The sequence below is a fragment of the Pseudomonas citrullilanati genome (assembly GCF_030580855.1).
Taxonomy (GTDB): Bacteria; Pseudomonadota; Gammaproteobacteria; order Pseudomonadales; family Pseudomonadaceae; genus Aquipseudomonas; species Aquipseudomonas citrulli.
The window spans coordinates 1-56,532 of record NZ_JAUQOP010000021.1 but is presented as its reverse complement, the minus strand read 5'-3'; the positions used below and the strand labels follow the sequence as shown (position 1 = coordinate 56,532).

Here is a 56,532-nt window from a genome sequence, read left to right as displayed (position 1 = left end):
GCCGACTCGCGCACCAGGGCATAGGCCTGGGCCTGCCCGGCGGCGTTGAAAACCCGCAGGTCGCTCAGGTCGGTCTGCCGTGCCTGCACTTGCACGTCCAAGGGCAATGGCAGGCGATACCACGGCCCCTCGCCGCTCAAGGCCAGCGGCAGCTGATGGGCAAAATCCGCCGGTTGCTCCTGGGCGGTGGCCGACAGGGCCACCCACAACCCGACCATGCCCAGCCCGATCCGATTCAACGTGCGACTCAAGATGACACTCCCTCACTGACAGGTATTGGCGGCTCGGTCGGTTCGACCGTTTCCGAACGCTTGGGCGGCAGCGGCGCGAAGTAGCCGACCACCAGCAGCAACACGCCCACGCCGATGAACGACACGATCCGCGCCAAGCCGCCACGGTTGCTCAACTCAACGAAGAACAGCTTGGCGACCACCACGGCGATCAACGCCGCGCCGATCAGCCACACCTCGCGACGATGGCGCAGGTGCCCGCCGATCATCAGGCCCAGGGCAATCAGGGTCCAGACGATGGACAACCCGGCCTGCACGAACATGGATTCGAGCAAGGCGTCCAGTTCGAACGGCACCCCGAGCCAATGATGGGCACTGCGCATCACCACGGCGGTGAAGAACGCGAACAGCGACAGCCCGGCGACCAACTGGGCGACATGCTCGGCATGGGCCCAGCGCAGCGTCAATCGCGCCACCGCACTGCGCGCCCACACGTAGACCCCGAACAAGGCGAACAGCAGGCCGAGTTCCAGCGGGTTGAGCAACGGCACATACGGCAGGGGCTGCGCCGTGCCGTCACTGAAGGTGTTCGCCAGCCAGAACCAAGCGAGCATCATCAGCGTCAGGGGCGCCGCCGCATAGAGGCGGTATTCACGCGGCTGGGCCGCAACCGGCCACGGCCAGGCACGCGGCGCGGCCATCAGCACCAGGTACAGGCTCGGCAGGATCGCCCAGCCCAGCCAGCGCCAGGCGTTGTACGCTTCGGAGAGCAACAGCAGGCCATAACGCAACTCCAGCGCCAGCACGCCGATCAGCAGCCAGGCACCGAGTACATGGGCAACACTGCGCGCCTGGGCCGGCAGCGTCGGCGCCAGGCGCTTGAGGGACAGCAAGTGCACGGCGAACACCGCCAGCCAGGCCAGCCAGCCAAGATCCGCGGCCGGGTGGTAACGGTCGTGCCAGCTCGCCACGAGCACACAGCCCGCCGCCGGAATCAACAAGGTGCAGAGCACGCCCAGCGCCGGCCATTTCAAGCGCAGCGACAACACGGCCCACACCGCGACACTGGCCGCCGCGACCGCTAGCAACAAGCTGCCCGACAGGTTTGCCGGGGCGAACCGCAGCACTTCGCTGACCCAGGCCAATGCCCACCAAGCCGCGCCCCAGACCAGCAACAACTCGGACAAGCGGCGCAGGCTCAAGGCCTCGAACACCGTCGCTGAATGCCCGCGTTGCAGGCGCCAGGCGCCGACCAGCGCCGCCAACCCCAGCACCAGCGGCGTCCAGAACCCGCCATGGGCCAGGGGACGCAGCCCCTCGGCGTCGAGCGGCCCGAGCAAGGCGGGCCCCGCCACGAGGAACGCCGCGCCGCCGAGCAATTGCAGCAACAGGCCGAAGACAAAGCTCACGCGCTGTTTCAGGTACAGGCTCAGCCAGATGATCAACAGGCCACTGGCCGCCCACACGCCGCTCGCCGTCTGCCACGGCAGGACGAACAGCACGGCGAGGTTGATCAACACCAGCCCCGCCAGCAACACCACGGACAACCCGCGCAGCAAGCGCACATCGTTGTGCACCATGTCATCGCGCGCCGCCAGCAACATGCCGCCAATCAACGCCAGGCCGATCAGCGAGGCGCTGAGCAAGCCGCTCCAGCCGGCACTGAACACCGCCGTGGCATCCCCTTCGGCACCTTGCAGGCGCATCAGGAACAACATGCCCCCCAGCAGTTGCACCGCAAACGCGGTGAACAGGAAGCTGCGCGAGCCCAGGCGCAGGCCCACGAACAACGTCGCCAGCCCCGCCAGGGCCCAGGCGATGGCCGTGCCGTGGGCGAAGAAGAACAGTGGCGCCAACAGGTAGAGGAAGGACAACCCCAGCACGGCCAGCACCGGCAAGCCTTGGCGCTCCCAGGGTGACGCCTGCTGCGGTTCGGCCCGGCGCAATTGGTAGAAGGTAAACAGCAAGGCACCGCCCAACATCAAGGCGCCCAACGGCGCGCCGTCGAGCAGGCTGCTGTCGCCGCCACGCAGTCCGCTGGCGAACGCCAGCGCCGAGCCCAGTTGCAACAACAGGGCGAAGGCGCGGGCGACGGGGCGTTGCTGGCGCAGACCCAGCCAGAAGATACCCGCGCCTTCCACCGCCCAGGCCGCCGAGGTCCAGCGGGCATCGAGGCCCAGGGGAATCGCCAGGCTGGCGAAGATCACTCCCAGGGCCAGGCAGGTCTCGGCCAGCAACAGGGCCCGGCCGCCCATCAGGATGCGCGCCAGGCCCATGTAGATCATCCCCAGGGCCAGGGCACTGAAGGCGGTGGCGAATTCCAGGTGCTGGACCAGGGCGAACTGCAGGCCGAAGCCCACCAGCGGCGGGCCGAACAGCATCGTGCCATCGACGTAATCGCCCTGGCGCGCCGACCAGCGCAGCAACGCTTGCCGGCTGTCGTCCTCGGGCCGGTCGCCCGACTCCAGCAATGTGCGCCGGGTAAACAACAGGCCGATCGCCAGGTAGATGAGAAAGAACAGGATCAGGAACGGTTCGGTGCTCCAGAGCAGCTCCGGCGTGTAGGAGCGCAATCCCCAGGCGATCCCGATGCCGAACGTGCCGACGAAACCGATCAGGTTGAGCAGGCGCCAGGCCTTGAACCAGGCGATCGCCAGGATGCCGGCATTGAGCAGGATGAAATAACTGAACAGCGCGACGTGGTTGCCGCTGCCGGTAGATGTCAGGATCGGCGCGGCAAACCCGCCCAGCGCGGCGGCCGCCGCCAGGCCCAAGGCGTTCTGGGTCACCGCCAGGATCGCCGAGAACACCGTGACCGCCACCAGCAGGCCCAGGGCCGCCCTGGCGTCGAGCAGCGGGTGCAGGCGCATGGCGGCGAACACGGTCAGGTAGAGCACCGCGATCCCGGTGCCTTGCAACATCAGCGCATAACCACTGTTGCGTTGGCGCAACCACCACCCCAGGCCCAACAGGCCCAGGGCGCTGGCGGCGACGCCGGCATAGCGCAATTCGATGGGCACCACCATGCCTTCGGTGGCGTAGCGCAGCAGGAATGCCAGGCCGAGGAACAACAGCACCACGCCGACCCGCAGCACCGTATTGCCGCCGAACAGCCAATTGCGCGCGCCCGTCCAGGCCCGGTCGATGACATTCGGTCCACGGGGCGCGGGCGGTTCCGAGGCCACCGGTTCCATCGGCCTGGACGCGCCCTGGCGGGCCTCCCGGCGGATGCTGGCCGGCGCCGGCGTCCAGATGTCATCGGGCAACGGCTGGCTGGCCTGGGCGGCCATCGCGGGCGAGGAAACGGGTTCGAGGTCGGGTGGCAATTCCCAGACCAGCGCGGGCTCGGCGCTGACGTCGGGCTCCACGGGCGCGGCCACGATGATCTCCGGCGCCGGGGTGAGGGCCGGCTCGCCCGGCACTGGCGCGGGACTTCGTTCGAACAGGGCCAGGCGCTGTTCCAGCGCGTCCAGGGCCTGCTGGGTCTTGCGCAACAGGCCCTGCTGCTCGGCGGCCTGGGCCGCCAGGCGGCTCAAGCGAACCCCTTGGGCAATGCCGAGCCCGACCAACGCGCCTATCAGGGCGTCGGCGAACGACTCATCCACCACCCAGCCGAGTGCCAGGCCTAACAACGTCAAGATCCATTGCATGGTCGATATCCCTAAGCGGCCCATTGCGGGCGTAACCGGGGGTGATGCGGTGCCGTGGCTCAGTCTAGTGGAACCACACAACCCCTGTGGGAGCGAGCTTGCTCGCGATAGCGGCGTATCAGGCGCATTCGTACTGCCTGACCCACAGCTATCGCGAGCAAGCTCGCTCCCACATGGGATTGTTGGCATTTCCAACACTGAGCCCGGCCACCACAGCCCGGCGAAACTGGCGCCTAGTATATCGACGAAGCCCAATTGCCGTTGGGCTTCGCTCACATTTCTTGCAGCTAAGGCTACTCCAGGGCTTTCCAGATGTCGGTGGCGTATTCACGGATGGTCCGGTCCGAAGAGAACCAGCCCATGCGCGCGGTGTTGAGCACTGCCGAACGCCACCACTGCTTGGAGTCGTGCCAGCGCTCTTCGACCTTGGCCTGGGCATTCCAGTAGGCGTCGAAATCGGCGCAGACCAGGAAGCGGTCATAGTCGATCAGCGAATCCACCAGCCCGGTGTAGCGCATCGGATCGTCCGGCGAGAACACCCCGCCACGAATCGCCTGCAACACATCGTTGAGGCGATGGGACGCGGCGACGTCCGGCGCGGCGCTGAATTCGCCGTTGCGCTTGCGCGCCTCCACCTGCTCGGCGGTCAGGCCGAAGATGAACATGTGCTCATCGCCGACCCGGTCCCACATCTCCACGTTGGCGCCGTCCATGGTGCCGATGGTCAGCGCGCCGTTGAGGCCGAATTTCATGTTGCTGGTGCCTGACGCTTCAAAACCGGCGGTGGAGATCTGCTCCGACAAATCCGCCGCCGGAATGATGCTTTCGGCCAGGCTGACGTTGTAGTTGGGCAGGAACACCACCTTGAGCAGGCCGCGCACGGTCGGGTCGTTGTTCACCACCCGGGCGATGTCGTTGGTGAGCTTGATGATCAGCTTGGCCTGGTGGTAACTGGCAGCCGCCTTGCCGGCGAAGATTTTCACCCGCGGCACCCAGTCCACTTCCGGTTCGGCGCGGATCGCCTGGTACAGCGCCACGGTGTGCAGCAGGTTGAGCAGTTGGCGCTTGTACTCGTGGATCCGCTTGACCTGCACGTCGAACATCGCCGCCGGGTTCACCGCGATGCCCAGCCGCTCGTGGATCAGGTAGGCCAGGGCCTTCTTGCTGTGCAAACGCTGTTCGGCGAACTGCTTGCGGAACGCCGGCTTGTCGGCGAACGGCTCCAGTTCGATCAGGCGCTCCTCGGGGTTGTCGAGCACGCTCGGGCCGAGGGCATCGACCATCATCGAGGTCAATTCGGAGTTGGCCTGGAACAGCCAGCGGCGGAAGGTAATGCCGTTGGTCTTGTTGTTGATCCGCTCGGGATAGAGCTTGTGCAGCTCGGAGAACACCGTGCTGCGCATCAGTTGGGTGTGCAACCCGGACACACCGTTGACGCTGTGGGAGCCGAGGAACGCCAGGTTGCCCATGCGCACCCGCCGGCCGTTGTCTTCTTCGATCAGCGAGACCGAGCGCAAGACGTCGAAATCATGCACGCCCTTGGCCCGCAGCGAATCGATGTGCTGGGCGTTGATCAGGTAAATGATCTGCATGTGCCGGGGCAGCATGCGCTCCATCAGCCCCACCGGCCAGGTTTCCAGGGCCTCGGGCAACAGCGTGTGGTTGGTGTAGGACAGCGTGTCCTGGGTAACCTGCCAGGCGGCATCCCACGCCACGTCGTAGACATCCACCAATTGCCGCATCAGTTCGGCCACGGCGATCGACGGGTGGGTGTCGTTGAGCTGGATCGCCGCATGATCGCCCAGGGTCAGCACCGAGGTGTGCATGTTGCGGTGGCGGCGCAGCAAGTCCTGCAACGAAGCCGCGACAAAGAAATATTCCTGGCGCAGGCGCAGTTCCTGGCCGGCCTCGGTGCTGTCGGCCGGGTACAGCACGCGGGAGATACTTTCGGCCCGGGCCACTTCCGCTACGGCGCCCAGGTGGTCACCGGCATTGAAGCGCTCCAGGTGCAGGTCTTCCATGGCGCGGGCCCGCCACAGGCGCAGGGTGTTGACGCTGGCGCCGCGCCAGCCCACCACCGGCGTGTCATAGGCGATGGCGCGCACGGTTTCGGCCGGGGACCAGACCTGCCGGGTCTTGCCGGTGTCGTCGGTGACAGTCTCGACGCTGCCGCCGAAGCCGATCGGATAGACCACCTCGGGCCGCTCGAACTCCCACGGGTTGCCGAAATCCAGCCAGTGCTCGGTCTGCTCCTGCTGCCAGCCATCCACCATCGCCTGGCGGAACAGGCCGTGCTCATACCGGATACCGTAGCCATGGCCGGCGATGCCGAGGGTCGACATGCTCTCCATGAAGCACGCCGCCAGGCGACCCAGGCCACCGTTGCCCAAAGCCGCATCGGGCTCCAACAGGCGGATGCGCTCCAGGTCCACGCCCAGTTCGGTCAAGGCCTCGCGCGCGGTGTCCAGCAGGCCGAGGTTGCTCAGGCTGTCGTAGAGCAGGCGACCGATGAGGAATTCCAGGGAAAGGTAGTACACCCGCTTCTGGCCCTTGCGATAGATCTGCCGCGTGTGGTCCATCCAGTGTTCGACCATGTGGTCGCGGGCAGCTAGGGCAATGGCTTCGAACCAGTCATGATCAAACGCGTGATCCGGGTCCTTGCCGACGGCGTAAGTGAGTTTGGTCAATACCGCATCGCGAAAAGCAGCCACTTCGGCTTCGCGAACAAGTGGTTCTTGAGTCATTGATGAGACCTCGAACGAGCATGGAATTGTCTGAGCCTAGTCGGTCTGACACACGGCGTAGGCTCTGGTTCGGCGGTTTTTCCCCTGCGGCGGAGAATCGTCGTCAGAGAAATGCCGGGATGGACGAGTGAATGCAGGGGCCGTGCCGGTCTCGGAGCGATTCGTCACGAATGAAAAAAAACCGGCGGATGGTCGTTCAAAATTTCACCAGTCCCGGTATGATCGCGCGCCCTGATACCTGCCGGTACACCTTGATGATGAAGCCCAACCTGATCGCCGCCGCGGAGATCGACCGACTCGATACCTGGGCCAAGTATTCCGCCCCGATGTGCGGCTCCTGCGTGTCGAGTTGCTGCACGCTGCCGGTGGAGGTCAAGATCAAGGACCTGATCCGGATTGGCATCGTCGATGAGTTCGAACTGGGCGACCCGCCGAAGAACATCGCCAAGCGCCTGCAGAAGGAAGGGATCGTCGAGCGCTACAACCAGAAGTCGGAAATTTTCACGCTCCAGCGCATGAGCAACAACGATTGCCTTTATCTGGACCGCAAGAGCCGGTTGTGCACCATTTATGAAAAGCGCCCGGACACCTGCCGCAACCATCCGCGGGTCGGGCCACGGCCGGGGTATTGCGCCTACAAACCCAAGGAAGTGGAGCGCGAGCGCAATCCGCGGACGCTGGATCGGTTTTGATCGGCCTTTTGGCTATCTAGCGCCTGTGCCACTGCTATCGCGAGCAAGCTCGCTCCCACAGGTAGGGGCGCATTCCATTGTGGGAGCGAGCTTGCTCGCGATAGGGCCCTGACAGGCGACACATCATTTCCTGGCATAAAAAAAACGCCCCCGGTCTCACAACCGGGGGCGTTTTCATTCAGCCTGGGCTAAACGATCAGTTCTTGGCTTTCTTGGCAGCGCGGGTACGCTCGCCTTCGTCCAGGATCTTCTTGCGCAGGCGGATCGACTTCGGCGTCACTTCGCACAGCTCGTCGTCCTGGATGAACTCCAGGGCCTGTTCCAGGGTGAAGCGAACAGGTGGGACCAGGGCGATGGTCTCGTCCTTGCCCGAAGCACGCATGTTGTCGAGCTTCTTGCCCTTGGTAGGGTTCACGCCCAGGTCGTTGTCACGGCTGTTCAGGCCAACGATCTGGCCGTTGTAGATTTCCTGGCCGTGCTCGACGAACAGCTTGCCACGCGCCTGGAGGGTTTCCAGGGAGTAGGTCAGCGCCTTGCCGGTTTCCACCGATACCAGTACACCGTTCTGACGACCGGACATGTGGCCGGACTTCATGGTGTCGTAGCGATCGAAGATCGAGGTCAGGATGCCAGCGCCGTTGGTCAGGGTCAGGAACTGGTTACGGAAACCGATCAGGCCACGCGCCGGAATGTTGTACTCCAGGCGCACACGGCCCTTGCCATCCGGGGACATGTTGGTCAGGTCGCCCTTACGCAGGCCCATCTCTTCCATGACCTTGCCCTGGGATTCTTCAGGGATGTCGATGGTGACGTTCTCGAACGGTTCCTGCTTGGTGCCGTTGACTTCGCGGATGATCACTTCAGGACGGCCCACGGCCATTTCGAAGCCTTCGCGACGCATGGTCTCGATCAGTACCGACAGGTGCAGCTCGCCGCGACCGGATACCTTGAACTTGTCGGCCGAGTCGCCTTCTTCAACGCGCAGTGCCACGTTGTAGAGCAGCTCCTTGTCCAGGCGCTCCTTGATGTTACGGCTGGTCACGAACTTGCCTTCCTTGCCGCAGAATGGCGAGTCGTTGACCTGGAAGGTCATGGAAACGGTCGGCTCGTCGACGGTCAGCGGCTTCATCGCCTCGACCACGGTCGGATCGCACAGGGTGTCGGAGATGAACAGCTCTTCGAAGCCGCTGATGCAGACGATGTCGCCGGCTGCCGCTTCTTCGACATCCACGCGGTGCAGGCCGTGGTGGCCCATCAGCTTGAGGATACGGCCGTTGCGCTTCTTGCCTTCGGTGTCGATGGCGACCACCGGGGTGTTCGGCTTGATGCGACCACGGGCGATACGGCCAACACCGATCACACCCAGGAAGCTGTTGTAGTCCAGGGCAGAGATCTGCATCTGGAACGGACCGTCACGGTCGACGGCCGGCGCAGGTACGTTGTCGACGATCGACTGGTACAGCGGGGTCATGTCTTCTGCCATGGCGGTGTGGTCCAGGCCGGCGATGCCGTTCAGGGCCGAGGCGTAGACGACCTGGAAGTCCAGTTGCTCGTCGGTGGCGCCGAGGTTGTCGAACAGGTCGAAGATCTGGTCCAGGACCCAGTCAGGACGCGCGCCCGGACGGTCGACCTTGTTGATCACGACGATAGGCTTCAGGCCGGCTTCGAAGGCCTTCTTGGTCACGAAGCGGGTTTGCGGCATCGGGCCGTCCTGGGCGTCGACCAGCAGCAGCACGGAGTCGACCATCGACATCACGCGCTCTACTTCGCCGCCGAAGTCGGCGTGGCCCGGGGTGTCCACGATGTTGATGTGGTAGCCGTTCCAGTTGATGGCGGTGTTTTTCGCCAGGATGGTAATACCGCGCTCTTTTTCCTGGTCGTTGGAGTCCATCACGCGCTCGTCGTTGAGCTCGTTGCGCTCCAGGGTGCCGGATTGACGCAAGAGTTTGTCTACCAGGGTGGTCTTACCATGGTCAACGTGGGCAATGATGGCGATGTTGCGTAGATTTTCGATCACTTGTGTATCTCGATCAGAGGATTCGGTGTGCTGACAGGACGTGACAGCGATTTACGTTGAGTCCGACAAAGCCGTTACAGCTCGCCGGCGGCGTCGGGGGGCCGGTGACGCAGGCCACAGGCAAACAGCCCCGGGCACTTAGCTCGGTCGATAAACGCGCACATTGGCATGCCCCTCACTGAGCAAATGGTGGGCATGCAGGCGACTCATCACGCCTTTGTCGCAATACAGCAGGTACTGGCGAGTAGGGTCCAGTTCCTTGAAACGCGCGTTCACTGCATAGAACGGCATCGTTTGTACCTCGATGCCGGCGATCTCCAGCGGGTCGTCTTCAGCGTCGTCCGGGTGACGGATGTCGATGATGATCTGACCGGCCAGCGCTTCGCCGACTTCTTCAACCTGAATGTCCTGGCCCAATTCGTCGATCACGCGATCGATCGGCACCAGCCTGGCATTTTCGAGCGCACGCTCGAGAATCGCCATGTCGAATTCTTTCTCTTCATGCTCGACGCGCCCGCGCTTGGCGGCCGTCTTCGGATTGACCGAGATGACCCCGCAATACTCCGGCATGTGCCGGGCGAAATCGGCGGTGCCGATCTCGATGGCCGTGTCGATGATGTCCTGCTTGTGGCTGGCGATCAGCGGACGCAGCACGAGCTTTTCGGTGACGCAATCGATCACCGACAGGTTCGGCAGCGTCTGGCTGGAGACCTGGGAGATCGCCTCGCCAGTGACCAGCGCATCGATGTGCAGGCGGTCGGCGATGCTGGACGCGGCACGCAACATCATACGCTTCAAAATGACGCCCATATGACTGTTGTCGACTTTGCCGAGGATTTCGCCCAGCACTTCTTCGAATGGCACGCTCACAAATAACACACGCTGGGAGCTGCCGTACTTCTTCCAGATGAAGTGCGCCACCTCCATCACGCCCAGTTCGTGGGCACGCCCGCCCAGGTTGAAGAAGCAGAAATGCCCCATCAGGCCGCGACGCATGATCTGGTAGGCGGCGACGGTGGAATCGAAACCGCCGGACATCAGCACCAGGGTCTGCTCCAGCGAACCCAGCGGGTAGCCGCCGATGCTGTCGTGCTGGCTGTGGATGACGAACAGGCGCTGGTCGCGTATCTCGATGCGCACCTCGACCTGCGGGTCCTTCAGCGAAATACCGGCGGCGCCGCACTGACGGCGCAACTGGCTGCCGACGTACTTCTCCACGTCCATCGAACTGAACGGGTGCTTGCCGGCGCGCTTGCAACGCACCGAAAAAATCTTGCCGGCCAGGGCATCGCCGTAATGAAGCTTGCACTTGGCGAGGATGTCGTCGAAATCCCCCAGCGGGTATTCGTCCACCTGCAGGAAGTGCGCGATGCCCGGCATGCAGCTCAGGCGCTCGGTCATTTCCTTCAGGATCTTGGGTTCGCTGACGCGGGTTTCCAGCTCGAGGTTGTCCCACACGCCGTTCACCACCACGGCCGGGTCCAGGTCACGGAGCACGGCACGGATGTTCTTGGCCAACTGGCGGATGAAACGCATCCGTACCGGGCGGCTCTTGATGGTGATTTCGGGGAAGACTTTTACGATTAGTTTCATGAAAACAGCGCGCGAACGGCCAGCCGAAAAAGGGGGGCGCGGATTATAGCGGAAATTGCTCAAGGTTTAACCAGTTAATGTGAAGATGGTTTTGCATGCACCAAAACAGGTCAACAACTCTTCGCAACGCCACTTTGCGGTGCACTATTGTCGGACAATCCTCGCTTCCGGGCCCCAAAAGCCTGGATTTGGTGCAAAAAACCCATTGCTGGGGCACTGGCATGCAAATTGCTCCCTTGTGAGGCAGGTTGCCTTGGCAGAGTATTCGCGCCGGCATCACCCATATCTTAGGGCACACCATTACCGCCCGAAGCCACCCGGAGGACATATGTCGAAGTCGGTTCAACTCATCAAAGATCATGACGTCAAGTGGATTGATCTGCGCTTCACTGACACCAAGGGCACTCAACATCACGTGACCATGCCGGCCCGTGATGCGCTGGACGACGATTTCTTCGAAATCGGCAAGATGTTCGACGGCTCCTCCATCTCCGGCTGGAAAGGCATCGAAGCCTCCGACATGATCCTGATGCCGGACGACGAAACCGCCGTCCTGGATCCATTCACCGAAGAGCCGACCCTGATCCTGGTCTGCGACATCATCGAGCCTTCGACCATGCAAGGCTATGACCGCGACCCGCGCGCCATCGCCCACCGCGCCGAGGAATACCTGAAGTCCACCGGTATCGGCGACACCGCTTTCTTCGGTCCCGAGCCTGAGTTCTTCATCTTCGACTCGGTCAAATTCAAGTCCGACATCTCCGGTTCCATGTTCAAGATCTTCTCTGAACAAGGTTCGTGGATGTCCGACCAGGACGTGGAAGGCGGCAACAAAGGCCACCGTCCAGGCGTGAAAGGCGGCTACTTCCCAGTGCCACCGTTCGACTTCGACCACGAGATCCGTACCTCCATGTGCAACGCACTGGAAGAAATGGGCCAGACCGTCGAAGTTCACCACCACGAGGTGGCAACTGCCGGCCAGAACGAAATCGGCGTGAAGTTCAACACGCTGGTCAAGAAGGCTGACGAAGTCCAGACCCTGAAATACGTCGTACACAACGTGGCCGACGCCTATGGCCGCACCGCGACCTTCATGCCGAAGCCACTGTACGGCGACAACGGTTCGGGCATGCACGTTCACATGTCGATCTCCAAAGACGGCAAGAACACCTTCGCTGGCGAAGGCTATGCCGGCCTGTCGGACACCGCCCTGTACTTCATCGGCGGTATCATCAAGCACGGCAAGGCCCTGAACGGCTTCACCAACCCGTCGACCAACTCCTACAAGCGTCTGGTACCAGGCTTCGAAGCCCCGGTCATGCTGGCCTACTCGGCTCGCAACCGTTCCGCCTCGATCCGCATTCCTTACGTGAACAGCCCGAAAGCCCGCCGTATCGAAGCGCGCTTCCCGGATCCGGCTGCCAACCCGTACCTGGCCTTCGCTGCACTGATGATGGCCGGCCTGGACGGTATCCAGAACAAGATCCACCCTGGCGATGCCGCCGACAAGAACCTGTACGACCTGCCGCCTGAAGAGGCCAAGGAAATCCCACAGGTGTGTGGCAGCCTGAAAGAAGCCCTGGAAGAGCTGGACAAGGGCCGTGCGTTCCTGACCAAGGGCGGCGTATTCAGCGATGACTTCATCGACGCTTACATCGCGCTGAAAAGCGAAGAAGAAATCAAGGTTCGCACCTTCGTACACCCACTGGAATACGAGCTGTACTACAGCTGCTGATCCGGTAGCGTCGCCCCACGCGGCGTGAAATGAAAAGAGGCCTCCTTCGGGAGGCCTTTTTCATGGGCGCCGGTTAAGGGCATGATGGCCGATCGTTCCCCCAAGAAGACGAGACTGCCCATGACGCTGCGCCTCACTTATGGCCTTGCCCTCTCTGCCGCGCTGCTGGCCAGCGCCGCCGAAGCCGCACCCGCCCCCGACGCCCTGACCCCGCTGCTCAATGCCATCGGCGAGCGCATCGCCCTCGCCGATCAAGTGGCGCTGAGCAAATGGGACAGTCACAAGCCCGTTGAAGACCGCCCGCGCGAGCGCGAGGTGATTGCCGCCGCCGTCGCCCAGGCGCCGGCCTACAAGTTGACGGCCGACACCGTGGACGCGTTTTTCAGCGCCCAGATAGAAGCCAACAAACTGGTGCAATACATCAACCTGTCCGACTGGGCCCTGGCGGGCAAGGCACCGGACCTGCCGCGCCCCGACCTGGTGGGCGAGATCCGCCCGCAACTGGATCGACTGCAAAAGCGCCTGCTGCAACAACTGGCCGACTTCGCCCCGTACCGCACCGACCCGCAGTGCCCGCAATGGCTGGCCCGCGCCACCCACAATGACAAGCAGCACCCGGTGCACCGGCTCGCCCTGATCCGGGCGACCGCAGAGCTGTGTACCGCCACAAAATCCTGAGGCACACCTCCCCTGTGGGAGCGGGCTTGCTCGCGATGAGGCCGGCACAGCCAATACCTCAGTGACTGACACGTCGCTATCGCGAGCAAGCTCGCTCCCACAGGGTTCGGGTGCAACAACTTGGGTCAATCCCCGTCCCTGACCTATGCTGCAACCCATCACTTTTCATTTTCGGTCGATTTTCCATGGGTCGCGGTTTTTCATTCATCCTGTTGCTGCTGTTGGCGCTGCCTGTCGCCGCGCAGATCTACAAATACACCGACGCCGAGGGCAACACCGCCTACAGCAACCAGCCGCCCCAAGGGGTACCGGCCCAGACGGTGGACTTGCCGCCCCTCAACAGCATCGAACGCCAGCCACCCGCCAGCCCGGGCCCACCGACAGCCCCCGCGCAAAGGGAGGAGCCCGGCAACGCCTACGCGATCCTGGAACTGACGGACATCCCCAGCGAGGAAGCCCTGCGGGCCAACAACGGCACCTTTACCGTGGGCGTACGGGCGCAGCCGCGGCTGCAAAGCCCTCATCTGTTCCGGCTCCTGGTGGATGGACAACCCTATGGCCAGCCGACCAACGTGCCACGCCTGCAAGTGGTGAACATCGACCGGGGCGAGCACAGCCTGGCGGTGCAAGTCGTCGACGGGGACAAGCTCGTGCAGCAGAGCGAGACTGTCACCTTCACCGTGCAGCGGGTGCACCAGCCATGATCCGCTGGCTGCTCGCCCTGGGCCTGGCGCTGGTCGCGCTGCCAGGGTTGGCGCAGGTCTACACCTACATCGACGCCCAGGGCAATCGCGTGTTCACCGATCAGCCACGCCCCGGCAATGCGAAGAAAGTGGAACTGTCACCCGGCAACCGGATGCCAACCCCGTCCAAGGCCCCGCCTGCAGCGCCTGCGGGAGAAGCCCCCGAGCCGCTGTTCCGCTACGAAATGCTCCGCCTGCTGATCCCGGAACCGGATGCCACGATACGCAGCACCGAGGGCGCGCTGATCGTCAGCGTCACCAGTGAGCCCGGCCTGAAGAAAGGCCACCGCTATCGCCTGCTGCTCGACGGCCAGCCCACCGGCGCACCGGGCCCGAGCCCGGTGTTCGCCCTGGACAGCATCGATCGCGGCACCCACCAGCTGGCGGTGGAGATCCTCGACGCGCAAGGCCGGATCCTCGAACGCACCGCCAACCAGCCTTTCCACATGCAGCGCATCTCCCTGGCACAGAAACGCCGCATCAAGCCCTGCGCCAAGGCCGACTACGGTCATCGCCCCGAATGCCCCCTCGCCGAAAAGCCCGAGGAAGAAATCAGCATCCTGCCGTTCTTCTAACCTCGTTCAGGTTGGCGCACTATGTTGGTGCGCCTGCTTGCCCGCTTCCCAGATTCCAGCCCATTTTGGTTCGAAAATACCCGCAAAAGCTGGCAGAACGCCACGCAACAGGGCGAAAAACAGCCTCTTTAGGGCTCTAGGCGCTTCTTTTCAGAGCCTTGGTTTGGTTTTTGCATTTTCCCCGTACCGGCGCGTCATGCGCGTGCTTGCTACGCTCCAAAAGAGGTCCCGATGACCATCAGCGATGCACTACACCGCTTGCTACTCGACAACCTCACCACCGCGACCATCCTGCTCGATGCCGAACTGCGCCTCGAGTACATGAACCCGGCGGCGGAAATGCTGCTGGCTGTCAGCGGCCAGCGCAGCCATGGGCAGTTCATCAGCGAGTTGTTCACCGAATCGGCCGAGGCGCTCAATTCCCTGCGCCAGGCAGTTGAGCAGGCACACCCGTTCACCAAGCGCGAAGCGATGCTGACCGCGCTGACCGGCCAGACCCTGACCGTGGACTACGCGGTCACTCCGATCCTGAACAACGGCGCTACCCTGTTGCTGCTGGAAGTCCATCCCCGTGATCGCCTGCTGCGCATCACCAAGGAGGAGGCTCAGCTGTCCAAGCAGGAAACCAGCAAGATGCTGGTGCGCGGCCTCGCCCACGAGATCAAGAACCCCCTCGGTGGCATCCGTGGCGCCGCGCAATTGCTGGCCCGTGAGCTGCCGGAAGAAAGCCTCAAGGACTACACCAACGTCATCATCGAGGAAGCCGACCGCCTGCGAAACCTGGTGGACCGCATGCTCGGCTCGAACAAGCTGCCGTCCCTGGCGATGTGCAACGTCCACGAAGTGCTCGAGCGCGTCAGCAGCCTGGTGGAAGCCGAGGCCCAGGGCTGCATCACCTTGGTGCGCGACTATGACCCGAGCATTCCCGACGTCCTGATCGACCGCGAGCAGATGATCCAGGCAGTGCTGAACATCGTGCGCAACGCGATGCAAGCCATCGGCAGCCAGAACGAACTGCGCCTGGGGCGCATCACCCTGCGCACCCGGGCCATGCGCCAGTTCACCATCGGCCACGTGCGCCATCGCCTGGTGACCAAGATCGAAATCATCGACAACGGCCCGGGCATCCCTGCCGAACTGCAGGAAACCATCTTCTTTCCCATGGTCAGCGGCCGTCCGGACGGTACCGGGCTGGGCCTGGCCATTACCCAGAACATCATCAGTCAGCATCAGGGCTTGATCGAGTGTGAGAGCCACCCCGGCCACACCACCTTTTCGATCTTCCTGCCACTGGAACAAGGAGCCACATCGACATGAGCCGTAGTGAAACCGTGTGGATCGTCGATGACGACCGTTCTATCCGTTGGGTCCTGGAAAAAGCCCTGCAACAGGAAGGCATGACCACCCAGAGCTTCGACAGCGCCGACGGGGTGATGAGTCGCCTGGCGCGCCAGCAACCGGATGTCATCATTTCCGACATCCGCATGCCCGGCGCCAGTGGCCTGGACCTGTTGGCGCGCATCCGCGAACAGCATCCACGGCTGCCGGTGATCATCATGACCGCCCATTCCGACCTGGACAGCGCGGTGGCTTCCTATCAGGGCGGCGCCTTCGAATACCTGCCCAAGCCGTTCGACGTCGATGAAGCCGTCTCGCTGGTCAAGCGCGCCAACCAGCACGCCCAGGAACAACAAGGCCTGGAAGAGGTGCCGGCCCTGGCCCGCACCCCGGAAATCATCGGCGAAGCACCGGCGATGCAGGAAGTGTTTCGCGCCATCGGGCGCTTGAGCCACTCCAACATCACGGTGTTGATCAACGGCGAATCCGGCACGGGCAAAGAATTGGTGGCCCACGCGCTGCATCGCCACAGCCCCCGGGCCGCCTCGCCGTTCATCGCCCTCAACATGGCGGCGATTCCCAAGGACCTGATGGAATCCGAGCTGTTCGGCCACGAAAAAGGCGCGTTCACCGGCGCGGCCAACCTGCGGCGCGGGCGCTTCGAACAGGCCGACGGCGGCACGTTGTTCCTCGACGAAATCGGCGACATGCCGGCTGACACCCAGACCCGCCTGCTGCGGGTGCTGGCCGATGGCGAGTTCTACCGGGTGGGCGGCCATACGCCGGTCAAGGTGGACGTGCGCATCATCGCCGCGACCCACCAGAACCTGGAAACCCTGGTCCACGCCGGCAAGTTCCGTGAAGACCTGTTCCACCGCCTGAACGTGATCCGCATCCACATCCCGCGCCTGGCGGACCGTCGCGAAGACATCCCGACCCTGGCCCGGCACTTCCTCAGCCGCGCGGCCCAGGAACTGGCGGTGGAGCCCAAGCTGCTCAAGGGCGAAACCGAGGAATACCTCAAGAACCTGCCGTGGCCCGGCAACGTGCGCCAGCTGGAAAACACCTGCCGCTGGATCACGGTCATGGCTTCCGGCCGCGAAGTGCACATCAGCGATCTGCCGCCGGAACTGTTGAACCTGCCACAGGATTCGGCCCCGGTGACCAACTGGGAACAGGCCTTGCGCCAATGGGCGGACCAGGCCTTGGCCCGCGGCCAGTCGAACCTGCTGGACAGCGCCGTCCCGAGTTTCGAGCGGATCATGATCGAAACCGCCCTCAAGCACACCGCCGGCCGCCGCCGCGACGCCGCCGTGCTGCTGGGCTGGGGCCGCAACACCTTGACCCGCAAGATCAAGGAGCTGGGGATGAAGGTCGATGGTGGGGATGATGATGACGGGGATGAGGGCTGATTGGCCTGTAACCCTTCGCTGAATTTGAAGGCCCTATCGCGAGCAAGCTCGCTCCCACGGGGTTCGGTGGTGTTCATGGCCTCGCGAACACCGGAAATCCATTGTGGGAGCGAGCTTGCTCGCGATGCTTTTTAAGGGTGCCATGCACCGCTTCAATGCACTACGAACCGCAATGGCCCATGCGCTACAAGCCCCACCCCATCGACATGCCCCGAAAAAACCAGCTCAATTAAAAGCAAAAGCCCCGCAATACGGGGCTTTTCGCCTCACTAACAGCTTTTTTGTGACAAACCATTTAAACCTGGCACGCCCCCTGCAATAACCCAATCACTACCCAGTTTCGGGGACCTTGGTACAGGCAGGCCGGGGAATCCCCATTTTTCAACGGGCTCCAAGGAGCCCACCGTTTTGGGGGCCTTGATACAGGCAGGTCAAGGTTTCCCTTCTTTATACCCAGGGCTGGCCCCCATGGCCGCCCTCCCGTTTTGGGAACCCTGGTACAGGCAGGCCGGGGATTCCCTCTTTTATTGCTCCTGGAGACGAACCTCCAGCCGCCAGCGGTCATCCACCTCGCTGCCGGACCACGCCCCGCGCAATGGCCGCGCCGCCACCAGCGTCAGCAACAAGCCCTTGTCGCTCAAGCGCACCCGCCAGTTCACGTCCTTGCCGTTGAGCTTGAGCTGGCCGTTCTGTGGCCGGCCTTCGGCTTCGAACAGCAGCGCTACCGAACCGTCGATGACTTCGCCGTGCAGTTTCGGCTCCCTGTCGAACCAGGCCACCAGGGCACTGTCGGTCGTCTCGATTCGTTGCAGCACGACCGGCTCGGGCGTGGTCAGGCGCCCGATCATCAACCCGACCATCATGCCGACAATCGCCAGGGAACCCATCACCCGAGGCATTAGCTTCGAACGTTGATCGGTTTGCGGCGTAGAATGCCGCTCATCTTCATCTGCGGAGCCGTGCATGTTTCACGTCATCCTTTTTCAACCGGAAATTCCGCCGAATACCGGCAACGTCATCAGGCTGTGCGCCAACAGTGGCTGCCACCTGCATCTGATCGAACCGCTGGGCTTCGACATGGACGACAAGCGTCTGCGTCGCGCCGGCCTCGACTACCACGAGTATGCCACCTTGCAGCGCCATGCCGACCTTGCCAGCTGTCTGGAAAGCCTCGGGCATCCACGGCTGTTCGCCTTCACCACCAAGGGTTCGCGGCCTTTCCATGACGCAAGCTTCGTCGCGGGCGATGCGTTCCTGTTCGGCCCGGAAAGCCGTGGCCTGCCGGCCGACGTGCTCGACGCCCTGCCAGCGGACCAGCGCCTGCGCCTGCCGATGCGCGAAGGCTGCCGCAGCCTGAACCTGTCCAACACCGTGGCGGTGGCGGTTTATGAGGCGTGGCGGCAGAACGGCTTCGCTTGAGTTTCAGCCTGCTAGAAACACCTGTGGGAGCGAGCCTGTGGGAGCCGAGCTTGCTCGCGATGAGGTCGACACGGTTCAACTGCAAAACCGCGTCATCGTTCATCGCGAGCAAGCTCGGCTCCCACAGGGCTCGCTCCCACAGGTTTTGTATCTGGCTGACAGCGCCGTTTACTGAACGCTCGCGCCGCCTTCCTGCTGCATGCGCTGCAGTTCCTGCGCGTACAGGGCATCGAAGTTCACCGGCGCCAGCATCAGGGCCGGGAAGGAACCGCGGGTCACCAGGCTGTCCAGGGTTTCACGGGCGTACGGGAACAGGATGTTCGGGCAGAACGCGCCCAGGGTGTGGCTCATCGAAGCGGCATCGAGGTTCTTGATCAGGAAGATCCCGGCCTGTTGCACTTCGGCGATGAACGCCACTTCTTCGCCGTTCTTCACGGTTACCGACAGGGTCAGCACCACTTCGTGGAAGTCGTCTTCCAGGGCCTTCTGGCGGGTGTTCAGGTCCAGGCCGACGCTCGGTTCCCACTGCTGGCGAAAGATCGCCGGGCTTTTCGGGGCTTCAAAGGACAGGTCGCGGACATAAATGCGCTGCAAGGAGAATTGCGGTGCGGCTTCTTCTTCGCTGGCAGCTGTGTTTTGTTGGTCAGTCATCGCAGATCCTTCTTACTTTCAGGTGCTTGAGTAGGGAATTCAGGCCTGGAGCAACGCATCGAGCTTGCCGGCGCGCTCCAGGGCGAACAGATCATCACAACCGCCCACGTGGGTGCTGCCGATCCAGATCTGCGGGACGGACGTACGCCCGGCCTTGCGGGTCATTTCGGCGCGCACTTGCGGCTTGCCGTCGACCTTGATCTCTTCGAACGCCACCCCTTTGTTCTGGAGCAGGAACTTGGCTCTGGAGCAATAGGGGCAGTAATCGCTGGAATAGACAACGACGTGGGTCATCTCACTTCACCAGGGGCAGGTTGTCGGCTTTCCAGCTGGCAACGCCACCGGAGAGCTTGGCAGCGGTGAAGCCGGACTTCATCAGTTCACGGGCATGGGTGCCGGCGTGCTGGCCCTGGGCATCGACCAGGATGATGGTCTTGGCCTTGTGTTTTTCCAGCTCGCCGATACGCGCGCTCAATTTGTCCTGGGGAATGTTCACCGCGCCGACAATGTGACCGGTGGCGTATTCCTTGCTCGGACGGATATCCACCACCACGCCGGCGTCCTTGTTGACCAGCGCGGTCAGCTCGCCAGTGCTCAGGCTGCGCCCGCCGCCCTGCATCGTATGGGCGATCAGCAATGCCAGCAGTACGACGAAGATACCGACGAGAATGTAGTGGTTAGTGGCAAATTCAATCAGGTGAGCAACCATCGAAGGAGGTTCCAGGGCGTTAAAATGTCGGCCAGTATACACAGCACGCAAGGCCGGCCAAACCCCGCCCGGCGGTGACGGCACCGGAACTTACCTTTAAACTGCCCGTCCCTTTTCCATCGTCTTCTTTTAACCCGCCACGAGTGGATTCCATGACTACCACGCCTAAACCTTTGGTCCTGATGATTCTCGACGGCTTCGGTCACAGTGACAGCCACGAATCCAACGCCGTGTATTCGGCCAACAAGCCTGTGCTGGACCGCCTGTGGGCCACCGTGCCGAACGGGCTGATCTCTGGCAGCGGCATGGATGTCGGCCTGCCGGACGGGCAGATGGGCAACTCCGAAGTCGGCCACATGAACCTCGGCGCCGGCCGCGTGGTGTACCAGGACTTCACCCGCGTGACCAAATCGATTCGCGACGGCGAGTTCTTCGAGAACCCGACCATCTGCGCGGCGGTGGACAAAGCCGTGGCCGCCGGCAAGGCCGTGCACTTCATGGGCCTGCTGTCCGACGGTGGCGTGCACAGCCACCAGGACCACCTGGTGGCCATGGCCGAACTGGCCTTCAAGCGTGGCGCCGAGAAGATCTACCTGCACGCGTTCCTGGATGGGCGCGACACCCCGCCGAAAAGCGCCACCTCCTCGATCGAGCTGCTGGACGCTACCTTCCAGGCCCTCGGCAAGGGCCGTATCGCCAGCCTCGTCGGGCGCTACTACGCCATGGACCGCGACAACCGCTGGGACCGCGTCGCCCAGGCCTACAACCTGATCGTCGACGGCCAGGCCGAATTCCATGCCGCCACCGCCCAGGAAGGCCTGCAAGCGGCCTACGAGCGCGGTGAAAGCGACGAATTCGTCAAGGCCACCACGATCGGTGAGCCGGTCAAGGTCGAGGACGGCGACGCCGTGGTGTTCATGAACTTCCGCGCCGACCGTGCCCGCGAGCTGACCCGGGTGTTCGTCGAGGACGACTTCAAGGAGTTCGAGCGCGCACGCCAGCCCAAGCTGGCCGGTTTCGTCATGCTGACCCAATACGCCGCCAGCATCCCGGCCCCCTCGGCCTTCGCCGCCGGCAGCCTGGACAATGTGCTCGGCGACTACCTGGCGAAGAATGGCAAGACCCAGCTGCGCATCGCCGAGACCGAAAAGTACGCCCACGTGACGTTCTTTTTCTCGGGCGGCCGTGAGGAGCCCTTCCCGGGCGAAGAACGCATCCTGATCCCATCGCCGAAGGTCGCCACCTACGACCTGCAACCGGAGATGAGCGCGCCGGAAGTGACCGACCGCATCGTCGACGCCATTGAAAACCAGCGTTACGACGTGATCGTGGTCAACTATGCCAACGGCGACATGGTCGGCCACAGCGGCGTGTTCGACGCCGCGGTCAAGGCCGTCGAATGCCTGGACACCTGCGTGGGTCGCATCGTCGACGCCTTGGAAAAGGTCGGCGGCGAAGCGCTGATCACCGCCGACCACGGCAACGTCGAGCAGATGTCTGACGAATCCACCGGCCAGGCCCACACGGCCCACACCACCGAGCCGGTGCCGTTCATTTATGTCGGCAAGCGTGACTTCAAGGTCCGCGAAGGCGGCGTCCTGGCGGACGTGGCGCCGACCATGCTGATGCTGCTGGGCATGCAAAAACCGGCGGAAATGACCGGGACTTCGATCCTGGTCTGATTGATCCATCAATCGCCGAAAACCCTGTGGGAGCAAAGCTTGCTCGCGATAGCAATCCAACAATCTACATTTTCGTTGGATGTGCTGGCGTCATCGCGAGCAAGCTTTGCTCCCACAGGGGGTTGGCGGAAAATGAGTGCCCTCCACCACTCCAGTTATCACACAGCCCCAAATGGGCGTTTTTTTTGCAGCGTGGGGCGGGCATACTAGGCCGTCCCTTTCCCTGGTATCACCCGCCTCTATGCTTCGCGTCCTGATAGCCCTCGCTCTGACCTGCCTGCTCCAACCGGCCTTTGCCGACGAGCGCGCGCAAACCCAACAGCAGTTGGAAGCCACGCGCCAGGACATTGCCGAGCTGAAGAAACTGCTGGGCAAGCTGCAGGAAGAGAAATCCAGCGTCCAGAAGGACCTGCGCGGCACCGAGACCGAGATGGGCAAGCTGGAAAAGCAAGTGGAAGCCCTGCAGAAAGAGCTGAAGAAAAGCGAATCCGAGCTGCAGCGACTCGATGGGGAGAAAAAAAAACTCCAGGGCGCGCGCACTGAACAGCAACACCTGATCGCCATCCAGGCCCGTGCGGCCTACCAGAACGGCCGCCAGGAGTACCTCAAGCTGCTGCTCAACCAGCAGAACCCCGAGAAATTCGCCCGCACCCTCACTTATTACGACTACCTGAGCCAGGCACGCCTGGAACAGCTCAAGAGTTTCAACGAAACCCTGCGTCAACTGGCCAATGTCGAAAAAGACATCGAGCTGCAGCAAGCTCAGTTGCTGGTGCAGAAAAGCAGCCTCGACACCCAGCGCGAAGAACTCGAGAAGGTGCGCAAGGAACGCCAGGTGGCCCTGGCCAAGCTCAATGACGACGTGAAGGCCCGCGACAGCAAGCTCAAGGCCCGCGAGCAGGACCAGGCCGAGCTGGCAAACGTACTCAAGACCATCGAGGAAACCCTGGCCCGCCAGGCTCGCGAGGCAGAAGAAGCGCGCCAGAAAGCGCTGATCGCCCAGCAGGAAGCCGAAAAAAAGCGCTTGCGTGAAGCCCAGGCCGAGGCGGACTCGGACGAGGCGCCCCGCAAGACCGCCAGGTCCAGCCCCGGCGCACTGGTTTCCAGCGACGGCGAGACCTTCGGTGGCGCTTTTGCTTCGGCGCGAGGCAAACTTCCATGGCCGGTCAATGGTCGATTACTGGCACGCTTCGGTGAAACCCGCGGCGACGACACCCGCACCAAGTGGGACGGCGTGATGATCAGCGCCTCCGCCGGCAGCCAGGTGCATGCCGTGCACGGCGGGCGCGTGGTGTTCGCCGATTGGCTGCGCGGTGCCGGCCTGCTGGTGATCCTGGATCACGGCAACGGTTACCTGAGCCTGTATGGCCACAACCAGACGCTGCTCAAGTCGGCCGGGGATGTGGTCAAGGCCGGCGAGTCCATCTCCACGGTCGGCAACAGCGGCGGGCAGGATACGCCAGCGCTGTATTTCGCTATTCGTCAGCAGGGTCGCCCCAGCGACCCGGCCCAATGGTGTCGTGCGCAAGGATAAGCGCACCCATCCACTTAAGGAGTTCGTTCGACATGCTGCATTTGTCCCGTCTCACCTCGCTGGCCCTGACGATCGCCCTTGTGATCGGCGCGCCCCTGGCTTTCGCCGCCGAACCGGCGCCCTCGGCACCCGCTGCCACGGCTGCGACCACCAAGGCCCCGTTGCCCCTGGACGAATTGCGCACGTTTGCCGAAGTCATGGACCGGATCAAGGCCGCCTATGTCGAGCCGGTGGATGACAAGATGCTGCTGGAGAACGCCATCAAGGGCATGCTCAGCAACCTGGATCCACACTCGGCCTACCTGGGGCCCGAGGATTTCGCCGAGTTGCAGGAAAGCACCAGCGGCGAGTTCGGCGGCCTGGGCATCGAGGTCGGCAGCGAAGACGGCTTCGTCAAGGTGGTCTCGCCCATCGACGACACGCCTGCTTCCAAGGCCGGCATCCAGGCGGGCGACTTCATCGTCAAGATCAACGGCCAGCCGACCCGCGGCCAGAGCATGACCGAAGCCGTGGACAAGATGCGCGGCAAGATCGGCCAGAAGATCACCCTGACCCTGGTGCGCGACGGCGGCACGCCGTTCGACGTGACCCTTACGCGGGCGGTCATCCAGGTCAAGAGCGTCAAGAGCCAGTTGCTGGAGTCGGGCTACGGCTACATTCGCATCACCCAGTTCCAGGTCAAGACCGGCGAAGAAGTCGCCAAGGCCCTGGCCAAGCTGCGCAAGGACAACGGCAAGAAACTCAATGGCCTGGTCCTGGACCTGCGCAACAACCCCGGCGGCGTGCTGCAATCGGCGGTGGAAGTGGTCGATCACTTCATCACCAAGGGCCTGATCGTCTACACCAAGGGTCGCATCGCCAACTCCGAGCTGCGCTTCTCGGCCACCGGCAACGACCTGAGCGAGGCCGTGCCGCTGGTGGTGCTGATCAACGGCGGCAGCGCCTCGGCCTCGGAAATCGTCGCCGGCGCCCTGCAAGACCAGAAACGCGGTGTCGTCATGGGCACCACCAGCTTCGGCAAGGGCTCGGTGCAAACCGTCCTGCCGCTGAACAATGATCGCGCCCTGAAAATCACCACCGCGCTGTACTTCACGCCCAATGGCCGCTCCATCCAGGCCCAGGGCATCGTTCCGGACATCGAGGTGCGCAAGGCCAAGATCACCAACGAGCAGGACAGCGAATACTTCAAGGAAGCCGACCTGCAAGGCCACCTGGGCAATGGCAACGGCGGCGCCGACAAACCGACCGGCTCCGGTGCCAAGGCCAAGCCGATGCCGCAGGATGATGATTACCAGCTGGCCCAGGCCTTGAGCCTGCTCAAAGGGTTGAACATCACCTCCGGCCGCTGAGATGGGCCGGCGCTTCATCCTCGGCCTGTTGTGCTGCCTGGCGAGCGCGGCCTTTGCCGCGCCCGCGCCTTCCGCGCACAAGGCCTACCTGAGCCTGATCATCGACGACCTGGGGCAGAACCTGCCCCGGGATCGCCAGGTACTGGCCCTCCCCGGCCCGGTCACCGCCGCGATCATGCCCGACACCCCCCATGCCGCCGAATTCGCCCGCGAGGCCCACCGCGCCGGCAAGGTCGTCATGTTGCACATGCCCATGGACCCCGCCACCGGGCCGTTCGCCTGGCATCCGGACTTGCCCATCGAGGAGCTCGGCAAACGCCTCGACGCCGCCTTCGCGGCCGTGCCCTACACCAGCGGAATCAACAACCACATGGGCAGCCGCATGACCGCCCAACCCCAGGCCATGGCGTGGTTGATGGCGAACCTTCAGCAGCGGCATAAATTCTTCGTCGACAGCCGCACCAGCGCCCAGACCGTCGCGGCCGCCGAGGCGCAGAAGATCGGCCTGGCCAGTGTGTCGCGGGACGTTTTCCTCGATGACGAACGCACTGAAGCCGCCATCGCCCACCAGCTCCAGACCGCCATCGACCTGGCCCGACGGCAGGGCTCGGCGGTGATGATCGGCCATCCCTACCCGCAGACCCTGGCCGTGCTCGGACGCGAACTGCCCCGGCTCAAGGCCCAGGGCATCGAATGGATCGACATCAAGTCGATGATCAGCCTGCGCAGCAACCGGGCGATGGCCGGGCATGGGAAGGACGGGGTTTATCGGTAGCGGCTGGGTCCTGTCTCAAACCGAGTCGCCGTCATCGTCGGATCGCCGCCCGGAGCAAGCTCGCTCCCACAGGGATCGGGGCTGATTGCAGGATTAGCGCTCACCACAAATCCTTTGTGGGAGCGAGCTTGCTCGCGATGGCGATGGCTCGGCGAGCGCTGCCTTAGAGATACCGCGCCATGATCGCGTCCACTTCACCTTCCTTGCGCAATTCATCCAGGGCCTTTTGGAGCCGGGCGACCACGTCGTCAGGCACGTCCTTGTTCAACGCCAGGTACAACTCGGCACTGTTGAAGCGCAGGACGGTCTTGAGGTCGCTCACCCCTTCCTGGCGGGCCAGGTAGCGCCCGGCCGGGTCGCCGGTGGCCCACAGGTCGATCTGGCCGTTGACCAGCTTCCTCGCGTTGTCCTGGTCACGCAGCACGACGATAGGGTTCAGCCCCTGCTTGCTCAGGGTTTCGGCAATGGCGTCGCCCTTGTAGGCTCCGATCCGGTACTTGCGCGCCTGCTCCAATGAATCGAGGGCAATCTTGCTGTCTGCCTTGGCGAGCATGATCCAGTCGTCCGGGCCGATGGGGCCGACCCACTTGAAGCGTTTTTCCCGCTCGGGCAGGCGCGCCATGACGAATACCCCATAACCGGGGTTCTCCAGGGCGAGCTTGTAGATCCGCTCCCAAGGGAAACGCAGCGTCAGGCTGTAGGAGATGTCGGCGCGCTTGAAGATCTCGCGGACGATGTCCACGGCAATGCCCTGGATGTTCTCATCCTGGGCGAAGTTCTTGCCGTTCTTGGCCATGTTGTACGGTGGGAAGTTTTCCGTCAGCAGCACCAGCGAGGTGTCGGCGGCGCGGGCCGAGCCTGCGAGTAGCAACGTGGCGCCGGCAAGGGCAAGAACGAGGCATTTGAGCATGTCGGGCTACCGCAATCCATGGTGTGCCCAAGAGTGCCTTGGGCCCGCCATGGTGTCCAGCGGTCAGCGAATGCAGATACCGCGCTGGGCCATGTAGGCCTTGGCTTCCGGCACCGTGTATTCGCCAAAGTGGAAGATGCTCGCCGCCAGCACCGCGCTGGCATGGCCTTCCAGGATGCCGTCGGCCAGGTGCTGCAGGTTGCCGACGCCGCCGGAGGCGATCACCGGGATGCCCAGGGCATCGCTGATGGCACGGGTCACCCCCAGGTCGAAGCCATTCTTCATGCCGTCCTGGTCCATGCTGGTCAACAGGATCTCGCCGGCGCCCAGGCCTTCCATCTTCTTCGCCCATTCAACGGCGTCGAGACCGGTGGGTTTGCGCCCACCGTGGGTGAAGATTTCCCAGCGCGGGGTTTCGCCCGGGCCGGAGACTTTCTTCGCGTCGATGGCGACGACGATGCATTGCGAGCCGAAGTGCTGGGCCGCTTCACCGACGAATTCGGGGTTGAACACCGCCGCCGTGTTGATCGAGACCTTGTCCGCCCCGGCATTGAGCAGGTTGCGGATGTCCTGCACGGTGCGCACGCCACCGCCCACGGTCAGCGGGATGAACACCTGGCTGGCCATGCGCTCGACGGTGTGCAGCGTGGTATCGCGGCCGTCGACGCTGGCCGTGATGTCGAGGAAGGTAATCTCGTCCGCGCCCTGTTCGTCGTAGCGACGGGCGATTTCCACCGGGTCGCCGGCGTCACGGATGTTCTCGAACTTGACGCCCTTGACCACCCGGCCGTTGTCCACGTCCAGGCAAGGGATGATGCGTTTGGCCAGCGCCATGGGGAGTCCTCAGCCTTTATAGGAATCGCAGAAGGCCTGGGCCTCGGCGACGTCCAGGGTGCCTTCGTAGATCGCGCGACCGGTGATCGCGCCGATGATGCCCGGCGCCTTCGCGTCGAGCAGCGCCTTGATGTCACCCAGGTTATGGATGCCACCGGAAGCGATCACCGGAATCTTCGTGGCGGCGGCCAGGGCGGCGGTGAACGGGACATTGCAGCCCTGCATCATGCCGTCCTTGGCGATGTCGGTGTAGACGATGGCCGACACACCGTCGGCTTCGAAACGCTTGGCCAGGTCGATCACCTGGACGCTGCTGACTTCGGCCCAACCGTCGGTGGCGACGAAGCCGTCCTTCGCGTCCAGCCCCACAATGACCTTGCCCGGGAAGGCGCGGCAGGCTTGCGCGACGAACTCAGGCTCTTTCACCGCCTTGGTGCCGATGATCACGTAGCTCACGCCCGCCTTGACGTAGTGCTCGATGGTTTCCAGCGAGCGGATGCCGCCGCCGATCTGGATCGGCAGGGTCGGGTAGCGCTTGGCAATGGCCGTGACCACTTCGCCATTGACCGGCTGGCCTTCGAAGGCGCCGTTGAGGTCGACCAGATGCAGGCGACGGCAGCCGCCCTCCACCCACTTGGCGGCCATGCTCACCGGGTCATCGGAAAACACCGTGGAGTTTTCCATGCGGCCCTGGCGCAGACGGACGCAAGCGCCGTCCTTGAGATCGATAGCGGGGATAATCAGCATCTGGCAAACCTTCAAATACGAATATTCAGCTTGGCTCGAAAATCAGTTTTTCTCGAGCGCCCACAAGTCGCTTTCGATGCTTTCGAACCTTTCTTTAAGGTGCGCCTGCACATCGAAAATCGCCCTGTTGTAATAGTGCGGAGCAATTTCGCGGGTAAACAGGTCAAGAATTTCCGCCGCTTCGAACGAACCCAGGTCCAGTTCGAAACGCGCCTCCATGAACCGCTGGATCTTGCGGTTCGCTTCACTCTCCTGCTCGGGCGTGAGGGTGAGGATCGGCGGTTTCTTGCGGGCCATTACCAGCGACCGTCCCACGCCGCGAAATTCTGCAGCAACTGCAGGCCATGGGTATGGCTCTTCTCCGGGTGGAACTGCACGGCGAAGCGCGAGCCGTCGGCCAGGGCAGCGGCGAAATCGACGCCATAGTGACCGCTGCCCACCACCTGCCGGGCGTTGCCGGCGGCAATGTAATAGCTGTGCACGAAATAAAAGCGCGCCAGGTCCGGGATGCCGTGCCACAGCGGGTGGTCCACCGTCTGCTTCACCTCGTTCCAGCCCATGTGCGGCACCTTCAGGTGCTCGCCGTCTTCATGCAGGTCCTTGCCGAAGAACTTCACCTGGCCTGGAAACATGCCGATGCAATCGACGCCATCGTTTTCTTCGCTGCGTTCGAGCAAGGCCTGCATGCCCACGCAAATGCCCAGGAATGGACGGTCCTGGCTGACTTCCTGTACCAGCGAGTCGAAGCCCAGGCGACGAATCTCGGCCATGCAGTCGCGAATCGCGCCCACGCCGGGAAAGACCACCCGGTCGGCTTCGCGAATCACGTCGGCATCACTGGTGATCAGCACCTTGCCGGCACCTACGTGTTCGAGGGCCTTGGCCACCGAGTGCAGGTTGCCCATGCCGTAGTCGATAACCGCGACCGTCTGCATTACAGGACGCCCTTGGTCGAGGGCATCTGCCCGGCCATGCGGTCATCGAGTTCCACGGCCATGCGCAGCGCGCGGCCGAAAGCCTTGAACACGGTTTCGATCTGGTGGTGGGTGTTGTGCCCGCGCAGGTTGTCGATGTGCAACGTCACGTTGGCGTGGTTGACGAAGCCCTGGAAGAATTCCTGGAACAGGTCGACGTCGAAGCCGCCGACGGTGGCGCGGGTGTACGGCACGTGCATCTGCAGGCCCGGACGACCGGAGAAGTCGATCACCACCCGCGACAACGCTTCATCGAGCGGCACGTAGGCGTGGCCGTAGCGACGGATGCCCTTCTTGTCGCCGATGGCCTGGGTGAACGCCTGTCCCAGGGTGATACCGACGTCTTCGACGGTGTGGTGGTCGTCGATATGCAGGTCGCCCTTGCTGACGATGTCCAGGTCGATCAGCCCGTGACGGGCGATCTGGTCCAGCATGTGCTCAAGAAAAGGCACGCCGATATCAAACCGGGCCTTTCCGGTGCCATCCAGGTTGATCGAGGCTTTGATCTGGGTTTCCAGAGTGTCGCGCTCGACAGACGCCTTACGTTCGGCCATCACCAGCTCCGCAAAATCATTGGGCGAAAAAGGCAGCCATTATAGGGGCGCGAGCGGCAAACAGAAACACGAGAGGTGATATCGCTGACGGGTTGCTGCCTGCCCTGTCGGGGCTAGACATGTCCATACAAGCAATTTTCCATCACCCCGAATAAAATGTGGGAGCGGGCTTGCTCGCGAAAGCGGCGTATCAGTCAACATCATCGTGAACTGACACACCGCTTTCGCGAGCAAGCCCGCTCCCACAGGATTTGCCCTTGCCTTGGCGGCTCGGGCAAACGGCTTAGTGGAACAATACTGCTGTCTTCTGCAGGGTCACCCACACGCCCCACGCCAGCGGAATGCCCACCACCAGCCAGGCGGCGATCGCCAGGAGCTTGGTGCCCGGTGCGGCTTTCCATTCCAGCGAGGTGGTGCTGTCGGCACCCTTGTCATGGCCCAGCGCCTGCTCGGCGGCCAGTTCGGCGTCGGTCATGAAGTACTTGTCGGCGACTGGGCGGACCATCAGGTTGCACAGGAAGCCCAGTACCAGCAGGCCGGCGAGGATGTACAAGGTGATGTCGTAGGCCGCGGCGCGTTCGACGCCGATGCTCAGTTGATATTCACGCAGGTAGTTCACCAGTACCGGGCCCAGCACGCCAGCCGCGGCCCAGGCGGTCAACAGGCGACCATGGATCGCGCCGACCATTTGCGTACCGAACAGGTCCGCCAGGTAGGCCGGCACGGTGGCGAAACCACCGCCGTACATCGACAGGATGATGCAGAACGCCGCCACGAACAGCGCGACGCTGCCCAGGTGACCGAGGTTCGGGATCAGCGCATACAGGGCAACGCCCAGGGCGAAGAACACGAAATAGGTGTTCTTGCGACCCAGGTAGTCCGAGAAGGACGCCCAGAAGAACCGGCCGCCGATGTTGAACAGGCTCAACAGGCCCGTGAAGCCGGCAGCGATGGCTGCGATCTGGCCCAGTTGCGCAGCGTCCAGTTGGCCAAACGGCAGGTCATTGCCCAGCAGCTTGCCACCGAACACTTCCTGCAACAGTGGCGACGCCATGCCCAGGATGCCGATACCGGCGGATACGTTCAGGCACAGCACCAGCCACACCAGGCGGAACTGAGGGGTTTTCCAGGCGACGTTCACGTGAACGTGGCGGTGGGTGATCATCGCATTCGCGGCTTTCTTCGGCGCCGGGGTCCAGCCTTCAGGCTTCCAGCCGGTCGGCGGAACGCGGTACGACAGGGCGCCACCGATCATGAACACGAAGTAGATCGCCGCCATGACCAGGAAGCTCTGCCAGACACCCACGTCGGTTGGCGAAGCGAAATGGTTCATCAGCGCCGCGGCCAGCGGGGCACCTACCATCGCGCCGCCACCAAAGCCCATGATCGCCATGCCGGTCGCCATGCCGCGCTTGTCCGGGAACCACTTGATCAGCGTGGACACCGGGGAAATGTAGCCCAGGCCCAGGCCGATGCCACCGATCACCCCGGAACCGACCCACATCAGCCAGATCTGGTGGGTATAGATACCCAGCGCGGAAATCAGCAGGCCACCGCACCAGCACAATGCCGATACGACGCCGGCCTTGCGCGGCCCGGCGTGTTCCAGCCAGCCACCCCAGATGGCTGCCGAGCAACCCAGGAAGATGAAGAACAGGGTGTAGATCCAGCCGAGCATCGAGATCGGCCAGTCACACTGGGACGAGAAGACTTGCGAGATGAAGCTCATGTCCGGCGCGCAGGCTACCGGCTTGGTCACGCCCAAGGCCTTGGACAGTGGCAACCAGAACACCGAGAAGCCATAGGCCATGCCGATGCACAGGTGGATGGCCAGCGCGGCCGGTGGAACCAGCCAACGGTTGAAACCGGGCTTGGCGATGATGCGTTCCTTGGAGAGGAACGCAGGCTGGTCGGCAACGCCGCCGGCCGTGATGCTCGTGCTCATTGTGTATCCCCCAATTATTAGAATGGTTCACCAGCCACGCATCACCCTCAGCCTTCATTGCACGCAGGCATGGCTGTATTTTCCGGTGAAGCTCCATAGTAGTGCGACATCAAGCCGCAGAAGGACGGCGAACGGACGAAAGGTTACCACTTGCTGGTGACAGAAAAACCAAAGTGACATCACCTTTTTCACGTCATTTGTCTTATCGCGCCGATGCCGGGTTTCTGTAGGGTGCTAATCATTTATTTTTCACCTGGCCAGCCTGCAATGGCCGACGGGCCAGGGGGTCGCCCACGATCGGCCAACGCACCCGCCATTCACGGCGTTATACTCCCAGGCTGAATTTCGAACTCAACCTATAAGGATTCGCCCATGAAAGCGTTCGGCAAAATCCTGGGTCTGGTACTTCTCGGGCTGTTGCTGATCATTGTGGCCCTGGGCTTCGCCCTGACCCACCTCTTCGATCCCAACGACTACAAGGAAGAAATCCGCCAGATAGCCCGCGACAAAGCCCACATTGAGCTGACCCTCAATGGCGACATCGGCTGGAGCCTGTTTCCATGGCTGGGTCTGGAATTGCACGAAGCCAGCGTGGCGACCCTGGCCAACCCGAAGCAACCGTTCGCCGACCTGCAGATGCTGGGCCTGTCGGTGCGGGTCCTGCCGCTGCTGCGCCGCGAAGTGCAGATGAGCGATGTGCGGGTCGAAGGCCTGAACCTGCGCCTCAACCGCGACAAGAACGACCACGGCAACTGGGAAGACATCGGCAAGGTGCCCGCCACGACCACGGCGAGCGCACCGACACCGGCACCGACTGAACAGCCGTCGCCATCGGCCAGCTCGACGCCGGACAAACCGGCCCAGCCGACCCGCCTGGACATTGACAGCCTGACGGTGAACAACGCCCGGGTCGAATACACCGACGAACAGACCGGCAAGCAATTCACCGCCGAGAGCATCCAGCTGAGCACCGGCGCGGTCCATGACTCCACCAACATCCCGGTCACCCTCACGGCCTTCCTGTCCAGTAACCAGCCGGCCGTGCGCGTGCGCACCGAAGTCACCGGCGAACTGCGTTTCGAACGCGCCCTGCGACGCTACAAGTTCGAAGACCTGAAACTGTCCGGCGAAGTCACGGGCGACCCGTTGCAGGGCAAGACCCTGAATTTCGCCGCCCAGGGCCAACTGTTCCTCGACAAGGCCGCCAACGTCGCCGAATGGACGGGCATCAAGCTGTCGCTCAACCAACTGCGCGCCCTGGGCGAATTGAAGGTGAATGACCTCGACAAGACCCCGCAACTCAATGGCGCCCTGTCCATCGCCCAGTTCGACCTGGCGAACTTCGTCGACAGCATCGGCCAGAAACTGCCGGCCATGGCCGAAGGCAGCCTGGGCAAGGTCGAGCTGGTCAGCCGCATCGCCGGCACGCCGACCAGTGTCGAGTTCAACAACATCAACCTGAAGGTCGATGACAGCAGCTTCAGCGGGCGCATTGCCGTGGAGGATTTCGCCAAGCAGTCCCTGCGGGCGCAGCTCAAGGCCGACACATTCGACGTCGACCGCTACCTGCCGCCAAAATCCGCCGAGGCCGACAGTTCCAAGGCGGCCCGCGAGGCCGAGGTCAGCAGTACCGAAGCCAGCGCCATGGCAGGCGCCGGCACCACCCCGCTGCCCAGCGCGCCGACCCAGGGCGCCTGGAGCAACGACCGGCTGTTTCCCGTGGAACGCCTGGGCAAGCTGGACCTTGACGCCGACCTGACCTTCGGCCAACTGACCCTCGACAAGCTGCCGATCCAGAATGCCGCGCTCAAGGCCACGGGCCTGGGTGGGCTGCTGACCCTGGAGAACCTGCGCGGCGATCTGTACAACGGCAACTTCGAGGCCAACGGCACCCTGGACGTGCGCCAGCCAACACCGCAGTTGAGCCTGCAAACCCGCATCAACCGGGTGCCGGCCGAGAAGATCATCGAAAGCCAGGGCAAGAATCCGCCGGTCAAGGGCCTGGTCACGCTCAACAGCGCAGTGACCGCCAGCGGCAACAGCCAGAAAGCCCTGATCGACAGCCTCAACGGCAACGCCGGGTTCGTCATCAACGACGGCGTGCTGCTCAATGCCAACCTCGAACAGCAACTGTGCAAAGGCATCGCCACCCTCAACCGCAAGACCCTCAGCGGCGAGCCCCGGGGCAAGGACACGCCGTTCCAGCAGCTCAACGGCAACCTGACCTTCCATAACGGCGTGGCCAGCAACCCGGACCTGAAGGTGCGCATCCCCGGCATGACGGTCAACGGCAACGGCGATATCGACCTGCGGGTGCTGGGCATGGACTACCACGTCGGGATCATCGTCGAAGGCGACAAGAGCGACATGCCCGACCCGGCCTGCCAGGTGAACGAGCGCTACGTCGACATCGAATGGCCGTTGCGCTGCCGTGGCCCGCTGGAGTTGGGCGCGAAGGCCTGCCGACTGGACAACGAAGGGATGGGCAAGGTCGCAGCGAAACTGGCCGGCGACCGCCTCGAAGACAAGATCGACGAAAAGCTGGGCGACAAGGTCAGCCCTGAATTGAAAAATGCGCTCAAGGAGCTGTTCAAGCGATGACCGCCGAGCAATTTTCCAGCGCCGTGCTGGAGTGGTTCGACCGCCACGGACGCCACGACCTGCCCTGGCAACAGGGCATCACGCCGTATCGCGTGTGGGTGTCGGAGATCATGTTGCAACAGACCCAGGTCAGCACCGTGCTCGGCTACTTCGACCGGTTCATGGCCTCGCTGCCGACCGTCCAAGCCCTGGCCGCGGCGCCGGAGGACGAAGTCCTGCACCTGTGGACCGGGCTGGGCTACTACACCCGCGCGCGCAACTTGCAGAAAACCGCGAAGATAGTCGTCGATCAATACGGCGGCGAGTTCCCTCGTGACGTCGAGAAACTCACCGAGCTGCCGGGCATCGGCCTGTCCACTGCCGGCGCCATCGCCAGCATCAGCATGGACCTGCGCGCGCCGATCCTCGACGGCAACGTCAAGCGGGTGCTGGCACGCTTCACCGCCCAGGAAGGCTACCCCGGCGAACCCAAGGTGGCCAGGCAGCTCTGGGCCACCGCCGAACGCTTCACGCCCCAGGATCGGGTCAATGCCTACACCCAGGCGATGATGGACCTGGGGGCGACCCTCTGCACTCGCAGCAAGCCCAGTTGCCTGCTCTGCCCGCTGAAAAAGGGCTGCGAAGCCCACCTGCTGGGCCTGGAAACCCGCTACCCGATTCCCAAGCCGCGCAAGGAGGTGCCGAAGAAACGCACCTTGATGCCGATGCTCGCCAACCGTGAAGGCGCGATCCTGCTTTATCGTCGCCCTTCCACCGGCTTGTGGGGCGGCCTGTGGAGCCTGCCGGAGCTCGACGACCTCGATGACCTGCAGCACCTGGCCCTCCAACATTCGCTGGAGCTGGGCAACCAACAGGAACTGCCGAGCCTGGTGCACACCTTCAGCCACTTCCAGCTGGCGATCGAGCCCTGGCTGGTCCAGGTCCGGGAAACCGGCCATCACGTGGCCGAGGCCGACTGGCTCTGGTATAACCTCGCCACCCCGCCGCGCCTGGGCCTCGCCGCCCCGGTCAAGACCTTGCTCGAACGCGCGGCCGCCGTATTGAACGCAGGAGAGTTGCAATGACCCGCACCATCATGTGCCGCAAGTACAAAGAAGAACTCGAAGGCCTGGAACGCGCACCTTTCCCGGGCGCCAAGGGCCAGGACATCTACGACAATGTCTCGGCCAAGGCCTGGGGCGACTGGCAAAAACACCAGACCCTGCTGATCAACGAAAAACGCCTGAACATGATGAACGCCGAAGACCGCAAATACCTTCAGGGCGAAATGGACAAGTTCTTTTCCGGCGAAGACTACGCCAAGGCCGAAGGCTACGTACCGCCATCGGAGTAAGCCGCACAGACCGGGGGTGAATCGTAAGCGACGGTAATAATTAAATATTTTTTGATAACGTGCTTGACGCCCCCCTGAAAAACCCGTTTAATGCGCCCCGTTGCCCAGATAGCTCAGTCGGTAGAGCAGGGGATTGAAAATCCCCGTGTCGGCGGTTCGATTCCGTCTCTGGGCACCACTAATACCGAAAACCCCTGATTCCGCAAGGTCTCGGGGGTTTTTACTTTTTGGAGTTGCTGTAACCCGTCACGCATGAGTACACATGGCGGGTACACGATGGGATTTATGGCACAACCTTGGAAAGATCCCCGCACCGGGACCTACTACATTCCGCCGCCGTATCCCGAAGGACATTAAGCCGCTCCTTCCTGAGGCAGGCGAGACCTACAAGCGCACCTTGGGCACTAAAGATACCCGCGAGGCAAAGACCCGTTTTGCAGCTGCATGGGGTCAATCCGAAGAGTTCTTCCTGAACATTCGCCTCCAGCTTTCCGGCGCTCACACCCCTACCCTTCAAGATGCTATTCAGCTCGCCGCGAGATGGGCGAAGGCTGAGCTCGACCATATGGAATCCACCGGAAGATTTGAGGGGTATCTCATAGGCTCTGAAGATGTAGGCCACGAGACCCTGCGCGACCACTTCAGCATCAGAAGCCCAAAAGCCCTACTGGGCCCCGATGGGCTGGAGTCACGCGCTCGACAGCACCTCGATCAAACGGTAGCCGATGAGCTGGCGAAGGCTTCACTGCCAATGCCTTTGCCCGGTACGCCCTTCCACAAGTATCTGTACGAAGCATTCTTGGCGCAGCATCTGGAGCTGTCCGAGATTGCCTACAAGCGCCACTACGGTAATTACTCTGCGGTCTTTGAGCTTCCCCACGAAGCTCCCCTGAGTATCGACAGGATCAAGCCAGAGAGCCCAGCAGAGACGCTTTCAGTGGTCTTCGAGCACTGGTCACGTAATCACCGCCACATGGGTGATGGGAAGCGCGACGTCGAAAAGACCGCAGGGGAATACCAGACCACAATCGTTCGATTCGTTGAGCTGCTGGGCGACCTTCCGGTTAAACAGATCAAGCGCAAGACCATTGAAGAGTTTTATGGCCTGCTTCGCCAGATGCCTTCCAAAGGTGAAGGCCTTAAAGCGCTCAACGCACACGAGCAGATTGCCCGAGCAAAACAGCTTGAGTTGCCTTTGCTGAGTAGCGCCACGATCAAGAACAAGCTGATGGGGCTTTCTTCGGTCCTGGCCTACGCAGTGAAGATGGAATACATCACCGAGAACCCAGTGGTCGCGTCAGGCATCACGAAGTCATTGCGAAAAGCGAGCGCCAAGCAATCACGCACCGCGACTCGGAAAGGCTACACCCAAGCGGAGCTCATCAAGGTTTTCTCCAGTCCGCTGTTCAAAGGCGAATGGGCCGCTCCTCGGGCATCGTTTGGGGAAGCTTGGAAATGGCTACCTCTCCTGCTCTGCTACACAGGCGCTCGACGGGAAGAGATTGCCCAGATGAAAGCCAATGAGGTCCGCAAGTCCGAAGACGGCATCTGGTACTTGGACCTTCTTGGGATCTCTGAGGACGGATCAGATGACGACAGAACCTTGAAGACTAAGGGAAGTCACCGCTTGGTTGCTATCCATCAGGACCTCATCGACCTTGGCTTCTTGGATTACGTCGAGGACCTACCCGCCACAGGCCAGCTATTCCCGGCCCTCAAGCCGAATCCTACTGGCTGGTACGGGCATAACTTCGGGAAACGATGGGGCGTGTACCTGCGTGACGTTGCCGAGCTTGAGACGCCTGTAAGTCCCTCCATGGATTCCGCCACAGCTTCAAGACCATGTGTCGAGAGGCAGGCATCCCAGAAGAAACCCACGACGCAATCACCGGACATGATGATGGCTCTATAAGTCGGAGCTACGGCGAGCGCCATTTACTAAAGACCCAACAGGATCATATGGCCCGTTTGCCGCGCATTGCGGTCCTCGCAGGGCTTCTGCCGGAGCGCTCTTAACGATTACAGAAAGGGCGCTTGGACGGCAGAAAAGTAGCCGTGCGATTACAGTAGCTTTCGGCGCATCGTTTGTTAACATCGGTCTGCCTCGCCTGCTTGCTGGTGCAGCCGCCTCACAGCACTGAACCAAGTATTACAGACGCCAGCCATCTCTCTTCGGAGCTTGCTGTGCGGGTCGCGACCAAGATCGCCGTTAAGGCTTCGAGGTCTCCCGGTGGTAAAGAGCGTCACTCGACTGCTGCGTCACTAACCGTAACTCTGTCTGCACGTTGGGGTCACCAGACGGTTAGCAGCTTTATTTTCAGGGTGGAGTTCGGTGTTCGGCCGCATGGCGCGCGCTTGACCGCGAGATCCAAAAAGGTACGATTTGTACCTCAGCGGCATCTTCGAGGTACATCATGCGACCATGCAAAAACGTGCCAACTTGGCGCATGGGGCGGGATTGACCGCGAGATCTAAAAAGCTGCGATTTATCGTGTCTTGGCGGAATTTCTGAGGGAAATCATGCTTTCATGCAAAAACGTGCCAACTTGGCGCACGCCGCATCGCGATTATTCGTGACTGCGCTCAGCCTCGCCTGCTTGCTGGTGCAGCCGCCTCACAGCACTGAACCAAGTATTACAGACGCCAGCCATCTCTCTTCGGAGCTTGCTGTGCGGGTCGCGACCAAGATCGCCGTTAAGGCTTCGAGGTCTCCCGGTGGTTGAAGGTCCCCTGTAGCAGTTGGGTGAGAGTTCACTGGTGCTCCCAACAAACAAGGAGTTTTCTTTGGCAACGCCGCTATACCGTCGGATCTACAGCATGGAGTCGCTGCATTCGGCCTGGAGAAAGGTTAAAAGCAGCGCCCTATCTTCTACATCCGAAACTATCCGAAATGAAGCTAAAGACTTCGAGAGCCGCCTCCCTAAGTCGCTTTCCGAAATCCAACGCGCACTATCCAAGAAAACTTTCACCTTCAAGCAGCAGACAGGCGTGGCAAAAACCAAAGCCAACGGTAGCTCACGACCCATTGTGCTTTCACCCATACCCAACCGAATCGTTCAGCGTGCTCTACTTGAAGCCTTGCAGACGCGCATTAAGTTCGTAAAGGACGCTCTGGCAACCCCGACCAGCTACGGCGGCATTCCAACCAAAAGTGTCGCTATGGCAATAAACGATGCCAAATTGGCTATCTCCGGTGGAGCGGCCTTCCATATCCGGTCTGACATTGCAGAGTTCTTTACGAAAATCGATAAGGCCCGAGTGATGGGGTTGGTGGCACCTCATATCAAATGTCCTGACACGGTGGCCTTGTTACAAGCTGCGATCACAACAGACCTTGCAAACATTGATGTACTGCGACGGCAGGGTCTTGATGAGATTTTCCCTCTTGGGGCGGAAGGCGTGGCTCAAGGCTCGCCACTGTCGCCGCTCATAGCCAATTTGTATCTGCACGACTTCGACAAAACCATGAACACTGGTGAAGTAATTTGCCTCCGCTACATCGATGACTTCCTGATTCTTGGGAAGGATAGGAGCTGCGTAACCCGAGCTTTCAACAAAGCACTGAAAGAGCTCGCGAAGCTTTCGCTGAAGGCATATTCACCCTCGGCAACAAGCGGCAAAGCTTCAAGCGGCTCAACGTCAGACGGGTTTGATTTCTTGGGTTGCTATGTTTCGCCGGGGTTAGTGCAGCCATCGAAAGGCACGAGAGACAAGTTTAAGAAACGAATAGCATCCGAAATGGAGGCATCGCTCCGCGTTATGAAGGCCAGCATTGAAGTCGGAGTAATTTCCCCAAAAGCGACCTATTCGGGCGCGCTACAAAATCTTGACCGAGTGATCCTCGGCTGGGGGAAGGCATTCTCATTTTGCAGCAATGGTCATTGGATAAAGGGCTTGGACGATTACATATCAAATCAGCTGGCCCTGTACGAAGCTGAAAAAGCGAAGCTCTTTGCGAGGGCAAACGGCACTGCTCGGCGCAGGATGCTTGGAGTAAGACTTCTTTCGGAGCTTCACTCAGAGCGTCTCGAGCCTCACGGGGCTTCTGCCTAAACGCTCTTAACGATTACAGATAGGGCAATCGGACAGAGAGGGGTAGTTGTGCTCAGCCGAACTAACAGCCCTCCTCAAATACTCCCGGCGCTTGCCGTCAGAGGTCGACTGCCTTGAGCTTCATAGCCCGCTGAACAGTTGCCGTGCTGGCACCCGTGGCCCTTGAGGTTTCCCGCAGACCCATTCCCTTGCCCAGACACTCCAGAATACGCTGGTGCTTGTCCTGATCGACCCCACGCCCCTTGTAAGCGCCTTGGTCCTTCGCCTTCTTAATGCCATCCATCTGGCGACGGCGACGGTCCTCGTAGTCCTTCCGGGCGACCGCTGCGAGCATGTCCAAGAGCATGTCGTTGATGGCCCCAAGCATCCTTGATGTAAAAGTGTCCAACGCTCCGCTCCCCTGCGCCATGAACTGGTGCGAGGTAGGCAAATCAAGCGAGACCACTCGGACCTCTTTGTCCTTGATGATCCCTCGAAGCTTCTGCCAGTCGGCTTCTGTGAGGCGCGAAAGCCGGTCTACCTGTTCGACCAAGAGGACATCACCGGGATGCGCATCGGACAACAATCGGAACAGCTCAGGACGCTGGAGGGTGGCACCACTTTCGTTTTCGGTGTAGCAGGCCGCTATCCGCTGCCCATGATCCTGTGCGAAGGCAGTGAGTTGGTCCTTAGCCCGGTGGGCATCTTGGTCGTTGGTAGAGGCCCGAAGGTAAGCACGGATGAACATCGAGAACCGCCCTGTAGTCGTTTAGGTGTGGTCACCATATGCGTGGTCGCTATAGTCGTCAACACCAACTAAACAACCACAGCCAGACAGGCTTTCTTCTGTAGTCGCTAAGGCATACCCCAGGGACCACGTATGATGACGCCCTTCTGCCTGCTTCATCAGAAGAGAAGAACGACTACGAACGACCGTCGAACCATTACCAGTCCTTGGTCCATTCTCAAGGCCCTCATTCAGAGGCGCGCATGGGCGCACGATAAGGGCCCTATACCCACGGGCGGCATGGGGGATTCACGTGACGAGTCTTGAATGAGGATGAGGTCTCAAAAATTTGCTCCAGATTTTCGTCAATTGATCTGCCCGGGCCTTGCTGGCTTCTGCCGCTTACCGGAAGGAGTTGCGAGGTCCTAACGAAAGCTCATGGGATTCTCCTTCTCGAATTTCCGGGCTGCCCTCATGTGACCTTGCATTACTTTCTCTTGGGCTGTGAGTTGGCGGGGACTTCTCTTTTTATTGATCTGGCTGAAGGCAAACCGTCGATTGTCCTTCTCTCGCTCGACCAGATGAATTACAGCAGCTTGCACTGAGACCCGCTCAAAGCCTGCCCCTTCCAATTCCAACCAGCGCTTCACGATCAGATTGGCGAGCTTGAGCGAATATCGAGACAGCAGAGTAAACGTTAGTTCTTTCGCGAGAACGGTTAGGGGTCGTGCCTGACCTTTGGAGTCCCTGTAAGCAGACTCAACAAAATCAACCGGCCCAAATCTGGACCCGTTAGCGCCAACATGTCCCAACTCATCGAGCATCTTTCTGATGTCCCGGAGGACGTGGGCATGACGCTTGCCAGTGATTTCTGCAATCTCCATAGAGGACATACCCGGGAGGCCGTTTAGGGTAGTTGCTGCGACTGACCCAGCGGTGACGATCTTTTCAAAGACGGATGTGGTCGTGTCCATGGTGATGCGGTTTGTGATGTTCATTGTCGTTACTCCTTTTGGTATCGCCCTTCACGTCGCGCCTACAGCCGGGCATCCAGACCCCGACAAAGGGATCCGACTTGGCATGAAAGGCGTTCTCAGAAGAACTGGATGGTTGCCCAGCAATGCGAGTTGCATTAACGATGGGCAAGGCTGAATTTGTCTTGCAAGGAAACTCCGCAGCAGGCGTCGAGCCTGTAAGGTGCCCTTTCTGACGAGGATGGCTATTGCCAGGATCCCTTCCTCTACGAACTGGACGATCAGCATTCGATAAGCCGTCGATACTTCCTCAGCAGGGTCCTTAAAGTTCTTAAAGTATGCGGCGTTTAATCACGCTCGCTGCCCGAGGTCTCGTATGTCGTAGTGCAACTTTGCGAGGACTTCAGCGCTTGGGGTCTCCAGCTCGTCAGTCCAGTTGCTGGGGCGCATTGCTGGTATTTCCCCGTGGTCCATCTCGGAAGCCAAACATCGCGGTCGTGATTTCATGAGATATGGCATTGCCAGTTCGACGGCCTTCACGTATCGCTGAGCCTGCCGAGTGTTAACGCCCAGAAAATCCCCGACAGATTTAGCGGTGACCTTTGGGAGTTGTGCGATTATCCCGAAAAGACGCTTAACAGAAAGCGGCTTGGACGACCCGCCTTGGTCGAGGGGTCGATCATGCCAGTCGAGTCTTGCAATACCCTCGATGATGTCCGATGCGAAGTATGGATACTGGCCGTATTCCGTTGACGGTCCGATGAATCCCTCGAACGGATTAAGGATGATCTTGGAGGGTCGACCTCGATTGCTTGTCGTCGCACAACTTCCTTGGTTTTCTTTCGGACAGTGAGCTGGTTGCTCTTGACACTGGCAGCGATCAGACGATCTACATGTCCTCCGATACGCCTGTCTAATTCGACAAGCTCGATAGGTGTAAGCATAACTGTGACCCTCATTCAGTAAGCGAACCGGACGGGATGTCCTTTCCGCTTGAAGTGAGGGGTTTTGGAGCGCATCTGATTGGCGGTCGATTGAAGCAGATAAAACGGTTGTCGTAGCGATCCACTGCGCATTCCCCATTGGTAGTCGGCTCGACGAGGTGTCGGTCCGGTTATAGTGGGTGGATTTGCAGGTGAGTCAGAAGGAACGCGATTGGCAACTGTCTGAGGATTCCTGATTTCGCCGGAGCACAACAGCCAGAGCCTGAGCGATCCCACGAGGTATCGGCTTCATGAGAGCAGGCCAAACGCTCGCAAGAGCCAATATATTTCGCGGGTTATTTGAAAAGACTACTTCTGACGACGCTCAATGACCTTGGGATCTCTGACACAACGGTTAATGATATCCACCGCAATATGAATCAGGTCCTCCGCCTCCTCAATCTCATAGATTTTCTCCGGGTGATCCGTTGGATTTCTAAAGCGCTGGCGAAGATGATCAATGTGGGTCATGAGTATCTGATCAGGATTCGGCTTCCTGGGCTTAGCTTTCAGCTCGCCAGTTAGCGCACCCCATGGTCTCTTATCATTTCCACGAGGCAGATAGGCTCGATAGAGAATTCTCACACACTCCTCAACCGCGCGGAGAACATGAAATGCTGCGGCTGTAGGGCACTCGAACGCAATACAACGACACGCCGCCACTATATCGCTCTGAGCCAAGTCCGTTAGACTCGCAAACACGCCCTGCCCCACGACCTTTCCCGGGTCACTGAGAAGATGCTCAAGCTCAATTCTCCTTGGCACGGGAATAGCAATTACCTGAGTCTTGGCTTCGGCAAAAACAGTTCTTTCTAATTGCAGTACAGAGTCGGTCAACACCTCCACGTGCGTCTCAGTTAATTCGCCAGCCTCCCCCTCCTCGGCCGAGCGCTCAATTTCTTCAAACTCTCCAACCAGCCCCGAGAGCATTGAGTCAAATAAGTTGTACGAAACAACTAACCCAAGCTTTTTAAGCCGGTCACGAAAGGTTTTCAGGTTCTCGAATACGAGCGACTTCCCAAGGATTGGACCGCCAACCTGTCTTGCAGCCAAATACCGAATTTGCCCACCCAACTGAACAAATTCACGTGGATCTGTAAGCCTCATGGATCCCTCCATCTAATTCTGATGAGCCTGCTTGGCGGACCCGATTTAAGCTGCGCGTTCACAGCGTCACAAAGGCCATGCCGATACCATATGGCTACTACGTAGGCGACTGCAACACTCAGGCGCACGTCCGGAGGAACATCTCGTTTTACCTTTGCCGCGATGTGACAAGCGCCTTGTCTGTGGGTACACAGAACGAGTACACTTCGCATTGATCAAGAGACGTGAAACCCTTGATTTTATTGGGTTTACGCCACTGATGCCCGTGTCGGCGGTTCGATTCCGTCTCTGGGCACCACTAATACCGAAAACCCCGATCAAGCCATTGATCGGGTTTTTTTTTGCCTGGGGTTTTACCTGCATGCAACTGCGGCCCATGCGCCTTCATTGTTGCGACTCGTTTCCACCTTCGCCCACCTGCCGGACAAACGACTAAGCTGAGCGCTGGCGAGACACGCCTGCGGGGCCGATAGCAAAATCTGCGTCGTACGCAAAAAGTCCTGCGCTGCATGCAGTGAATTTGCGCCATACGCAGTATTGCGCAATACTGCGCCCAACAACTAACCCTCATGACCGGTGTGGCCTGACCATCTGGTTGGAGGGGGAAAAAGCCGGCGCAAGCCGGTTTTTTCGTTCTGGAGCCTGCCCTATGCAGGAAACGCCCCAGCTCAAACCGCTGCGTACTCGTATTTACATCGCAATCCTGTCGCCCACGGGCAGCTTTGCTCCATCTCACCGACTCAGCTACATTCCTCCCTCCCCCTCCCACCCAAAAGAGCCTCAATGGACATCACCGGCATCCCCTTCGGCACCACCGATTGGTCAACCCTCGAGCCCACCGAGCACAAGGGCGTCACTGGGACCGCGTATTGGCGCACCCGGCAATTCGGGAACATCCGGGTGCGGATGGTGGAGTACACGGCGGGGTACCTGGCCGATCACTGGTGCACCAAGGGGCATATCCTGCTTTGCCTCAAGGGTGAGTTGCACACGGAGCTGGAGGACGGGCGGCAGTTCGTGCTCAAGCCCGGCATGAGCTACCAGGTGGCCGACCAGGCCGAGCCGCACCGCTCGTCCACTGCGCTGGGCGCCACCTTGTTCGTGGTGGATTGAGGTTCGATGCCCCCGCCATGACGCGGTAGGATAGACAGTCATTTTTCAGTGCCAGGAACCCGGCCATGTCATCGGCAAACAAACAGCAGAAACGAAACCAACGCGCCAAGGCCAAGGCAAAGGGCAACCGGATCAAGCGCGCCGCTGCGCCAAGTGAGTTCCTGGACCCGCACGATGAACGCATCGACCTGGAAACCGTGGACCTGTCGGAGTTGTTCGAAGGCATGCGCGCCGCCGAAAAGATCAGCCAGGAGGCCATGTGCATCGCCTTCCTGGCGCATCCCCTGCTGGGCCTGGTGCTCGAACAGGAAGGCGAGGAGGAAGCCACCGACTTCATCTTCACGGCCCTGATCGAGTACCGGCGCATGACCACGGGCGTCGACGAGCAGACCGCCCTGGACTGGGTCGAGAGCGAGCAGTTCCAGGCAGACTACGTGGCGGCTTCCCAGGCGCTGGCGCAGGGCTGATCGGGCGTCCACCCGCTGCGCGGGCTGGACGAACGAAAGTCGACGCCCGGTGACCGCGGCCTGGAAAACCCATGTAAGATTGGTGCGCTTTTTTACTTACACCCTGTCAATGAGCTTCATCCTGCATGTCACCGGCCGCGCCTACTCCCTCCCTGATCCAGGCATTGCGGACCGAAACCGCTGAACTGCACATCGCCCTGGAAAAACGCCTGCCGTTTTTCTCCGAGCACTTGACCCTCGACCTGTACCGACGCCTGATGGCTGCCTACTACGGGTTCTATCGGCCCCTGGAGCAACAGCTCCAGGTCCTGGCGCTGGTCCCGACGGGCCTGGATCAGTCCCTGCGGGTCAAGGTCCCGGTGTTGCGGGCAGACCTCATGGCCCTGGGCCTGGATGAAGCCAGCCTCGCGGCGCTGCCCACCTGCCGGCAACTGCCCCGGATCGACTCGCGCGCCGCGGCCCTCGGCGTGTCCTATGTGCTGGAGGGGGCAACCCTCGGCGGGCAGATCCTGCGGCGCAGGGTGGCCGAACAGCTCGGGCTCGACGCCACCAGCGGCGCGGCGTTTCTCGATGTCTATGGCGAACTCACCGGTCGACGCTGGAAGGACTTCCTGCAATACCTGGACGACAGGAACCTTGGCCAAGCCCAAACGCTCGAAGTCACAAACGCAGCCAAGGCGACGTTTACCTATTTTGAACACTGGCTGGACAGCCAGGAGGTCCTGTTATGAACCCGGAAAACCAAGAAGCCTTCGAAGAACTGCTGGCCAATTGCGCAGACGAACCGATCCGCTTCCCCGGGGCCATCCAGCCTCATGGCGTGTTGTTGATGCTGTCCGAGCCGGACTTCGTGATCCGCCAGGTCAGCGCCAACGTGCTGCAACTGATGGGACACGACCCTCACCGGCTGCTGGGGCAGACCCTGGACGTGCTGTTGGGCCTGGAACAGGCCGAGGCGATCCTGGTTGCCTGTCGCAACGCGCCGCAGGGCGACACCGCGCCGGTGGCCATTGTCGCCAACCACCAGCGCTTCGATGCCCTGGTGCATCGCCATCAAGGCGCCCTGATCGTCGAACTGGAACAGCACCTGAACGACTACCGCCCCGAAGGCGTCAGCGGCGAGGCCAACATGGGCCGGATGCTGCAACGCCTGCAAAGTGCGAAGTCCCTCCAGGACCTGTACGAAATCAGTGTGCGGGAAATCCAGGCCATGACCGGTTACGACCGGGTATTGATCTATCGCTTCGAAGAGGAAGGCCACGGCCAGGTGATCGCCGAGGCCAGCGCGCCGTCGATGGAGCTCTACAAGGGCCTGTTCTTCCCGGCGTCGGATATCCCCGAGCAGGCGCGGGAGCTGTATCGCACCAACTGGCTGCGCATCATCCCCAATGCCGACTACGCGCCGGTTTCACTGGTCCCCGAGCTGCGGCCCGATACCCAGGCGCCGCTGGACCTGAGCTTTTCCGCGCTGCGCAGCGTCTCGCCGATCCACCGCCAATACATGAAGAACATGGGCGTGCTGTCGTCCATGAGCATTTCGCTGATGGAAGGCGAGCGCTTGTGGGGGCTGATCAGTTGCGGCAACCGCGAGCCGCTGCTGGTACCCCATGAAATGCGCATGGCCTGCCAGACCATCGGCCAAGTGCTGTCGTTGCAGATCAGCGCCATGGAAGCCCTGGAACTGGCGCGCCAACGAGACGCCAAGCTCGAAAACCTCAAGGCACTCGCCGCCGCCATGGCCGAGTCCACCCATAACGTGTTCGATGGCTTGTCCCGCGAGCCCCAGCGGCTGATGGCCCTGGCCGACGCCGCCGGCGTGGCGATCCTCGAGGACAACAAGCTGCACCGCCACGGCCAATGCCCGCAACCGGAGCAGATCCGCGAGCTGCACAAGTGGATCCTGGAAACCGGCCAGCCGGTGTTCGCCCACCACAATCTGGGCAGCGTGTTTGCCCCGGCCCAGGCCTACCAGGACGTGGCCAGCGGCGTGCTGGCGATCCACCTGCCCAAGCCGGTGGAAAACGGCGTGCTGTGGTTCCGTCCCGAGGTGAAGCAGACCCTGCAGTGGAGCGGCGATCCGCAAAAGCCCCTGGACCTGGAGAACAGCGAGACCGGCCTGCGCCTGCGGCCGCGCACGTCGTTCGAGATCTGGAAAGTCGAGATGGCCGGCATCAGCACCAAATGGACCCATGGCGACCTGTTCGCCGCCAACGACCTGCGGCGCTCGGCCCTGGAAAACGACCTCGCCCGCCAGGTCCTCAAGGAGCGCCTGGCCGTGCAGGCCCGCGATGAACTGGTGGCGGTGGTGTCCCATGACCTGCGCAGCCCGATGACGGTCATTTCCATGCTCTGCGGCATGATGCGCAAGGCATTCAGCTCCGACGGCTCCCACAGCTCCAAACGCATTTCCTCGGCCATCGACACCATGCAACAAGCCACCAGCCGCATGAACGCGCTGCTGGAAGACCTGCTCGACACTTCGAAGATCGACGCCGGACGCTACACCATCAATCCCCAGCCGATCGCCGTCAGCCAGATCTTCGAGGACGCCTGCTCGCTGTTGTCGCCGCTGGCGATCGCCAAGGCCATCGACATTTCCTTCCAGGCCGAACCCGACCTGAGGATCAATGCCGACCCCGAGCGCTTGTTCCAGGTGCTGTCCAACCTGATTGGCAATGCCATCAAGTTCACCCCGCAACAAGGCTCCGTGGGCATCAGCGCGATGTCGGTGGGCGACGAGATCATGTTCAGCGTGCGCGACACCGGCGAAGGCATCGCCGCAGAACAGTTGCCCCACGTGTTCGACCGCTACTGGACCCTCAAGGAAGGCAACCCGAACGGCACTGGCCTGGGGCTGTACATCTCCAAGGGGATCGTCCAGGCCCACGGCGGCAAACTGCACGCCGAAAGCCAGCCGGGCAAGGGCAGCGAATTCACCTTTACCGTGCCCAAGATCGACTGAGCCGGACATCCCCCGACGAATTGGAAAACCAAGCCCAATGGCCTCACTGAACAAGCAGCAAAAACGCGCCAAGCGCGCCAAGGACAAAGCCAAGCAGATCCGCATGAGCGGGCGTAAATCCATCCCGATGTACGGCGACCCGGCCCACGCCACCGCTCAACCACCGGTCTACGTGCTGGAGCTGTTCGCCAAGCTGCGCGAAGCCGAAGCCATCGGCCGCAGCGAACTGCTCGACACGCTGCTCGCCTCCATGAGCGTCATGATCAGCGAGCGCCCAGGCCTGCTCGATTTGAAAAACGCCGAAAACGAAAGCATGGCGGCCACCAACCTGGCCGCCGACATGCTGGTGGACTACCGCATGTGGGCCGACGACATGGACCGCGAGACGGCGCAACGCTGGCTCAGTACCCCGGAATTCATCAAGGATTTCAGCGAAGCGCTGGACCGGTACCGCCAGGCGATGGAAGAGCCGGCCGGCGAATAAGCCGATCGGCTATTCGTCACCGTTCCAATGGAACACCAGGTTGCGCGCGCCACCGTTGCCCACCTCGGCGGTGTCGCGGCGCTCCTCGCCGTTGCGCGTCGCTCGCACCGTGTACTTGCCCGGCGGCAACTGCACATAAACCAGCGGCCCCGCCTGGTCCAGGGTCAACAACGTTTGCCCTGAAGCATTCTGGACGATGACATCCACGTCCGGGATGTACTTGTTCTCCACCCCGACCGCGAATGTCATGTGCAGGTTGTAGCCCTGGGCCTGGCCGATGGCGCGGGCTTCATCCTCACCGACACCGCCCGACAGGTAGGTGATGCCGTTCTGTTGCATGGGCTGGACCTGGACCCCGGCGTTGTCCACAGGCGCAAGATGGGTGGCGCTCAGCTCAATGGGGAACAACAGGATGCCGAGGACGATGAAGGGCAGTACTGGATAATGGGTGAGCTTCATGGCGAGGACTCCAGGTGCTGGAAACAACCCACGTGAGTACTCGTTTGAGCAAGGTTATGCGTTAAGGTTTAGATCAATTGGGAGTAGGGCTTAGGATGAGAACGCTCTACCTACCGACATATCCCTTTGACATATCCCTTTATTATCCTATTCTTCCAATCGTGTTTTGGAGGAGTGCGTATGGAACAAACAACCTTGTTCATGAACAACCGCAGCCAAGCTGTCCGACTGCCCAAAGCAGTGGCGATGCCAAGCGACGTCAAGCGGGTAGATGTAATCGCCATAGGCCGGGCGCGCGTCATTACACCGGCCGGCGAGGCATGGGACAGCTGGTTTGATGGCGATAGCGCGACAGCAGATTTTATGGCAGAGCGCGAGCAGCCTACCGACCAGGAGCGCGAGTCTTTCTGATGATCAAATACATGCTCGATACCAACGTCTGTATTTTCACCATCAAGAATAAACCCCAGATTGTCAGAGACGCTTTCAATCGTCATCACGGCCAGCTCTGCATCAGCGCCGTCACGTTGATGGAGTTGATCTACGGCGCAGAAAAATCATCCGCCCCAGAAAAAAATCTTGGTGTCATCGAAGGGTTCTGTGCTCGCCTGGAGGTTTTGCCTTTTGGTGATGGCGCTGCAGCCCATACCGGCATGATCCGCGCAGAGCTGGCAAAGATCGGCAGGCCAATCGGCCCCTATGACCAAATGATTGCCGGCCATGCCCGCTCTCTTGGATTGATTGTTGTCACCAACGATCTGAAAGAATTCGAAAGAGTTCCCGGAACGCGCATCGAGGATTGGACCACCGCGACGCCGGCGTTGTAGCTTCGGTAGGGCCTTGAAGTCCAGACGGATTTCGGACTGCACGAAATAGCTCCAAGAATTCTCGCAATACTCTGAGTTCTCGAGGGGACCTCGACTCCTCCAAACGTTTGATCGCGGCAACGCTCATCCGGTTAACCCTTCCAACCCCCGCCCAAAGCTGGCACCATCGCGCCTTTTTTTACGCGACTCCCCCGGGATTTTTACCGGTAGACACGGTTCAAACGGCTGTTCGGTTGTTGATGGCGCGACAGTCTGCTGTGCCGATGCGACAACCTGCTGCACATCACCGGTTTACCCCCCGTAGCGCTGTTGGCGACCATTCGGACGCATGCTAGCTTGGCCGCCTCGCCACGGAAGGCAGCCAACAGCAAGGGAGCACACACCATGAGGACCGCACATGGCCCAGGCCACGCCCGCGCTTGAAATCCGCAACCTGCACAAACGCTACGGCCAGTTGGAGGTGCTCAAGGGTGTCTCGCTGACCGCCCGCGACGGCGATGTGATCTCGATCCTGGGTTCCTCCGGTTCCGGCAAGTCCACGTTCTTGCGTTGCATCAACCTGCTGGAAAACCCCAACCAGGGTGAAATCCTGGTGGCCGGCGAAGCGCTCAAGCTCAAGGCCGCGAAAAACGGCGAGCTGGTGGCCGCCGACGGCAAGCAGATCAACCGCATGCGCAGTGAGATTGGTTTTGTGTTTCAAAACTTTAATCTGTGGCCGCACATGAGCGTGCTCGACAACATCATCGAAGCCCCGCGCCGGGTGCTCGGCCAGAGCAAGGCCGAAGCCACCGAAGTCGCCGAAGCCCTGCTGGCCAAGGTCGGCATTGCCGACAAGCGCCACGCCTACCCGGCCGAACTCTCTGGCGGCCAGCAACAGCGCGCCGCCATCGCCCGTACCCTGGCGATGCAACCCAAGGTGATTCTGTTCGACGAGCCCACCTCCGCCCTTGACCCGGAAATGGTCCAGGAAGTACTTAGTGTGATCCGCGCCCTGGCCGAAGAAGGCCGCACCATGCTGCTGGTGACCCACGAAATGAGTTTCGCCCGCCAGGTCTCCAGCGAAGTGGTGTTCCTTCATCAGGGCCTGGTCGAGGAGCAAGGATCGCCACAGCAGGTCTTCGAGAACCCGCTTTCGGCGCGCTGCAAACAATTCATGTCCAGCAACCGCTAACGGAGCAATACCTATGCAGATCTACAGGAAATTCCTCTTGGCCGCTGCCGCCAGCCTGGTGTTCTCGGCCAATGCCATGGCGGCCGAAAAGCTGAAGATGGGCATCGAGGCGGCCTACCCGCCGTTCAACAACAAGGACGCCAGCGGCCAGGTCGTGGGCTTCGACAAGGACATCGGCGACGCCCTGTGCGCCAAGATGAAAGTCGAATGCGAAGTGGTCACCTCCGATTGGGACGGCATCATCCCGGCCCTGAACGCCAAGAAATTCGACTTCCTGATCTCGTCGCTGTCGATCACCGATGAGCGCAAGCAGGCGGTGGACTTCACCGACCCGTACTACTCCAACAAACTTCAATTCATCGCGGCCAAGGGCGTCGACTTCAAGACCGACAAGGATTCGCTCAAAGGCAAGGTCATCGGCGCGCAACGGGCGACCCTGGCCGGCACCTGGCTGGAAGACGAACTGGGCAACGACATCACCGCCAAGCTCTACGACACCCAGGAAAACGCCTACCTGGACCTGACCTCCGGGCGCGTCGACGCGATCCTGGCGGACAAATACGTCAACTACGACTGGCTCAAGACCGACGCCGGCCGCAACTACGAATTCAAGGGCGACCCGGTGGTGGAAAGCGACAAGATCGGCATCGCCGTGCGCAAGGGTGACAACGAACTGCGCAACAAGCTGAACGCCGCGCTCAAGGAAATCGTCGCCGACGGCACCTACAAGAAAATCAACGACAAGTACTTCCCGTTCAGCATCTATTGATCCTGACGTGCCCGGCCGACGCTGCTGCACGGCAGCGCCGGCCCTTTGCAAAGCCTGCCGCGATATGAACACATACCCATGATGATCGATCTCTACGGATTCGGCCCGGCGCTCGCCGCTGGCGCGCTGATGACCGTCAAGCTGGCCCTCTCGGCCCTGTGCCTGGGACTGGTGCTCGGCCTGCTCGGCGCCTTGGCCAAGACCTCGCCATACAAGCCGCTGCAATGGCTGGGCGGCACCTACTCGACGCTGGTTCGTGGCATTCCGGAATTGCTCTGGGTGCTGCTGATCTACTTCGGCACCGTCAACCTGATGCGCGCGCTGGGCGAGTACCTGGGCCATCCCGACCTGGCGTTGGACGCCTTCGCCGCCGGTGTGATTGCCCTGGGCCTGTGCTTCGGCGCCTACGCGACGGAAGTGTTTCGCGGTGCGATCCTGGCGATCCCCAAGGGGCACCGTGAAGCCGGCGTCGCCCTGGGCCTGTCGAAGGGGCGGATCTTCACCCGGTTGATCATGCCGCAGATGTGGCGCATCGCCCTGCCGGGCCTGGGCAACCTGTTCATGATCCTGATGAAGGACACCGCGCTGGTCTCGGTGATCGGCCTGGAAGAAATCATGCGCCACGCCCAGATCGGCGTGACCGTGTCCAAGCAACCCTTCACCTTCTATATGGTGGCCGCGTTCATGTACCTGGGCCTGACCGTACTGGCCATGGCCGGCATGCACCTCTTGGAACGACGCGCCGCGCGCGGCTTCATCAGGAGCACCCAATGAACTGGGACGTCATCATCAAGTGGCTGCCGAAACTGGCCCAGGGCGCGACATTGACCCTGGAGCTGGTGGCGATCGCCGTGATCGCCGGCCTGCTGCTGGCGATTCCACTGGGCATCGCCCGCTCTTCGCGCCTGTGGTACGTGCGGGCATTGCCCTACGCGTACATCTTCTTTTTCCGTGGCTCGCCGCTGCTGGTTCAACTGTTCCTGGTCTATTACGGCCTGGCGCAGTTCGATGCGGTGCGCAGCAGTGCGTTGTGGCCGTACCTGCGCGATCCGTTCTGGTGCGCGACGGTGACCATGACCCTGCACACGGCGGCCTACATCGCCGAGATCCTGCGCGGCGCGATCCAGGCCATCCCCCGCGGCGAGATCGAAGCCGCGCGGGCGCTGGGCATGTCGCGGCCCAAGGCGCTGTTCTACATCATGCTGCCCCGTGCCGCGCGCATCGGCCTGCCGGCCTATAGCAACGAAGTGATCCTGATGCTCAAGGCCAGTGCCCTGGCGAGCACCGTGACCCTGCTGGAACTCACCGGCATGGCCCGCACCATCATCGCCCGGACCTACCTGCCGGTGGAGATCTTCTTCGCCGCCGGCATGTTCTACCTGCTGATGGCGTTCCTGCTGGTGCAAGGCTTCAAGCAGTTGGAGCGCTGGTTGCGCGTCGATGCCTGCCAAGGGCGCTGACCACGGCGTGCTGACGGGCGAAGCGCTGCTCGCCCGTTTCACCGCGCTGGACGCCTTTCTCTGCGCCCACCAGGCCTTGTGGAAACCGCGGCCCTTCACCCATTTGCAGCTCCCCTGGGAAACGTCCTACCCACAGCTGGCGCAATGGCTACGCCAGCGTTCCCTGGAGACGGCAGAACGCGACCATCACCAACCCTGGCTGATCGAGCACGCACCTGCCCCCTTCCCGCAACTGGCGGCTGTTTCCCGCACCTTGAGTGCAGTTGCACCACTGCCCGCGAAAGCGCTGGATGCCCCCGCCCATCGCCTCGACGTGGAGGTGCCCGGGCGCAAATGGCAGCAGATCGAAGCCTTCGCCAGCCGCCTGCGCTTTGCCAGCGAACCTGGCCATTGGCTGGACTGGTGCGCCGGCAAAGGCCATCTCGGTCGCCGACTGCTGCAAGGCGAACAACGATTGACCTGCCTGGAATACGACCCTGCCCTGGTCGCCAGTGGCCAACAACTGAGCCGGCGCCATCACCTGCCCGTCACGCACCAGCAACAAGACGTAATGGCACCCGACGCCGCCCAGGCGATCACCGCCGAACACACACCGGTGGCCCTGCATGCCTGCGGCGACCTGCACGTGCGACTGCTGCACTTGGCCAGCGCCGCCGGCTGTGCACGACTGGCCATCGCCCCGTGCTGTTACAACCGCATCAGCGCCGAGCACTATCAGCCGCTGTCCGACACGGCCAAGGGCTCCGCCCTACAGCTGTCCCTCGACGACCTGGCCCTGCCGCTGACCGAAACCGTCACCGCCGGCGCCCGGGTACGACGGCAGCGGGACCAGTCCATGGCCCGGCGCCTGGGCTTCGACCTGCTGCAACGGCAACTCCGAGGACGCGACGACTACCTGCCCACCCCCTCCCTGCCCAGCGCCTGGTTGGAAAAATCCTTCGCCCAGTACTGCACCGATCTGGCGGCCCTCAAGGACTTATCCACAGTCGGCTCACCCGATTGGAATGCGCTGGAAGCGGCAGGCCAAGAACGCCTGGCCCACGTGCGCAACCTGGAACTGGTGCGCGGCCTGTTCCGACGCCCGTTGGAGCTATGGCTGGTGCTGGACCGGGCGCTTTTCCTCACCCAACAGGGCTACGCCGTGCGCCTCGGCACTTTCTGCGAAACCCCGCTGACGCCGCGCAACCTGATGCTGTTGGCAGAGCGTCACTGAGCCGTGACAGCCTGTGGATAACTCTGTTGATGGAATCTCCCAGCGACCAATGGAACCGCGATTTCCTGACCGTTTCCCTAGTGTTCATTTTTTGTTCACATGGATAAAAAACCATGAAAACAGGCATTTGCGGCCCAATGAGAACGTGTTCACAAAACTGCAAGGTTCAAGCGGCCGCATCCATCCCGTTGTGCATAAGCCTCTGAGCAAAACGGCATAACCGCCGAATTCCGTGCTGCCCCACAGCGCTCGTTGCACCCGGCTCGCCGCTGCTATACAACAACCGAACGTATCGTGATTGACACCTGCCGACACATTCAAGGATTGGTCGTGACGTTCATTTCCTACGCACAAAACTTCGAAGACATACGCCTGTGGCGCGCCCTTCAGACGGTGGAAAACGGCTTTTACCTGGACGTCGGCGCCAACCACCCGACAGATGACTCCGTCACCCGGGCGTTCTACGACCACGGCTGGCACGGCATCAACATCGAACCGGTCCAGGCCTACTATGCCGCGCTCTGCCAGGAACGCTCGCGAGACATCAACCTGCAATGCGTGGCCGGTGAAAACGCCGACGGCCTGACCTTCTACACCATCGCCGACACCGGGCTGTCCACCGTCGAACCCAACGTCGCCCAACAACACCGCGACGCCGGCATGGACGTGCGCACCCAGACCGTCCAATCCCGCACCCTGGCCTCGATCTGCGAAGAACACGCACAGGACCGACCCATTCACTTCCTCAAGATCGACGTGGAAGGCCACGAGGAAACCGTGCTGCGTGGCATGGATTTCAGCCGCTGGCGCCCCTGGATCATCCTCATCGAAACCCCATGGGCCCGCGACCAGGCCTGGGAAACCCTCGTCACCGGCGCCGGCTACCAGTCCATCCTGTTCGACGGCATCAACACCTACTACCTGGCCGACGAACACCTGGCCCTCAAACCCGCCTTCGACATCCCGCCCTGCAACCTCGACGGCTTCCAACTGCGCAAAGGTCATCCCTTCAGCCACCCCCTCGACGACACCGACGCCCAACTGACCGCCGCCCTGCAACGCGCCGAACAAGCCGAGGCCCAACTCCACGCCATCCAAAACAGCCGAACCTGGCGAGCCTTGCAGAAACTGCGCAACCTGCTGCACCGCGCCTGAGCCAACCTCGCGCAAAAATAGTCAGAATTCAGGGGTTTACAGAACGCCCCCAACCGCTATAATCGTCGCCCACACGCCGGTATAGCTCAGTTGGTAGAGCAACTGACTTGTAATCAGTAGGTCCCGGGTTCGATTCCTGGTGCCGGCACCATACAAGACGAAGCCCTCGCAGAAATGCGAGGGCTTTGTCGTTTCTAGGCGTCCACTTTTCATCCGCCCCCCTGAAAAACCTGTGGGAGCGAGCCTGCTCGCGATGAGGCCATCAGACTGGCTGATAGTCTCCGGCCAAGACAATGGGCAATCTTGCTGGCCTGACCCGTTCCTGCACAGCGAAGGACGCTCTCTAGTCTTGTAGTCCTCGGGCATCAGACATCGGTCATCACGTGCCGCTCTTACCCGTCAACACCGACTTCAATCACGTAGCCGCTCAGCTGCCTTGCGATAGACCTGCTCTCGCTCACGCTTGTCGACAGCTATTACAAAAACCACGACTTCTTGATCAATCACCTGGTAAACCAACCGATAGCCGCTGCTGCGCAGCTTGATTTTGTAGCAATCAGGTAAGGCATGCAGTCGATTGGCTTCTACGCGCGGATTGAGCAAAACCGTGGCCAGCTTCTTCTTGAGTTGCTCACGAAGGGTTCCACCTAGCTTTTTCCATTCTTTTAACGCTCGCGCATCGAATTCCAGGCTATAGGTCATCTAGCGAAACCTTAACCCGCTGCGGGGCCGCGAGTCGCTCGCGCACTGTGGCGATCAAGGCTTCATCGTCCTCAGTCAACAGGACGGGTTTGAATGGTAACTGGCCACGCTCCGCTACGTACTGCAAGGCTTGGCGCATTAGCTCGGAAGGAGTGACACCGAGCTTCTCAAGTTCGCGGTAGGCGCGCACCTTGAGGTCGTCGTCGATACGGACATTGATGGACGCCATGAGGCAACTCCCGATGTAATGACATTGGTCTTTACAGTGCGGCAAAAAATTTTTTTGGGCAAGCCCGGATGTGTCAATCAAGCCACACCATTGTGCATGCCCCACTTAGTCAAATACTGATTCAAGCCCACGGGATCTGCTTCGCCCCCCAGCGGGAGCAAGCTCTCATCAAACAAATTACAACCCATTGTTTTTAATGCTTTTTAAGCAGCATCGATCAACCTCATTCCCAGCTTAGTAGCTTTGCGTTGCAAGGCTCTGAGCTGGCGATTAC

The 56,532-nt window shown here is 61.4% G+C and carries 52 protein-coding genes and 2 tRNA genes (1 of these 54 only partly in view); 32 read left to right on the top strand and 22 right to left on the bottom strand.

Going from position 1 to position 56,532, the window contains the following annotated elements; genetic code table 11:
- The 3 genes from Q6A48_RS15345 to Q6A48_RS15335 form a co-directional block, all read right to left on the bottom strand.
- On the bottom strand, positions 1 to 218 hold the start of the coding sequence (locus Q6A48_RS15345; protein ID WP_369811705.1) for a DUF3999 domain-containing protein. The gene continues 1,126 nt to the left of window position 1, outside the view; only the first 218 of its 1,344 coding nucleotides appear in the window; it begins with the start codon at positions 216 to 218; its stop codon lies beyond the left edge, outside the window.
- A gap of 29 nt (positions 219 to 247) precedes the next feature.
- On the bottom strand, positions 248 to 3,880 hold the full coding sequence (locus Q6A48_RS15340; RefSeq protein ID WP_304554948.1) for a DUF2339 domain-containing protein: 3,633 nt from the start codon (positions 3,878 to 3,880) through the stop codon (positions 248 to 250).
- 293 nt (positions 3,881 to 4,173) lie between these two features.
- Positions 4,174 to 6,624, bottom strand: a complete 2,451-nt coding sequence (locus tag Q6A48_RS15335) for a glycogen/starch/alpha-glucan phosphorylase (RefSeq protein WP_304554947.1) — start codon at positions 6,622 to 6,624, stop codon at positions 4,174 to 4,176.
- Between the two features lie 254 nt (positions 6,625 to 6,878).
- Here Q6A48_RS15335 and Q6A48_RS15330 point away from each other — a divergent pair, with 254 nt between their 5' ends.
- Entirely contained in the window at positions 6,879 to 7,316 is a 438-nt protein-coding gene (locus Q6A48_RS15330) for a YkgJ family cysteine cluster protein (RefSeq protein ID WP_024778075.1), read from the top strand.
- 196 nt (positions 7,317 to 7,512) lie between these two features.
- On the opposite strand, the gene typA is transcribed toward Q6A48_RS15330, so the two are convergent.
- Both typA and thiI read right to left on the bottom strand, forming a co-directional pair.
- The gene (gene typA, locus Q6A48_RS15325; protein WP_304554946.1) at positions 7,513 to 9,333 is read right to left on the bottom strand and encodes a translational GTPase TypA; all 1,821 of its coding nucleotides are present in this window, start codon (positions 9,331 to 9,333) and stop codon (positions 7,513 to 7,515) included.
- A gap of 138 nt (positions 9,334 to 9,471) precedes the next feature.
- Entirely contained in the window at positions 9,472 to 10,926 is a 1,455-nt protein-coding gene (gene thiI, locus Q6A48_RS15320) for a tRNA uracil 4-sulfurtransferase ThiI (RefSeq protein ID WP_304554945.1), read from the bottom strand.
- Positions 10,927 to 11,254: 328 nt separating this feature from the next.
- Between thiI and glnA the strand changes: the two genes are divergently transcribed.
- The 6 genes from glnA (at position 11,255) to ntrC (ending at position 17,407) form a co-directional block, all read left to right on the top strand.
- The gene (gene glnA, locus Q6A48_RS15315) at positions 11,255 to 12,661 is read left to right on the top strand and encodes a glutamate--ammonia ligase (protein ID WP_053147846.1); all 1,407 of its coding nucleotides are present in this window, start codon (positions 11,255 to 11,257) and stop codon (positions 12,659 to 12,661) included.
- A gap of 120 nt (positions 12,662 to 12,781) precedes the next feature.
- On the top strand, positions 12,782 to 13,339 hold the full coding sequence (locus tag Q6A48_RS15310) for a chorismate mutase (protein WP_304554944.1): 558 nt from the start codon (positions 12,782 to 12,784) through the stop codon (positions 13,337 to 13,339).
- 185 nt (positions 13,340 to 13,524) lie between these two features.
- A complete protein-coding gene (locus Q6A48_RS15305) occupies positions 13,525 to 14,043 on the top strand; it encodes a DUF4124 domain-containing protein (RefSeq protein WP_304554943.1) in 519 nt (172 codons plus the stop codon).
- Positions 14,040 to 14,657 carry a DUF4124 domain-containing protein gene (locus Q6A48_RS15300; protein WP_304554942.1) on the top strand — a complete coding sequence of 206 codons (618 nt, stop codon included), beginning with the start codon at positions 14,040 to 14,042 and terminating at the stop codon, positions 14,655 to 14,657. The genes Q6A48_RS15305 and Q6A48_RS15300 overlap by 4 nt, the downstream gene beginning before the upstream one ends.
- Positions 14,658 to 14,888: 231 nt before the next feature.
- Positions 14,889 to 15,974 carry a nitrogen regulation protein NR(II) gene (glnL, locus tag Q6A48_RS15295; RefSeq protein ID WP_042731316.1) on the top strand — a complete coding sequence of 362 codons (1,086 nt, stop codon included), beginning with the start codon at positions 14,889 to 14,891 and terminating at the stop codon, positions 15,972 to 15,974.
- Positions 15,971 to 17,407, top strand: a complete 1,437-nt coding sequence (gene ntrC / locus Q6A48_RS15290; RefSeq protein ID WP_304554941.1) for a nitrogen regulation protein NR(I) — start codon at positions 15,971 to 15,973, stop codon at positions 17,405 to 17,407. Before glnL ends, ntrC begins: the two co-directional genes overlap by 4 nt.
- A 524-nt stretch (positions 17,408 to 17,931) precedes the next feature.
- Here the strand turns inward: ntrC and Q6A48_RS15285 are convergent.
- A complete protein-coding gene (locus Q6A48_RS15285) occupies positions 17,932 to 18,372 on the bottom strand; it encodes a hypothetical protein (protein ID WP_304554940.1) in 441 nt (146 codons plus the stop codon).
- Between Q6A48_RS15285 and trmL the strand changes: the two genes are divergently transcribed.
- The gene (gene trmL, locus Q6A48_RS15280) at positions 18,371 to 18,826 is read left to right on the top strand and encodes a tRNA (uridine(34)/cytosine(34)/5-carboxymethylaminomethyluridine(34)-2'-O)-methyltransferase TrmL (protein WP_014336108.1); all 456 of its coding nucleotides are present in this window, start codon (positions 18,371 to 18,373) and stop codon (positions 18,824 to 18,826) included. The two genes, Q6A48_RS15285 and trmL, sit on opposite strands and share 2 nt — an antisense overlap.
- Positions 18,827 to 18,994: 168 nt before the next feature.
- Here trmL and secB read toward each other — a convergent pair whose 3' ends face one another.
- From secB to Q6A48_RS15265, 3 genes are read right to left on the bottom strand one after another with little or no spacing between them, the layout of a single operon-like run.
- Complete coding sequence (gene secB, locus Q6A48_RS15275) at positions 18,995 to 19,477, bottom strand: protein-export chaperone SecB (protein ID WP_304554939.1); 483 nt, start codon at positions 19,475 to 19,477, stop codon at positions 18,995 to 18,997.
- Positions 19,478 to 19,516: 39 nt separating this feature from the next.
- Positions 19,517 to 19,771, bottom strand: a complete 255-nt coding sequence (gene grxC, locus Q6A48_RS15270; protein ID WP_304554938.1) for a glutaredoxin 3 — start codon at positions 19,769 to 19,771, stop codon at positions 19,517 to 19,519.
- Between the two features lies 1 nt (position 19,772).
- Complete coding sequence (locus Q6A48_RS15265) at positions 19,773 to 20,186, bottom strand: rhodanese-like domain-containing protein (protein ID WP_304554937.1); 414 nt, start codon at positions 20,184 to 20,186, stop codon at positions 19,773 to 19,775.
- A 152-nt stretch (positions 20,187 to 20,338) separates the two neighbouring features.
- Between Q6A48_RS15265 and gpmI the strand changes: the two genes are divergently transcribed.
- The 4 genes from gpmI to Q6A48_RS15245 all read left to right on the top strand — a co-directional run bounded on the left by gpmI (position 20,339) and on the right by Q6A48_RS15245 (position 25,526).
- Positions 20,339 to 21,868 carry a 2,3-bisphosphoglycerate-independent phosphoglycerate mutase gene (gene gpmI, locus Q6A48_RS15260; protein WP_304554936.1) on the top strand — a complete coding sequence of 510 codons (1,530 nt, stop codon included), beginning with the start codon at positions 20,339 to 20,341 and terminating at the stop codon, positions 21,866 to 21,868.
- A gap of 241 nt (positions 21,869 to 22,109) precedes the next feature.
- Positions 22,110 to 23,402 (top strand): murein hydrolase activator EnvC family protein, encoded by a 1,293-nt coding sequence (locus Q6A48_RS15255; RefSeq protein WP_304554935.1) that lies wholly within the window; start codon positions 22,110 to 22,112, stop codon positions 23,400 to 23,402.
- Between the two features lie 32 nt (positions 23,403 to 23,434).
- Entirely contained in the window at positions 23,435 to 24,751 is a 1,317-nt protein-coding gene (locus Q6A48_RS15250) for a S41 family peptidase (RefSeq protein ID WP_304554934.1), read from the top strand.
- Between the two features lies 1 nt (position 24,752).
- Positions 24,753 to 25,526, top strand: a complete 774-nt coding sequence (locus Q6A48_RS15245; protein WP_304554933.1) for a divergent polysaccharide deacetylase family protein — start codon at positions 24,753 to 24,755, stop codon at positions 25,524 to 25,526.
- A gap of 163 nt (positions 25,527 to 25,689) precedes the next feature.
- On the opposite strand, the gene Q6A48_RS15240 is transcribed toward Q6A48_RS15245, so the two are convergent.
- The 7 genes from Q6A48_RS15240 to Q6A48_RS15210 all read right to left on the bottom strand — a co-directional run bounded on the left by Q6A48_RS15240 (position 25,690) and on the right by Q6A48_RS15210 (position 31,490).
- On the bottom strand, positions 25,690 to 26,436 hold the full coding sequence (locus Q6A48_RS15240; RefSeq protein WP_304554932.1) for a substrate-binding periplasmic protein: 747 nt from the start codon (positions 26,434 to 26,436) through the stop codon (positions 25,690 to 25,692).
- A 63-nt stretch (positions 26,437 to 26,499) separates the two neighbouring features.
- Complete coding sequence (hisF, locus tag Q6A48_RS15235) at positions 26,500 to 27,270, bottom strand: imidazole glycerol phosphate synthase subunit HisF (RefSeq protein ID WP_186613228.1); 771 nt, start codon at positions 27,268 to 27,270, stop codon at positions 26,500 to 26,502.
- A gap of 9 nt (positions 27,271 to 27,279) precedes the next feature.
- A complete protein-coding gene (gene hisA, locus Q6A48_RS15230) occupies positions 27,280 to 28,017 on the bottom strand; it encodes a 1-(5-phosphoribosyl)-5-[(5-phosphoribosylamino)methylideneamino]imidazole-4-carboxamide isomerase (protein WP_304554931.1) in 738 nt (245 codons plus the stop codon).
- Between the two features lie 42 nt (positions 28,018 to 28,059).
- On the bottom strand, positions 28,060 to 28,314 hold the full coding sequence (locus Q6A48_RS15225; protein ID WP_304554930.1) for a DUF2164 domain-containing protein: 255 nt from the start codon (positions 28,312 to 28,314) through the stop codon (positions 28,060 to 28,062).
- Positions 28,314 to 28,952, bottom strand: coding sequence for an imidazole glycerol phosphate synthase subunit HisH (hisH, locus tag Q6A48_RS15220; RefSeq protein ID WP_304554929.1), 639 nt, complete (start codon positions 28,950 to 28,952; stop codon positions 28,314 to 28,316). The genes Q6A48_RS15225 and hisH overlap by 1 nt, the downstream gene beginning before the upstream one ends.
- The gene (gene hisB, locus Q6A48_RS15215) at positions 28,952 to 29,545 is read right to left on the bottom strand and encodes an imidazoleglycerol-phosphate dehydratase HisB (RefSeq protein ID WP_024778052.1); all 594 of its coding nucleotides are present in this window, start codon (positions 29,543 to 29,545) and stop codon (positions 28,952 to 28,954) included. The genes hisH and hisB overlap by 1 nt, the downstream gene beginning before the upstream one ends.
- 283 nt (positions 29,546 to 29,828) lie before the next feature.
- Positions 29,829 to 31,490, bottom strand: a complete 1,662-nt coding sequence (locus tag Q6A48_RS15210; RefSeq protein WP_304554928.1) for an OFA family MFS transporter — start codon at positions 31,488 to 31,490, stop codon at positions 29,829 to 29,831.
- Between the two features lie 372 nt (positions 31,491 to 31,862).
- On the opposite strand from Q6A48_RS15210, the gene Q6A48_RS15205 reads away from it, so the two are divergent.
- From Q6A48_RS15205 to Q6A48_RS15180, 6 genes are all read left to right on the top strand, one after another.
- Positions 31,863 to 34,091 (top strand): AsmA family protein, encoded by a 2,229-nt coding sequence (locus Q6A48_RS15205; RefSeq protein WP_304554927.1) that lies wholly within the window; start codon positions 31,863 to 31,865, stop codon positions 34,089 to 34,091.
- Positions 34,088 to 35,155: an A/G-specific adenine glycosylase gene (mutY, locus tag Q6A48_RS15200; RefSeq protein WP_304554926.1), complete on the top strand. Its 1,068-nt coding sequence runs from the start codon at positions 34,088 to 34,090 to the stop codon at positions 35,153 to 35,155. Before Q6A48_RS15205 ends, mutY begins: the two co-directional genes overlap by 4 nt.
- Positions 35,152 to 35,424, top strand: a complete 273-nt coding sequence (locus Q6A48_RS15195; protein WP_304554925.1) for an oxidative damage protection protein — start codon at positions 35,152 to 35,154, stop codon at positions 35,422 to 35,424. Before mutY ends, Q6A48_RS15195 begins: the two co-directional genes overlap by 4 nt.
- Positions 35,425 to 35,526: 102 nt before the next feature.
- Positions 35,527 to 35,602 (top strand) — tRNA-Phe (locus tag Q6A48_RS15190).
- Positions 35,603 to 35,686: 84 nt separating this feature from the next.
- The gene (locus Q6A48_RS15185) at positions 35,687 to 37,336 is read left to right on the top strand and encodes a site-specific integrase (protein WP_304554924.1); all 1,650 of its coding nucleotides are present in this window, start codon (positions 35,687 to 35,689) and stop codon (positions 37,334 to 37,336) included.
- 905 nt (positions 37,337 to 38,241) lie between these two features.
- Positions 38,242 to 39,477 (top strand): reverse transcriptase domain-containing protein, encoded by a 1,236-nt coding sequence (locus Q6A48_RS15180; protein ID WP_304554923.1) that lies wholly within the window; start codon positions 38,242 to 38,244, stop codon positions 39,475 to 39,477.
- 97 nt (positions 39,478 to 39,574) lie between these two features.
- Here Q6A48_RS15180 and Q6A48_RS15175 read toward each other — a convergent pair whose 3' ends face one another.
- The 3 genes from Q6A48_RS15175 to Q6A48_RS15165 form a co-directional block, all read right to left on the bottom strand.
- Complete coding sequence (locus Q6A48_RS15175; RefSeq protein ID WP_304554922.1) at positions 39,575 to 40,204, bottom strand: recombinase family protein; 630 nt, start codon at positions 40,202 to 40,204, stop codon at positions 39,575 to 39,577.
- A 404-nt stretch (positions 40,205 to 40,608) separates the two neighbouring features.
- Complete coding sequence (locus Q6A48_RS15170) at positions 40,609 to 41,181, bottom strand: Rha family transcriptional regulator (protein WP_304554921.1); 573 nt, start codon at positions 41,179 to 41,181, stop codon at positions 40,609 to 40,611.
- A 1,268-nt stretch (positions 41,182 to 42,449) separates the two neighbouring features.
- Positions 42,450 to 43,247 (bottom strand): hypothetical protein, encoded by a 798-nt coding sequence (locus tag Q6A48_RS15165; RefSeq protein WP_304554920.1) that lies wholly within the window; start codon positions 43,245 to 43,247, stop codon positions 42,450 to 42,452.
- A gap of 783 nt (positions 43,248 to 44,030) precedes the next feature.
- Here Q6A48_RS15165 and Q6A48_RS15160 point away from each other — a divergent pair.
- The 5 genes from Q6A48_RS15160 (at position 44,031) to Q6A48_RS15140 (ending at position 48,273) form a co-directional block, all read left to right on the top strand.
- Entirely contained in the window at positions 44,031 to 44,360 is a 330-nt protein-coding gene (locus tag Q6A48_RS15160; protein ID WP_304554919.1) for a DHCW motif cupin fold protein, read from the top strand.
- Positions 44,361 to 44,425: 65 nt separating this feature from the next.
- On the top strand, positions 44,426 to 44,827 hold the full coding sequence (locus tag Q6A48_RS15155; RefSeq protein WP_304554918.1) for a hypothetical protein: 402 nt from the start codon (positions 44,426 to 44,428) through the stop codon (positions 44,825 to 44,827).
- 125 nt (positions 44,828 to 44,952) lie between these two features.
- Positions 44,953 to 45,558, top strand: a complete 606-nt coding sequence (locus Q6A48_RS15150; RefSeq protein ID WP_304554917.1) for a biliverdin-producing heme oxygenase — start codon at positions 44,953 to 44,955, stop codon at positions 45,556 to 45,558.
- Positions 45,555 to 47,789, top strand: a complete 2,235-nt coding sequence (locus Q6A48_RS15145) for an ATP-binding protein (RefSeq protein WP_304554916.1) — start codon at positions 45,555 to 45,557, stop codon at positions 47,787 to 47,789. Before Q6A48_RS15150 ends, Q6A48_RS15145 begins: the two co-directional genes overlap by 4 nt.
- 37 nt (positions 47,790 to 47,826) lie before the next feature.
- Positions 47,827 to 48,273, top strand: coding sequence for a hypothetical protein (locus tag Q6A48_RS15140; protein WP_304554915.1), 447 nt, complete (start codon positions 47,827 to 47,829; stop codon positions 48,271 to 48,273).
- A 9-nt stretch (positions 48,274 to 48,282) separates the two neighbouring features.
- Here Q6A48_RS15140 and Q6A48_RS15135 read toward each other — a convergent pair whose 3' ends face one another.
- On the bottom strand, positions 48,283 to 48,732 hold the full coding sequence (locus Q6A48_RS15135; protein WP_304554914.1) for a carboxypeptidase regulatory-like domain-containing protein: 450 nt from the start codon (positions 48,730 to 48,732) through the stop codon (positions 48,283 to 48,285).
- 180 nt (positions 48,733 to 48,912) lie between these two features.
- On the opposite strand from Q6A48_RS15135, the gene vapB reads away from it, so the two are divergent.
- The 9 genes from vapB (at position 48,913) to Q6A48_RS15090 (ending at position 55,478) form a co-directional block, all read left to right on the top strand.
- Positions 48,913 to 49,143, top strand: a complete 231-nt coding sequence (gene vapB / locus Q6A48_RS15130; protein WP_304554913.1) for a type II toxin-antitoxin system VapB family antitoxin — start codon at positions 48,913 to 48,915, stop codon at positions 49,141 to 49,143.
- Positions 49,143 to 49,559, top strand: coding sequence for a type II toxin-antitoxin system tRNA(fMet)-specific endonuclease VapC (gene vapC / locus Q6A48_RS15125; protein WP_304554912.1), 417 nt, complete (start codon positions 49,143 to 49,145; stop codon positions 49,557 to 49,559). Before vapB ends, vapC begins: the two co-directional genes overlap by 1 nt.
- Before the next feature lie 397 nt (positions 49,560 to 49,956).
- Positions 49,957 to 50,730 carry an ABC transporter ATP-binding protein gene (locus tag Q6A48_RS15120; protein ID WP_304554911.1) on the top strand — a complete coding sequence of 258 codons (774 nt, stop codon included), beginning with the start codon at positions 49,957 to 49,959 and terminating at the stop codon, positions 50,728 to 50,730.
- A 13-nt stretch (positions 50,731 to 50,743) separates the two neighbouring features.
- Positions 50,744 to 51,499 (top strand): ABC transporter substrate-binding protein, encoded by a 756-nt coding sequence (locus tag Q6A48_RS15115; protein ID WP_304554910.1) that lies wholly within the window; start codon positions 50,744 to 50,746, stop codon positions 51,497 to 51,499.
- Between the two features lie 78 nt (positions 51,500 to 51,577).
- On the top strand, positions 51,578 to 52,273 hold the full coding sequence (locus Q6A48_RS15110) for an ABC transporter permease (protein ID WP_304554909.1): 696 nt from the start codon (positions 51,578 to 51,580) through the stop codon (positions 52,271 to 52,273).
- Positions 52,270 to 52,959, top strand: coding sequence for an ABC transporter permease (locus Q6A48_RS15105; RefSeq protein WP_304554908.1), 690 nt, complete (start codon positions 52,270 to 52,272; stop codon positions 52,957 to 52,959). The genes Q6A48_RS15110 and Q6A48_RS15105 overlap by 4 nt, the downstream gene beginning before the upstream one ends.
- Positions 52,940 to 54,172 (top strand): methyltransferase, encoded by a 1,233-nt coding sequence (locus Q6A48_RS15100; protein WP_304554907.1) that lies wholly within the window; start codon positions 52,940 to 52,942, stop codon positions 54,170 to 54,172. The genes Q6A48_RS15105 and Q6A48_RS15100 overlap by 20 nt, the downstream gene beginning before the upstream one ends.
- A gap of 330 nt (positions 54,173 to 54,502) precedes the next feature.
- Positions 54,503 to 55,327: an FkbM family methyltransferase gene (locus tag Q6A48_RS15095; RefSeq protein ID WP_304554906.1), complete on the top strand. Its 825-nt coding sequence runs from the start codon at positions 54,503 to 54,505 to the stop codon at positions 55,325 to 55,327.
- A gap of 75 nt (positions 55,328 to 55,402) precedes the next feature.
- Positions 55,403 to 55,478 (top strand) — tRNA-Thr (locus tag Q6A48_RS15090).
- A gap of 260 nt (positions 55,479 to 55,738) precedes the next feature.
- On the opposite strand, the gene Q6A48_RS15085 is transcribed toward Q6A48_RS15090, so the two are convergent.
- A complete protein-coding gene (locus Q6A48_RS15085) occupies positions 55,739 to 56,029 on the bottom strand; it encodes a type II toxin-antitoxin system RelE family toxin (RefSeq protein ID WP_304554905.1) in 291 nt (96 codons plus the stop codon).
- A complete protein-coding gene (locus Q6A48_RS15080; protein ID WP_304554904.1) occupies positions 56,019 to 56,258 on the bottom strand; it encodes a type II toxin-antitoxin system RelB/DinJ family antitoxin in 240 nt (79 codons plus the stop codon). The genes Q6A48_RS15085 and Q6A48_RS15080 overlap by 11 nt, the downstream gene beginning before the upstream one ends.
- Positions 56,259 to 56,532 lie beyond the last annotated feature (274 nt).

Bases quoted from the DNA above. Each gene is read 5' to 3' on its own strand.
- Q6A48_RS15340 (WP_304554948.1), bottom strand. From the start codon at position 3,880: ATGCAATGGATCTTGACGTTGTTAGGCCTGGCACTCGGCTGGGTGGTG.
- Q6A48_RS15335 (WP_304554947.1), bottom strand. From the start codon at position 6,624: ATGACTCAAGAACCACTTGTTCGCGAAGCCGAAGTGGCTGCTTTTCGC.
- Q6A48_RS15330 (WP_024778075.1), top strand. From the start codon at position 6,879: ATGATGAAGCCCAACCTGATCGCCGCCGCGGAGATCGACCGACTCGAT.
- thiI (WP_304554945.1), bottom strand. From the start codon at position 10,926: ATGAAACTAATCGTAAAAGTCTTCCCCGAAATCACCATCAAGAGCCGC.
- glnA (WP_053147846.1), top strand. From the start codon at position 11,255: ATGTCGAAGTCGGTTCAACTCATCAAAGATCATGACGTCAAGTGGATT.
- Q6A48_RS15310 (WP_304554944.1), top strand. From the start codon at position 12,782: ATGACGCTGCGCCTCACTTATGGCCTTGCCCTCTCTGCCGCGCTGCTG.
- Q6A48_RS15305 (WP_304554943.1), top strand. From the start codon at position 13,525: ATGGGTCGCGGTTTTTCATTCATCCTGTTGCTGCTGTTGGCGCTGCCT.
- Q6A48_RS15300 (WP_304554942.1), top strand. From the start codon at position 14,040: ATGATCCGCTGGCTGCTCGCCCTGGGCCTGGCGCTGGTCGCGCTGCCA.
- glnL (WP_042731316.1), top strand. From the start codon at position 14,889: ATGACCATCAGCGATGCACTACACCGCTTGCTACTCGACAACCTCACC.
- ntrC (WP_304554941.1), top strand. From the start codon at position 15,971: ATGAGCCGTAGTGAAACCGTGTGGATCGTCGATGACGACCGTTCTATC.
- trmL (WP_014336108.1), top strand. From the start codon at position 18,371: ATGTTTCACGTCATCCTTTTTCAACCGGAAATTCCGCCGAATACCGGC.
- Q6A48_RS15285 (WP_304554940.1), bottom strand. From the start codon at position 18,372: ATGCACGGCTCCGCAGATGAAGATGAGCGGCATTCTACGCCGCAAACC.
- secB (WP_304554939.1), bottom strand. From the start codon at position 19,477: ATGACTGACCAACAAAACACAGCTGCCAGCGAAGAAGAAGCCGCACCG.
- grxC (WP_304554938.1), bottom strand. From the start codon at position 19,771: ATGACCCACGTCGTTGTCTATTCCAGCGATTACTGCCCCTATTGCTCC.
- Q6A48_RS15265 (WP_304554937.1), bottom strand. From the start codon at position 20,186: ATGGTTGCTCACCTGATTGAATTTGCCACTAACCACTACATTCTCGTC.
- gpmI (WP_304554936.1), top strand. From the start codon at position 20,339: ATGACTACCACGCCTAAACCTTTGGTCCTGATGATTCTCGACGGCTTC.
- Q6A48_RS15255 (WP_304554935.1), top strand. From the start codon at position 22,110: ATGCTTCGCGTCCTGATAGCCCTCGCTCTGACCTGCCTGCTCCAACCG.
- Q6A48_RS15250 (WP_304554934.1), top strand. From the start codon at position 23,435: ATGCTGCATTTGTCCCGTCTCACCTCGCTGGCCCTGACGATCGCCCTT.
- Q6A48_RS15245 (WP_304554933.1), top strand. From the start codon at position 24,753: ATGGGCCGGCGCTTCATCCTCGGCCTGTTGTGCTGCCTGGCGAGCGCG.
- Q6A48_RS15240 (WP_304554932.1), bottom strand. From the start codon at position 26,436: ATGCTCAAATGCCTCGTTCTTGCCCTTGCCGGCGCCACGTTGCTACTC.
- hisF (WP_186613228.1), bottom strand. From the start codon at position 27,270: ATGGCGCTGGCCAAACGCATCATCCCTTGCCTGGACGTGGACAACGGC.
- hisA (WP_304554931.1), bottom strand. From the start codon at position 28,017: ATGCTGATTATCCCCGCTATCGATCTCAAGGACGGCGCTTGCGTCCGT.
- Q6A48_RS15225 (WP_304554930.1), bottom strand. From the start codon at position 28,314: ATGGCCCGCAAGAAACCGCCGATCCTCACCCTCACGCCCGAGCAGGAG.
- hisH (WP_304554929.1), bottom strand. From the start codon at position 28,952: ATGCAGACGGTCGCGGTTATCGACTACGGCATGGGCAACCTGCACTCG.
- hisB (WP_024778052.1), bottom strand. From the start codon at position 29,545: ATGGCCGAACGTAAGGCGTCTGTCGAGCGCGACACTCTGGAAACCCAG.
- Q6A48_RS15210 (WP_304554928.1), bottom strand. From the start codon at position 31,490: ATGAGCACGAGCATCACGGCCGGCGGCGTTGCCGACCAGCCTGCGTTC.
- Q6A48_RS15205 (WP_304554927.1), top strand. From the start codon at position 31,863: ATGAAAGCGTTCGGCAAAATCCTGGGTCTGGTACTTCTCGGGCTGTTG.
- mutY (WP_304554926.1), top strand. From the start codon at position 34,088: ATGACCGCCGAGCAATTTTCCAGCGCCGTGCTGGAGTGGTTCGACCGC.
- Q6A48_RS15195 (WP_304554925.1), top strand. From the start codon at position 35,152: ATGACCCGCACCATCATGTGCCGCAAGTACAAAGAAGAACTCGAAGGC.
- Q6A48_RS15185 (WP_304554924.1), top strand. From the start codon at position 35,687: ATGGCGGGTACACGATGGGATTTATGGCACAACCTTGGAAAGATCCCC.
- Q6A48_RS15180 (WP_304554923.1), top strand. From the start codon at position 38,242: ATGGAGTCGCTGCATTCGGCCTGGAGAAAGGTTAAAAGCAGCGCCCTA.
- Q6A48_RS15175 (WP_304554922.1), bottom strand. From the start codon at position 40,204: ATGTTCATCCGTGCTTACCTTCGGGCCTCTACCAACGACCAAGATGCC.
- Q6A48_RS15170 (WP_304554921.1), bottom strand. From the start codon at position 41,181: ATGAACATCACAAACCGCATCACCATGGACACGACCACATCCGTCTTT.
- Q6A48_RS15165 (WP_304554920.1), bottom strand. From the start codon at position 43,247: ATGAGGCTTACAGATCCACGTGAATTTGTTCAGTTGGGTGGGCAAATT.
- Q6A48_RS15160 (WP_304554919.1), top strand. From the start codon at position 44,031: ATGGACATCACCGGCATCCCCTTCGGCACCACCGATTGGTCAACCCTC.
- Q6A48_RS15155 (WP_304554918.1), top strand. From the start codon at position 44,426: ATGTCATCGGCAAACAAACAGCAGAAACGAAACCAACGCGCCAAGGCC.
- Q6A48_RS15150 (WP_304554917.1), top strand. From the start codon at position 44,953: ATGTCACCGGCCGCGCCTACTCCCTCCCTGATCCAGGCATTGCGGACC.
- Q6A48_RS15145 (WP_304554916.1), top strand. From the start codon at position 45,555: ATGAACCCGGAAAACCAAGAAGCCTTCGAAGAACTGCTGGCCAATTGC.
- Q6A48_RS15140 (WP_304554915.1), top strand. From the start codon at position 47,827: ATGGCCTCACTGAACAAGCAGCAAAAACGCGCCAAGCGCGCCAAGGAC.
- Q6A48_RS15135 (WP_304554914.1), bottom strand. From the start codon at position 48,732: ATGAAGCTCACCCATTATCCAGTACTGCCCTTCATCGTCCTCGGCATC.
- vapB (WP_304554913.1), top strand. From the start codon at position 48,913: ATGGAACAAACAACCTTGTTCATGAACAACCGCAGCCAAGCTGTCCGA.
- vapC (WP_304554912.1), top strand. From the start codon at position 49,143: ATGATCAAATACATGCTCGATACCAACGTCTGTATTTTCACCATCAAG.
- Q6A48_RS15120 (WP_304554911.1), top strand. From the start codon at position 49,957: ATGGCCCAGGCCACGCCCGCGCTTGAAATCCGCAACCTGCACAAACGC.
- Q6A48_RS15115 (WP_304554910.1), top strand. From the start codon at position 50,744: ATGCAGATCTACAGGAAATTCCTCTTGGCCGCTGCCGCCAGCCTGGTG.
- Q6A48_RS15110 (WP_304554909.1), top strand. From the start codon at position 51,578: ATGATGATCGATCTCTACGGATTCGGCCCGGCGCTCGCCGCTGGCGCG.
- Q6A48_RS15105 (WP_304554908.1), top strand. From the start codon at position 52,270: ATGAACTGGGACGTCATCATCAAGTGGCTGCCGAAACTGGCCCAGGGC.
- Q6A48_RS15100 (WP_304554907.1), top strand. From the start codon at position 52,940: ATGCCTGCCAAGGGCGCTGACCACGGCGTGCTGACGGGCGAAGCGCTG.
- Q6A48_RS15085 (WP_304554905.1), bottom strand. From the start codon at position 56,029: ATGACCTATAGCCTGGAATTCGATGCGCGAGCGTTAAAAGAATGGAAA.
- Q6A48_RS15080 (WP_304554904.1), bottom strand. From the start codon at position 56,258: ATGGCGTCCATCAATGTCCGTATCGACGACGACCTCAAGGTGCGCGCC.